A 41,127-nucleotide genomic window follows, 5' to 3' on the forward strand; every position below is an offset into this window, starting at 1 on the left:
GCGCAAACCTTCGTTATCGGTGGTTTGTTGAATCAAATCTCTTCTTTCTAAATCATCTAAAATATGCATTGCCTAACACACTCCTTTTCTTTTGTAAGCATCAAAAAAACCCGTCTCCTGAAAAAGGGACGAGTTCATCTCGCGGTACCACCCTTGTTGCTATTCCTATCGAATAACCACTTAAGGAAATAACGATGTGACCACACCGTCTTCACTCTCATGAAGAAGCTCTGGCACGTACTTCATCATAGATTGTTTACTGACTCTCACCCACCGTCAGCTCTCTGCAAAAGGGAATCTATCACTACTGCAAGCCATCATTGCCATCAACTATGTTTATTTGTTATATCATTATTAGCATATCTGTAACGAAAATGCAATATTTTTTAAGGTTTTTGGAGTCTAAATTATTTCTTCTCTATGCTATAATATAGAGTGAGACTTTGTTTAGTGGGGCTACTCTTTTGCCCCTAAACAATAGCAAGACCTATCAGGAGGTTTAGAGACTGTTGTTTTCCCTATTCATGTCGGATTGTTACATATACTGCAGGAAAACTTATGGGCTCTTCACACGTTGATAAAGTGGAATATTGGGGAGGTTTGTAGATGGACATCAAAGAATTTATTCATAAATGCTGGACATCCATGAAAAGAATCTGGAGTAAACAAATTATACAGCGGTCATCAAGGATTAGCTATCATATTATTTGGAATATCTTTTTGTTTTTTATCGCTGTAGGGGTGATTGGCGGTTTCCTAGCCACAGGCATAGGTGCGGGATATTTCGCCTCATTGGTTGCTAGTACGGATATCCAAAGCGAGGATGAAATGACCCAGGCGGTCTATAACTATGAAGAAACATCGGAGCTTTATTTTTCAGACGATGTTTTTCTATCAGAAGTCAGTGCGGACATACTTCGTGATGAAGCAGAGTTAGAGAATGTCAGCGAATATGTACAGCAGGCAGTAATTGCTACCGAGGATGAATATTTCGAGAAGCACAACGGCATTGTGCCAAAAGCGATTATGCGTGCTGTATTTCAAGAAGTAACCAATGCCTCCACGAAAACAGGTGGCAGTACCTTAACACAACAAATTATCAAAAATCAATTACTAACGAACGAAGTGTCCTTTGAAAGAAAGGCGAAAGAGATGCTCTTAGCCATGCGCTTGGAACAGTTTTTTGAAAAGGACGAGATTTTGGAGGCCTATCTAAATATTGTTTCCTTTGGACGTAATGCCTCTGGTCAAAATATCGCCGGAATCGAGACGGCTGCTGAAGGTATCTTTGGTGTGAACGCCTCTGAATTGAATCTAGCGCAGTCCGCTTTTATCGCTGGTCTGCCACAAAGTCCGTCTGCCTATACCCCATTTTTAAATGGTGGAGGAGTGAAAGATGAAGAAGCACTCCAACCTGGGTTAGGACGAATGAAGTCTGTCCTAAACAGAATGAAGGAAGAAGGATATATAACAGAGGAAGAACATCAAGAGGCACTTGAATACGATATCGTCTCAGATTTCAAAGAACCAGAAGAATCAGTTATTGAGAACTATCCTTACTTAATGCAAGAACTGCAAGACCGTGCCATTGATATTTTAGTAACTGTCCTAGCTGAAGAAGATGGATATACAGAAGAGGATCTGGAAGGAAGTTCTGTATTACAGGAAGAATATCAAATTAAAGCAAGCCGAGAAATTGGCAGTAATGGATACAAAATTCATTCCACTATTGATAAGGAAATCTATGATGTATTCCAACAAGTAACTAAGGATTATACCAATTATGGCAGAGACAAACTAGCACGAAATGTAAACACCAATCAACCGATCATGGTAGAAGATCCTGATACAGAGGAAGAAGTACAATTAGGACAACAACCTGTTCAAGTCGGCAGTGTCCTAATGGAAAATAATACAGGGAAAATACTTAGCTTTGTGGGCGGGCGTGATTTTGAGATATCACAGCGAAACCATGCTACTAATGTATCTAGACAAAATGGGAGTACCATGAAACCTCTTGCCGCCTATGGACCAGGTATTGAAAAAGGAGCTGTCCAGCCTGGATCAGTTATTGCAGATGTGAAGAAAACCTACGGTAGTGGTTATTCACCAGGTAACTATTCTTCACGTTATTACGGGTTAACACCGGTACGTGAGGCATTGTATCGATCGCATAACGCTACTGCCGTTTCCGTATTTGATCAAATTAAAGGCGCTGATATTACAACAGATTTCTTATGGAAGATGGGACTCACTAACTTCACCGAAGAACAAGGTGGTTATAATTCACTGCCTTTAGGTTCGATTAACGTAACGATTGAACAAAACACGAGTGCCTATAGTACGTTTGGCAACAACGGTAAGCACGTCGAAGGATATATGATTGATAAGATTGAAACCAAAGACGGTGAAGTGGTCTATCAGCATGAAACAGAAGAAACCGAAGTCTTTAATCCAAAAACAACCTATCTCATGCTAGATATGATGCGTGATGTCCTAACACAAGGAACCGGGACAGCGGCAAGGGCGAATTTAGCGAATAAAAGTGTAGACTGGGCCGGAAAAACTGGTACTAGTAACGATTACAGGGATGCATGGTTTGTCGCCTCTAACCCTAATGTGACTTTAAGTAGCTGGATGGGGTATGATTATAATCAACGCTTAGATGATGGCTACAGTAATCGGAATAACACCTTCTGGGCAAGACTAGTCAACGCTGCTACAGAAGTAAAACCCGAAATTATGGCACCTTCTGAGCGCTTCGAACAACCCGAAGGCATTGTCAGCCGATCGTATTGTACTGTCTCTGGTTTATCACCTTCCGATGCATGTAGCAAACTAGGTTTAGTACAGTCAGATATCTATGACGCAGATCATGTACCATCAGAAAAAGATTATAGCTTGGTTAACAGCAGCGTTTCTTCCATTGGCGGAAACTCTGTATTAGCTGGTGACAACACACCAAGTGAATTTACAGACGGTGATGGTGTCAGCTTCAACCCTCAGTGGCTGAAAGATATGGGATACGATAAACTAGAAGATATTAGGCAGCTAACAGCAACCAAAAGTGGTGCCTGGCAAAAAATTCAATACCCTAATATGTCTTCATCGGATATAAGCGATGACGGTGAGGCTCCTAGTGCGCCAAGTGGCTTATCAGAAGAAAACCAGCAGTTAAGTTGGAATAAATCGGGTAGTTCGGATGTAGTTGGTTATCGCATTTATCAAACAAGCAACCCTGATAACGACGATTACAAACAAGTTGGTTCTACTGCCGATACATCCTATAAAGTTCCGGATGATGATGCTGTTTATATTGTGCGTGCCGTCGACTATTTCGGCAAAGAATCAGAACCCAGCAACCGAATAGTAAAAGGTGATTTCTCTTCTGACTCCGAGGAAGAAGAGGAAAAGAAAGAACAAGAGGAGCAGAAAAAGAAAGAAGAAGAAAAGAAAAAGCAAGAAGCTGAGAAAAAGAAACAAGAAGAACAGAAGAAGCAGGAAGAACAGAAGAAACAAGAAGAGGAAAAGAAGAAGCAAGCAGCGGAGAAAAAGAAACAGGAAGAAGAACAGAAGAAGCAAGAGCAGGAGCAGCAGGAACAGGAGCAACAAGAAGAAGCTGAGGATTCGGGAGAAGATTCCGAGGAATAACAATCATCCAACAGTACATGTAACAGGGCCTTCTTCGATGAGGAGGTCCTGTTACTTTTTTACTCTCTATATTCCCCGAGAATCACGGATAAGGGAGATGTATCGTTCTTCGTTCAGCTACTCTACTTTCTCGCTGACAGTGTGCCTATTATCATGTAGATTTAATGATTACTCACCTTATAAAAAAAGCGCTTTCTTCTCGCTATGGTTATAGCTGTCATTCATGTATAATAAAAATAGCAGTGATTATAACAGATGGTGGTGATAGAAGCTGTGCGACATGAAAAAGTATATCAATCTTTGAATTTGGATACGAGCAACGGGAATTTATTAGTAGAAGGCCCCGTAACTTCGGAGAAACTTGCCAAACTGACGATGAATGACCAACTGACCGCCTTTCGTAAACCAGGGGAACAATTACAAGCCTTGCAGGAAATTGCTGACTTAGAGGAAGGTCGTATTATTATTGCAACTAACCAAGATGAAGTCATCGGTTATGTCACCTTCCTGCATCCTGATCCAATCGAACGCTGGTCGAAGTACCCGAAAGATAACTTGCTCGAGTTAGGTGCCATAGAGGTTGCCCCCGCCTATCGCGGAAATAAACTAGGCTCCCGCCTTATCGCAACCTCGATGAAAGATGAGAATATGGAAAACTATATCATTATCTCCACCGAATATTATTGGCACTGGGATCTTAACTATTCCAAACTAAGCGTGTGGGATTATCGAAAAATCATGGAAAAGATGATGCGAGCAGGTTCCTTATATCCTGCGGCAACCAATGAACCAGAAATCATGGCTCATCCTGCCAACTGCTTAATGGTACGCATTGGTAAAAATGTACCAAAAAAGGATGAGGAACTATTTGAGAAATTGCGTTTTATCAACGCGTAGCAGTTTGTAAAGACTCAATTGGTGCTACTAACAATCCGCGGAATGAAGTTTCACCTGAATCCCTGAAGACTTCCGCTATTTGCAGAAAGGAGTTTTGACATGCTTGTTAAAGATATTATGAATCGCGAGGTGGTTACCTTAACAGAAGAATCAACGATATTGGATGCCTTGCATTTATTACAGCAGCACCACATCCGACATCTCCCTATTATTGATGAAAATCATCAAGTTATTGGCATTGTTTCCGATCGCGATGTGCGAGATGCCAGTCCATCCATCTTAGATGGGACAGTTGATCACGAGGTATTAACCCGACCAATTACAGAAATTATGACTACTCCTGTTGTTACAACGCATCCTTTTGAATTCTTTGAAGAGGTCGCAATGATCTTTTATCAAAAAGAATTTGCCTGTTTACCAGTTGTACGCAATAAACAACTCGTTGGAATGGTCACTGAAAAAGATATGCTTCAAACATTTATCCAATTGACTGGTACACATACACCAAGCACCCAGATGGAAATTAAGGTACCGGATCGGATTGGTGTCTTGGCAGACGTCTGTCAGTACTTCAAACAGCGACAGATCAAAATTGTATCCGTTTACGATTATCCTGATCAAAAAGAGGAAGGTTATAAGATATTAGTGTTCCGTATTCAAACGATGAATCCAAGGCCGATTATTCAGGACTTGGAAACAACGGAGTTTGAGATACTTTTTCCTGCTTGGGAGGAAGAAGATGAATTCTAAAGAGACGGCCTACTTATACACGGAAGACTTTTTACAATACTCCTTTCATGAACAGCATCCCTTTAATCAATTAAGGCTTCAATTGACTAAGGAACTGCTCGAAAGTGAACAGGCATTGGATTCTGAACATGTTATCCTTCCTCGTGATTATGAAGAGGAAACGATTTTAAGGGTTCATTCCAAGGAATATGTGGACATCGTTAAGCGGGCTGGTGAAGAGCACCCCGTTTCCTTTGCCTCCTATGGGATAGGAACGACCGATACACCTAGCTTTCCTGGTATGTATGAAGCGGCACGTCATATTGTTAATGGCTCACTCACTGCCGCGGAATTCGTCATGTCTAATCAAGTAAAACATTCCCTTAATTTAGCTGGGGGATTACATCATGGTTTTCCTAATCATGCGTCAGGATTCTGTATTTTTAATGATATTGCCATTGCTATTCGTTTTATTAGAGACCATTACGATGCTAAAGTGTTATACATTGATACCGATGCCCATCATGGGGACGGTGTCCAACATTGTTTCTATGATGATCCAAATGTCTGTACCGTTTCGATACATGAAACAGGTCGGTACCTCTATCCTGGTACTGGAAAAACAGGTGAACGCGGTGTAAAAGAAGGGTTTGGTTACGCCTTCAATTTTCCGATTGATGCCTTTACTGAAGATGACTCCTTTTTAGACACTTTTGCTGCTATTCGAGAAATCACTGATTATTTTCAACCGGATATCATCGTAAGCCAGCACGGTACGGATGCCCATTATCTTGACCCACTAACCCACTTACATTGTAGCTTAAGCATTTTTGAACAAATCCCTATTCTGGTTCGTGAGCTTGCCCAACAATATTGTGATGGTAAATGGGTTGCCTTAGGTGGTGGCGGATATGATATTTGGCAGGTCGTTCCACGAGCTTGGGCACAGCTATGGCATATCATGAATGGTCACCCTGCCTTTCAAGGACCGATCGATCCAGTATGGTTAGCCAAATGGCAGCCTCAAGCACCTAGCACCCTGCCAAATACCTGGCAGGATCAATGGACATCCTATAAATCCATCCCACGACGTCAAGAAATCATGGAGACGAATCAGCGAATGAAAGAACAAGTATTAAAATTTATTACCAATAACAAAAAGAAAGGATGAGACCCCTTCATCCTTTCTTTTTATCCTTCCAACGTATCCAAAATAACAATTTCTACACGTCGATTTGCCGACCAGCCACTTGTTCCATCATTAGATACTGCTGGCTTCGTATCTCCATAACCAACCGCCATAAATCTGGATGGGTCAAAGTCACCGGAGCCCAATAAGTAGCGTATTACACTGCTTGCCCTAGCACCAGACAGCTCCCAATTAGAAGGATAACGATAACTGGCAATTGGACGATTATCGGTATGTCCTTCTACCCTGATTTCATTAGGTATATTGACTAACAAGGTACTTATTTTTTGCAGAAATGGTTCGGCTGGATCAAGAATATCCGCTTCACCCGTTTCAAACAATATCCGTTCCTGCAAGACCAATACAACCCCTTGCTCCGTCCTGGTTGCTGAGATCACATCATTTAAATTCTCTTCATCCAAATAATTATTGACTTCTACCAATAGTTCATCCAGCTGGTCTGCATTTGATTCTGTCTGCACGTCCACATTTGCAGCTGCCTCTTGAACATCGACCGGTTCCTCTGCCGTTGCACTATCTTCTGTGTCATCACTATCATCACTGCCGCTTTTCGAGACGTCCATCTCCTCAGCTGGTGATTCCGCTTCAATAATGGATGGCATGTTCTCAAAGATTGTCTCACTGCGAAATGCTTCTGCTATCGCTTTGAACTTAATAATATCAATTTGTGACATCGAGAATAATAAGATAAAGAAAACAAGGATTAAGGTTACCATATCAGAGTAGGTAACCATCCACTTTGGTGCACCTTTGTTCCCTGAACGTTTCGCTTTATTACGCCTCATTGAATGATTCCTCCGCATACTCCTCTTCTGTCTTCACCTTTTCATCCGCCTTTTGCTTATCTTCTTCAGATAAAAAGGCACTCAGTTTTTCTTTTAAAATGCGTGGATTCTGTCCTGATTGTACACCGATGACCCCTTCAATGATGACTTGTTTCGTAAATACCTCTTCATTGGTTCTTGTTTCTAATTTCCCTGCCATTGGAGTAAAAACCAAGTTCGCTAATATTGTACCATATAAAGTAGTAACTAACGCTACCGCCATACTTGGTCCTAGGGTAGCTGGATCTTCTAAGTTCTGTAGCATCAGTACCAGACCGATCAATGTCCCGATCATGCCCCAAGCCGGAGCATACTCAGCTGCCTTCTCAATAATCGTTCTTCCTCGAGAATGACGTTCTTCCATCGCCTCAATTTCGGCATCCATAATATCATGGATAACTTCCGGCTCGATCCCATCAATAGCCAGTAATATTCCTTTTCTTATATAAGGATCGTCTACATCTTCTAATTCATTCTCTAATGCTAGTAACCCTTCTCTTCTAGCTCGTTCTGACAATCTTTCAAATAAGCCAATTAATGCGTTAAGATCTTGATCATTTCGTTTGAAAGCAGCTTGGATCACATTCTTGGTTTGTTTAATCTGTGATATATTAAAATTCACCAATAATGCAGCGGTAAGCCCCCCTAATACAATCAATGCAGCAGTAATATCAGCAAATCCGATAAAACCACGAATGCCACCATTAACAAGAATACCAAATATCAGCATCATGATACCGATTGCTATACCTATTGGTGTCAATAAATCTCGTCTATTCATCCATCTTCGCCCCTTAAGAAAATCTATACAAAGTAAGCTTTTTCCTGAAATGACTTTTAACCAGCCGTCTCTCGTCTATTTCATTTTGAACCATAAAAAATAGAACTAGATTGGCTAAAAAGCCGTACTAGTTCTATTATCGACACAATCGTTATTTTGTTGAGTTTCTTTTTAAAATTTGGTGTGGTAATATGACCGTTTGCTCATCAATTTTTTCGTTATTCATAAATTTCGTCAATAAACGCATAGCTACGGCACCAATATCATACATTGGCTGAACAACCGTTGATAAGGTTGGACGCACCATTGTAGATAATCTTGTATTATCAAAACCGAGAACTTCCACATCTTCCGGTACATTCACACCATTATCCTGTAAACCATGGATGACACCTAAGGCCATTTCATCCGTAGCTGCAAAAATTGCCTTTGGATAATCTTTTATGTCGATAATGGAATTTGCCGCTTCCAGGCCAGCTTCATAACTAAATTCAGCCGTCACAACATAATCAGGATTTACTTCACCATTTTCTTCTTTAATAGCTCTTGCGTATCCTTGATATTTTCTTTCGTTAACGATAGACTCTTCTTCCCCTGTTACATAGATAGGGTGTTTCGTACCATTATTAATAAGTAATGAAGTTGCTTCATAAGCCGCTTGTTCATAGTCAATATTAACGGAAGGAATAGCACCACTTGAATCGATAGTTGCTGCTAAGGCAACAGGTACCGGCGATGTTTTTAATTGCTGTATATGCTCCTCACTGATGGAAGCACCCATGTAGACGAGGCCGTCCACCTGCTTTTCGAACATATTGTTGATCAATCGCAACTCTTTATCCTTATTCTGGTCGGAGTTACTTAAGATAATATTGTATTTATACATTGTGGCAATATCATCAATCCCCCGTGCAAGTTCAGAAAAGAAGATACTGGATATATCCGGGATGATAACCCCTACTGTCGTTGTTTTTTTACTGGCCAACCCACGTGCTACTGCATTAGGACGATATCCTAAGCGCTCTACCGTATTTAATACTTTCTTTCTTGTTGCTGGTTTTACATTAGGGTTTCCATTGACTACACGTGAAACGGTAGCCATTGAAACGTTTGCCTCTCTTGCTACATCATAAATAGTTACATTCATTGTTCTACCTCCTATGTTGATTTATGCTATGATACGATTTCATACATTTCTGTACTAAGATCCATCGATAGTTACATTATTAATGTTTATCAATCATATTATAACAAAAGATTCGATGAATTTAATCTAATAAGGGGCGATTTATGAAAATTTTTTCATTACGACTGCTAATTTTACTGTTTGTTTGGTTTTATCGACAAAAAAAGACTGGATTCACCGTTATTTGTCGAACATTCAAGAACATTTTGGCATAAAGAGAGACGAATTTTCACCCAAGAGCATAAGGGTAAACTTAAGCCATACAATGGAAACCCAACCTATTCCCAAATCGTTTGACTAGCGATAGTCTACCTTACATAATCTAGCTTATCGATAATGGTTAACCGACATCGATCTTAAGAGTCGATAGTGTGGATTATATAGTATCTTTCCCCATAATAAATACCTTTACACTTCTAATTCGACCGTAATTGGAAAGTGATCACTGGGGAAATGGCCAGCTATCTGATCCACAACTAATTTCGTTGTAAGCACTTGAAAATTTGCTTCTTTCAACAGAATCCAGTCGATTCGTGTCTTTCCGCCAGTGGCATCGTGAAAATCGTTAAAGCTGCCATATTGTTTGTTTTCATGATGATCACTGGTCTCCCAAGTGTCGACAAAACCAGCTTCTATCAAATGCTGATGCGTCTCTGATTGATCACTTGCATTAAAGTCACCCGTTAATATGAGTGGGATGCTGGCTTGCAGACCAATCTCATCAGGCTTACCAATTAACTGTGCACTATTTATTCTTGCTAATTCTGTTTCGTGGTCAAAATGAGTGTTAAGATGGTAAAAATCTTTATTTGTTTGTTTATCTCTAAACAACACCCATGTCGCTATTCTGGTAATTTGATTGCCCCACGTTTTCGAGCCGATTTGATCAGGGAAATCTGATAACCAAAAATGTTGATAGGCACGAACTTCCAACCTGTCTTTCTTATAAAAGATAGGTGTATATTCCCCTTTGCTCCCGCCTTCTCGCCCAAAACCAATCCATTGATAACCGGGAAGCAATGATTCAAGATCCGTTATTTGATGAAATAAACACTCTTGCAAACCTAATAAATCTGGGCTCTCTCTTATAATAAGCTGACCTACGTGCTCTTTTCGTTCCGACCAACTTGGATGATCCACCGGTGAATCATTGCGAATATTATAACTCATCACCACTAAACGATTCCTCATACTTCATCCTCCTGTTCCTTCGATATGATATATGTCTGAAATGCGTGATTCCCTTGCAACTCCACTATTCTACTACCTCTATCAAGCTGACCATAGGTATTAAATCCAGTTACTCTTCCATACCCTAAAGTAATCCCGTGAAACTCGGCAGTAAAATCATTATCATGGTCATGGCCGCAAAACACTCCTTTTACTTGTTGATCTAGTAACAAGGAGGTAAACAAACCCGTATTTAAAGCAGGAGCACACACTTCCTCCCCTTTTTCCCCTGACGTTTCTCCACTCTCCCATGCCTCCTGATATTCTGGCAAAGGAATATGTAAAAACAGAAGATCTGTGGTTGTTTGTTTTTTTTCTTGTTTGTAATAATGTGATACGCGACGAAACCATTCCACTTGTGCGGGGTGAACATATGCATATTTCCCAACCTCTAAGAAATCATATGCCCCACTATCGATCACGTAAAGCACATTTTCCAGCTGACCCTGGGCATTGGTTAATTCTATGCAGTAACATTCCCGATCCTCCACGATAAAATGGTGTTTTTTGGTTGCAGGATGGGTTAATTGTTTTTCCATCGCACGCAACTCTGTTCTGGTCACACCTTCCTCTGAATCATGATTGCCATATGTGATCGCTATCGGGGTGTGTAAGGTATTAAAAAATTGGATAAGTTGCTCCATCGTCTGGGCAGGATCTGTTTTGTTTTTGGACCAGATAAGATCACCCGTTACGATTAATAAGTCTGGTCGAACAAACGCTACTTGTTCTTTGATTAGATTCAAGGTTTGTTGATCTTTATCATTGAATGGTAAATCACCAACATGGAGGTCGGTTAACTGCATTATTTTAAAGTTAGCAGATGACTTGGTCCATTTCATAAGATACACTCCTCACATAGACGTAATCGCTTACTTATATTTGGTAAGTGTACGCTACTACTACCCTTTTGTCTAGTGAAAATACATGAAAAACCCTTTACAATGATGTGACAAATGTAAAGGGTTCTCTTGATCTTTAAAATGTTTTATCTTTTTCTAATCTTGTTGATCTCGTCGGCTACAAATTGTACTTGAGTTCCTACAATGACTTGGATACCATTTTGACCAACTACTTTCACACCTGGTACCCCCGTTCTTTTAATCCGTTCCTGATCTACTGCGTCCATATCATCTACTTCCAAACGTAAACGTGTCACACAGTTATCGACGGATGCCACATTGTCATCCCCGCCAAGCGCTGCATAAATTTCAGTAGCCATGGCAGTAATATCATCATCTCCTGAGGCAGATGGTTCTTCTACTTCCTCTTGAATGTCATCTTCTCGACCTGGTGTTTTTAGATTAAACTTCACAATCAAGAAACGGAATAACGTATAATAGATGACCGCTACAACCAAACCTTGTACTAATAGCATATAAGGCTGATTAGCAAGCGGTAAATTAAAGCTTAAGATAAAGTCAACTAAACCGGCACTGAAACCAAAACCAGCCGTCCAATCAAAGGCTGCGGCAACAGCTAATGATAAACCAGTGAGCAAAGCATGAACCACATATAAAGCTGGTGCCAAGAACATAAAGGAGAATTCTAACGGTTCAGTGACTCCAGTGAAGAAAGCGGCAAATGCAGTTGCCATTAATAAAGAGGCCGCAGTTTTCTTTCGTTTCGTCTTTGCAGTATGATACATGGCCAAGGCAGCTGCTGGCAGACCAAACATCATGATTGGGAAGAAACCGGCTTGGTACATTCCTGTTACCCCTTTTTCCCCTGTGCTGTTCCAGAAGTTCGCAATATCGTTAATACCAGCCACATCAAACCAGAATACGGAGTTTAAGGCATGGTGCAGACCTGTTGGAATTAATAAACGGTTAAAGAAGCCATATAATCCTGCCCCTACCGCGTCCAAATCAACGATAAACTTACCAAAGTTAACTAATCCAGTATAAATAAATGGCCAAATAAAGAATAAGACAACGGCAATCGCCAAGCTGATAGCTGCAGTTAATATCGGCACCAGACGCTTCCCACTAAAGAAGGCGAGAGCATCCGGCAATTTAACATGACTAAATCGATTATATAAGATGGAAGCCGTAATCCCTGAAATGATACCGACAAACTGATTTTGAATATTTTCAAAGGCGGGATTCACACTTCCTTCTTCCACGCCACTTAATAAAGCGACCGATTCCACAGACAATATATGTGTGATAACCAAGTAAGAGACGAGACCACTTAACGCAGCGGAACCATCCTTATCCTTGGAAAGCCCAAATGCTACACCCACGGCAAAAAGAATTGACATTGCCGGACCATCGACAATCGCTTCCCCAGCTTTAATTAAAAAGGCAGCAACAATATTATTAGCACCCCAGCCATCTGCATCAATGGCATAACCGATCCCCATTAAAATCGCTGCAGCTGGTAATACAGCAACGGGTAGCATCAAGGATCTTCCGAGATTTTGAAAGTATTTCATCATGTTTTTTTCCTCCTCTTTTTGAATTAGAGTTTGTAATAATTAAAAAAATATAAATGCTTGCTTACATCTTGTTCAATCTTTCCATATGAATCGTGATATAGCCTAGTTCTGATGGTGGAAACTCAATTCCATATTTTTGTGTGATAGCATCCGTGACTTCGAGCGTAACTTGATACGAATTCGAGAATTTCGTCTTGATCATCGATAACATATCTGCATCCATTTCGTGCACCTCATATTGGCCTACCCTGGATAAGGTAAAGTGCAAATGAGTAATCAACCGTTGATAGGAAATATCATCCTCCTTGATCTCCAGATTCATTTTCTTTAAAAAGGATTGCATCATTTCCCGGACAATCGCTGTATGCTTAATCGTCTGGCTGTAATCACCTCCTTGCAGCTTCATCGTATGGATATGCAAAGCAATATGAGCCGCCTCATCAACGGGGATATCTAATTGACAATTAGCTCGCATATGTTCGACGGCCCATGTACCAATCTCAAACTCATCACGATATAATATTTTGATTTCATTTAGCAGCTTATTGGGTAAATGAATCCCCTCTTCTATTCTTTCAATTGCAAACGAAATGTGATCTGTCAAGGCAATATGAATATGTTCACTCAGCTTTGAACCAAGATAGTTCTCCGCATAGGAGATGATCTCTTCTGAAATAAGAAAATGCTCTTCTGGAATTCGGCCTAAAAGTTGCTGTAACTTCTCATTTTCTTTCATCACAAATAATTGCTCCACTCTATTCTTATTAATTAGATCATTTTTTCGTTTTCCAAAAGCAATACCATTTCCGATAGCGACCTTTTCTTCCTCATTATCTACAACAAGAATGGCATTATTATTGAATATTTTCTTTAATTTCATTATTATCATCTCCTTTCGTCTTATTCTACACCAGTTCATGATCATCGTGTAAGTACTTGTGAATTCCCATAAAGGAACGATAACTCTAACTAATCGACAAAATAACCGTTTCTCCGGCAGTAACGTTTGTCTCCGTTGTTGTCTTATAGGTTTTGTCTTTGGTATTGCTATTCGTGATCACGATGGGTGTTATAGTGTTTGCTGCATATTCTGAAATATAGGATAAATCAACCTCAAGTAGTGAAGTTCCAATTGTCACTCGGTCACCTGGTTTCACCTTGGGAGAAAAGCCTTGCCCTTTTAGCCCAACTGTTTCTAACCCAACATGAATAAGCACCTCGGTTCCATCTTCTGCCTCCAATCCGATGGCATGTTTACTATCTGGCACTTGTATCACTTTGCCATTTATAGGTGCTACCACGTTTCCTTCTGACGGAATAATGGCCACACCTTCTCCCATCATCTTCTCTGCAAAAACGGGGTCTGGTACCTTTTCTAATAAGACAATTTCTCCTGACATGGGAGCAATAATTTCGATTTCATCTGACTTTTGAAACAGCTTTTTAAACATTACGTATTCTCCTTTCTGTTACATTAAAACGAGGAACAAAACCTGTCTTGATATTCACTCTATAAAGGTGCTAATATCTTTCCTTTTTATTAGATCAAATATGTTTGATACGCTTATTACTTACACAAAAAAAGACATAGAGAATATGCAAAGGTTATTCACTATTCTTTACCTCTGCAGCTTCTCTATGCCTAATCATGTTAGTAACATAAGAGTCGATATTCTATTCGCTTCGTTTAACTAAAGTCATCATACCATATACCTTTTAAGTTGTCTAGACCTTTTTTATTTTTATCAATCTCTAGTTGAAATCTTCTTGTTATTTCCGGAAAATAACAGGGTTAGCAGTATAGACAACTACACAATCTTCTGATTATTCTTAAAATAATTGATACACTAGCGAACTTTACAAGGAGAGCTTTCCTTGCTCGAATCTCTTGTTGATTTATGCCCTAGCGGAAACTATTTTCAGAGCGCTTGCTTGTAAGACGAACAATCACACTAACTACTCGGGAAAGAAGGCTACTTTACATTATCCATCCTATCGGTACTTCGATTCATTCATGGTCAAAATCGTTCCATACCTCCTTATATAAAAAAATGTATAAAATACACTGTTGAATACCGTAATAGCAGTAACCGTTTTGTCTTACATATCGCTGCTACTTATCAGAAAAGATTTGTTCCGCTAGTTTTTTCCCTGTTGGCGTTGCTGCCAGCCCACCTAGAGCAGTTTCCTTATGGGCAATAGGCATTCGCTGCCCAATCTTGTACATCGCCTCTATCACCTCATCGCAAGGGATTCGACTTTTAATACCTGCAAGTGCCATATCAGCTGCGATAAGTGCATTAGAAGCACCCATGGCATTTCTCTTCACACAAGGTACTTCGACAAGCCCGGCAACCGGGTCACAAACTAATCCTAACATGTTTTTTAAAGCTATTGCCATTGCCTCTGCGGATTGCTTAGGTGTGCCTTCCATAACCTCTACAATCGCAGCCGCTGCCATGCCTGTCGATGTACCAACTTCTGCCTGACAGCCGCCTGCAGCTCCTGATATAGAGGCGTTATTTGCAACTACAAACCCAAAAGCACCGGCGGTAAATAAATAATTAATTTTTTGTTCAGCAGATAGTTCATATTTTTTATCTAATGCAAATAAGGTACCCGGCACTACTCCGGCTGACCCTGCCGTAGGAGTTGCACAAATCATTCCCATTGCAGCATTCACTTCATTTGTTGCCATTGCCTTGCTTACGGCATCCAACATGACATTATTGGACAAAGCCTTTCCTGATTCCATATAGTCCTGTAATAATCTAGCATCCCCACCCGTCAACCCAGAATGTGAGGTAACTTCCTCTGTTATGCCTCTGTGAACAGCCGATTCCATAACAGACAAATTCTTTTCCATGATTTGAATCACTTCTTCTCTAGTTCTTTCCTGCACCATCATATCCTGCTGAATCATCACCTCAGATATGGAAAGCTTTTGTACTTCTGCTTGTTCTATTAATTCAGCAACATTTCGAAACATTCACACTCCTCCCCTCTTTATTCGTTGATCTTAGTCACTTGCAAAATATTTGGTAACTTACTTAGTTCTATGATCAATTCTTTTGATATATTTTGATCCACCTCGATCGTCATCAGGGCCTTTTGTGCTTTCTCCTGTCTTGACACCTTCATTTGTGCAATATTGAGCCGATGAGCAGCAAGGAGATTAGAAACGGCAGCAATGGTTCCATAGCGATCATAGTGTAGAATAACGATGACTGCACCATCACCTGATAAATCTAATGGAAATTGGTCAAGTTCAATGATTTCTATTTTCCCCCCACCAATCGATATACCAGTTACCTCTAATGACTTCTTACCCTTGAACAATTCTAATTTGACCGTATTAGGGTGATCTGGGATGGCATCTTCTTCTATAAAACTTACTTTCATTTGTTTTTTGGCCGCAATCTGTAAAGACAATTTTATTCGTTGGTCATTGGTATCAAAATGAAGTAATCCAGCTACCAACGCAATATCTGTACCATGGCCTTTATAGGTTTTAGCAAATGAGCCATATAAATGAATAATTATCTCTTCTGGTTGTTCATTAAACAAATCACGCGCTACTTTTCCAATCCGAACCGCTCCTGCAGTATGAGAACTGGAAGGTCCTATCATCACTGGCCCAATAATGTCAAAAACACTTTTATACTTCACAGCATAGAAACCTCCTTTTATACAATGCCTTGAAGGGGCAATACGGCCTTTGATTCATTCTAAGTAAAAATCTTTTCACATGCTATAATACCAAGGTTTTTATACTTTCTGGTTATCTTATCAAATAGTCTACTATATATTTATGTACTTTTGGTTTTAGTTACAATTTAAGACCGTTTTTGGTCAGTAAAAGGGCATATGACTTTAGCATTTGTCGTATGGATAGCTGTGAGGCATGGCAGCACTATTCGCAAGTTGTCATTTTACAGTTTCTAACCAATTAAAAAAACCAGAGAGACTTATAAAAGTCTCCCTGGTTTTCAGCATTTATTTATTTAACAGCTCTTTCATAAATTCATGGAAGGTTGGGATATCCATTTGCTGTGCGGCATCGGATAAGGCGACGGCTGGATCTGGATGTACTTCTGCCATCACTCCATCTGCTCCAATGGCCAAAGCAGCTTTAGCGGCAGGGAGTAATAGATCTCTTCTTCCCGTAGAGTGTGTTACATCCACCATAACTGGCAAATGCGTTTCTTGTTTTAAGATAGGAACCGCTGTAATGTCTAATGTATTACGAGTCGCCTTTTCGTACGTTCTAATCCCGCGTTCACAAAGAATAATGTCCCCATTACCTTTCGAGTTAATATACTCTGCGGCATTGATAAAGTCCGATATCGTAGCAGACATACCGCGTTTCAATAGAACAGGCTTGTTCGTTTCACCTGCTGCCTTTAACAATTCAAAGTTCTGCATATTTCGAGCACCGATCTGAATCACATCAATATAATCGACAGCTTTCTCAATATGAGCTGGATTGACAATTTCACTTACCACAGCCAAACCTTGTTCATCGGACACTCTCTTCAGAATCTCCAAGCCTTCAAATCCAAGGCCCTGGAAATCATACGGGGATGTCCTTGGCTTAAAGGCACCACCACGAATTAAATGAAGTCCTTCCTGCTTAATGGCCTTGGCCACTTCTGTCACCTGCTCATAACTCTCTACGGCACATGGACCGAATATAAAGTGCTGGTTACCATCTCCGAACTTATCTCCATTTATTTCAATAACGGTATCTTCTGGTTTTTTCTTACGAGATACTAATAGAGCTTTACTGTGATCATCTTCTTGCAACTCTAGTCCAGCTTTGAATATTTCCTTAAATAAGTGAACAATCGTCGCATTCTCAAATGGTCCATCATTATGTTTCGTGATCAAGTTTAACATATCACGCTCTCGAACTGGATCATAACTACGGTTGGCACCTTGCTTCTCTTTCACCTGGCCTGTCTTTTGCACCAACTCGGCACGTTTATTTATTAGTTCTAGAATTTCTAGATTGGTTTGATCAAGCTGTTCGCGAAGCTGATCCAATTGTTCATTACTCATAAAAAAGTCCCCCTTGTCCTATTTTTAATTCTGAAAACATTGCCTATCTTCCATGATAGACAATAGCTGCTGTTTTTTCCACTGATAGTTAACAAAAAATTATCAGTATACTATAAACCATTGATTCTATGACTATCGTTAACCTTTTTACTGCTTGAAATCAAGAATAAAAGGGACGTTTATTGCCATTGCATAGTGAGAGTTCTACACACAGACTTTTTTCATCCACTCACAAATGATTTATACTGTAAAAAAATCACTTCCTGATAACATCAAAAGAATGTTATACTTTTCTATAGAATTACGGATAATTATAGCTAAAAAAACGAGACTTGTCATCCTTTAGACCATATTTTTTTGAATATTTCAAATTTCTTTAGAAATAGAGAGGAAACTTTTAGATGAATAAACCTATTTTTGCACTAGATATTGGTACACGATCGGTAATTGGTCTATTAATGGAAAAAATAGAGGACAAATACCATTTAATCGATTATTATATGTTGGAACATCACGAACGATCCATGTTAGATGGCCAAATCCACGATGTCGTTTCTGTTGCGGATATTATTGGACAAGTTAAACAACATTTAGAAGATAGACATCAAATCAAATTGGAGCAGGCTTGTGTCGCTGCGGCAGGAAGAGCATTGAAAACCAAACGTGTCACCTCGGTCACCTCCATTTCTAAACAGCCAATTATCAACACGGATGATATTTTACTGTTAGAGTTAGAGGCCGTACAGCAAGCCCAATACCAGTTAGCAAATGGGGAGGAGGAAACCAGTCAACACTACTATTGTGTGGGTTACTCTGTCCTCCGTTATAAATTGGACAATGAAGAAATAGGTTCTTTAATTGATCAACAAGGGGAGGCGGCAGAAGTCGAAATTATTGCTACCTTCTTACCAAAAGTGGTGGTAGAATCGCTGTTATCTGCTTTGCAACGAGCCGACTTACGGTTAGAAGCCTTAACCTTGGAGCCAATCGCTGCTATTCAGGTGTTGATCCCTCCTTCTATGCGTCGCTTGAACGTAGCACTAGTCGATATTGGTGCCGGCACAAGTGATATTGCCTTAACATCAGAAGGAACGGTCACTGCCTATGGAATGGTTCCTAAAGCAGGAGACGAAATTACAGAAGCACTCAGTGACCATTATTTATTAGACTTCCATCAAGCGGAACAATGCAAGCGAGAACTTACTATACATAATCAGGCAACAATTGAGGACATCCTTGGATTTGCGCAAGAAATTACTCTAGAAGAAACATTGGAACATATCTTGCCTGCTGTGGAACAACTAGCTCATGACATTTCTCAGGAAATCATCACATTAAATGGGGGCAAGGCTCCTAAGGCAGTGATGTTAGTTGGTGGTGGGAGTCAAACACCTGCACTTAGTAGAGTACTAGCGAACCGCTTACAGCTCCCGGAAAATCGCGTTGCCATTAGAGAGGTTCAAGCGATCCCATCCTTAACAAAACAGGATGACCTGCCAGTTGGTCCAGATTTTGTTACACCGATTGGCATTGCCATTGCCGCTAAACAAAATCCGGTTCATTATATAAGCGTCATGGTGAATAACAGAACCGTCCGATTATTTGAAATGAAAAACTTAACCGTTGCGGATGGCTTACTGACAGCTGGTCTGCAAATAAAGAAACTCTATGGAAAACCAGGCTTGGCTGCGATCATTGAATATAACGGAAAACAAATAACGCTTCCTGGCGGCTTTGGTAAGCCTCCACTCATCTATATTAACGATCAAGCAGCTAATATAGACGACAGCATTATAAACGGTGACAAGATTGATATTATCCAAGGGGAAGATGGGGAACAAGCAGAAATGACCCTGCAGGAATTGATCGGCGAACCAAAGCTAATCACGATTTTCTACCAGGAAGAGCCTTACTCCATAGCAGGTATTACAAAAGTTAATGGACGTGAAGTGCCAGCTGACTATCTATTACAGGACGGCGATATTGTTTTATATCAAGCGACCATTACATTAGAGCATTTCTTAGACGATTTTTCCATTCAAAGGGATCCATTTTCCACTTTTACTGTTTGGATTGATAACCAAGAGCAAAAGTTTGCAAAATACGTCAGTCCCATGCTCTTAAATGGTGCGCAGGTACAGCCTTATTCCACATTGAAAGATGGAGATATCTTAGAGGCAAAACCGCTCTCTACTCCGTGCTTGAGCGATATATTGGTGGATTTGGAAATTTCTTATCTCGTAGAATTAAAGATAATCTACAACCAGCGACCGTTAACGCTGTCACAAGAGTTAGTAAAGGTATATCGAGATGGCGAACAGCTGCGTTTACATGAAGCGATAAGAGATCAGGATCGCTTACAAATCCAGCAGCAAAAACAAAAATCTTTTATATTCCAAGATATCTTCCGTTTTATCTCACTCGATTTAACCCAAGCCACTGGTAAAGTAGAATTACTGAGGAATGGAAATCCTGCTACCTTCTTTGAACCCTTACAACCAAATGATCAAATCGAGATTAAATTGGAAAACAATTGATCGAAGCATAATGACAGACGCTTTTTGCTTATGTTCTGCGTGAGAAGATATACCTTTCGAACGATGACGGCCGTTTTTTCGCGCTTCCCCATAAATTTTGTCCGTCATTTTCAGAATGACGGACATTTTCGCGCTTCCTCCGCAAATTTTGGCCGTCATTTTCAAGATGACGGACATTTTCGCGCTTTCCTCGCAGATTTTGTCCGTCATTTCCAGAATGACGACGGTTTTTCGCGCTTCCCCGCAGATTTTGGCCGTCATTTCCAAGATGACGGCCTTTCTGCATTGCAAAACTAGTTATCTACCCTTAATGAATCGAATGGTTCAAGTTGAATGAAGATCGTTTATTTATTACCCGATTGTTTTAAGATTTTCTGTGGTAATACTATCATGGTTTAGATGCTTAACCGCCTGTCCATTAATCAATTGTATGACTTGAGGTGACTCATGTTTTACTCCATACTGTTCTGCAATATAATTCGACAACTCTCTTACTTCTTGGACATATAACCGAAATAACGGGATAGTTGCCTCTTCTCGATAATTTTCAAATTGGCGATTGGCTTCTGCGCTAATAGGACATGTTAAGCTGTGCTTCATGATCACAAAAGAGCTATTATTATCTGCAATTTCCTGAAATTCTTCGATTGTTCGCAATTGTTGAATGTCCATCGCTATCATCCCTTTCTTTTTTAATAGACAAAGAAGCTGTCCACATTCTATAAAGACATGGACAGCTCTTTGATGATACGATTGAATTAATTATTGCTTTTTTCTTCTGATTCCACTGCTTGCGCTGCCTCTTCAATAGCTTGGGCTACTTCTTCTGCGGCTTTTTCAGGGTCTTCTTTATCAGAGATCTTATCTTGAATGGTTTCTTTTGTTTCTTTTAATTTATTGGAAACCTCTTCGGTTTTTTTGGCAACCGTGTTGCTGATTTGCTCTGATTGCTCTTTGGCATAATCCTTGAATTGATTTCCCTTCTCATAAGCTACGTCTTTAAATTCCGCCCCTTTTTCATAGGCAACATCTTTCCATTCACCTGCGCGGTCTTTGACGTAATTAGCACCTTGATTAATGTCACTTCTTAATTCTTTACCAGATTTCGGAGCGAAAATTAAGGCTAAAGAGGCGCCAACAATTCCCCCAATCAATGAACCAATTAAAAAATCCTTACTATTAATATTTTGGCTTTCTTCATTTTGTTGTTGATTTGTCATTTTGCATTCCTCCAATGTTTTTTATTTATTTTTATTATTCTTAAATAATTCTAACACAACTGTACTCCACTTAATAGCCTGTGCCGTGGTTTCTTTATTTTCTTCTGCTACTTGATGAACCGCTTTTGACACAGTGCGAACAGACTCCGTCAAGTCAGTGAAGGTGGCACCGACATTTTTCACACCATCAACAACGGTGTTTAGTTTTGTCGTCTTTTCTTGGATTTCATCGGCAAGCTTATTCGTCTTATTTAATAAGGCCTGTGATTCCACAATAATTCCGTTAACTTGCTTATCAAACCCTTCTAAAGTATCTGCCACATGTGATAATGTCCGTTTCGTTTCTTTCAAAACGGGGGCAACAGAAACAACTAGAAAAATAACTAGAGCGGCAAACGCAACTGCTGCTATGATTGCTGCTAATGCTAAGAGTATGTCCATTTATTGATTCACTCCTTTATATGTATTTCATTATTCAAACTGATAATAATGTTATACCCTTTAATCCCTATTCTAAACAACTCAAAAACAAAATTCACGTGAAAAGGGTATCTTTTTTTATATTTCTTCAAATGAGGCAGGAAGAATAGGGAATAAAAGGAGGATTGGCAGGACGTCTAGAACCCGTGTGTTTCCATTCTCTAAGTTCTATCACTCGTAGAATATCGTTTAAAACTTTAACATTGAATAAAACAATTCCCTTATTGGCATTTGATTTTCCAATAAGGGAATCTTAAGCGTTTCAATTTATTTGACTTTCTTGGTAGGCCGTTTCATATTTTTGAATATCTCCTGCCCCCATAAAAACTAAAACACTATCTTTGTGCTGATTAAGCACGTCGATTTGATCTAGTTCTAATATGTTACTCTTCGGTATAAGCCGCTGAAGATCATTAATCGATAACTTCGCTTGCGCCTCTCGAGCGGAGCCAAAGATGTCACATAAGTATATAGCATCAGCATCAGATAATGCGTCGCTAAACTCCTGTAAAAACGTCTTGGTTCTTGAATAAGTATGTGGTTGAAAAATCGCGACAATTTCCCTGTTAGGATACTTTTTTCTCGCAGCTTCCAGCGTCGCACCAACTTCTCGTGGATGATGCGCATAATCATCAATAATAATCTGATTACCTAGCTGCTTCTCTGAAAATCGGCGTTTAACACCATGAAAGGAAAATATTTCTTTGATTTGCTCACTACTGAAATCTTCATAATCACACATGGTAATCACTGCTAATGCATTCAAAATACTATGATCTCCGAATGAATTGATTTCAAATGTATCATAATAATCATTACGCACAAACACATCAAAGGTAGTCCCCGTCTCTGTTACTTTTATATTCTTGGCGCAAAAATCATTGCCCTCACTTAATCCATAATAAAGTACAGGCGCCTTGGCTTGAATAGCTTGCAAATATTCATCATCACCACAGGCAATAATACCCTTCCGTACGTTATTAGCCATTTCTTGAAAGGCGTTAAAGACGTCATCCACATCTTTGAAATAATCGGGATGATCAAAATCAATATTTGTCATAATCGCATAATCAGGTTGGTAGGCTAAGAAATGACGGCGATACTCACAAGCTTCAAAAACAAAGTATTTTCCATCTTCTGATCCTTTACCCGTTCCATCTCCAATCAAATACGAGATTGGTACATTTTGGTCTAACACATGGGCTAATAAACCGGTTGTCGAGGTCTTACCATGTGACCCGGTAACCGCAATACTAATATACCGCTTCAACCATTCTCCGAGAAACTCATGATAACGATAGAACGGTACCCCCATTTCTTTCGCTCTTTGAATCTCTGGGTGATCCTCTTTAAAGGCATTACCAGCAATAACGGTCAATTCTGGTTTAATATTGTCTTCAGAAAAAGGTAGTATCGTAATATCTTTTTGTTCTAAAGCAGGTTGTGTGAAAATATATTTCTCAATATCTGACCCTTGCACTTCTTCGCCTGAGTCAACTAATATTTGTGCTAATGCACTCATTCCTGTCCCTTTAATACCAATAAAATGGTAATTTGTCATAAAAAAGAACCTCCAAAATCATTTTGATCATACTAAATAATAGAATGGATAAGATAATCATTCCTCTTCTTTAATATATGTGAGGAATTGCTTTGTGTTAGCTCTTTCTGTTCGAGCAGTAAAGTTCTCGTTTGTTACTATTCTAAGCAATCATCTATTATTCATTCATTGTATCCAGACTGCTGATTAATACTTCTCGTTGTTTGCTGCCATTCTGTCCGGATATTACTCCATTATCTTCCATGCTATCAATCAAACGTGCCGCTCTATTATAACCAATCTTAAAGCGTCGCTGCAGTAAAGAAGCACTCGCTCCATTGTGTTTTAACACAAAATCAACGGCTTCATGATACAAGGCATCTACTTCTTCACTCACATACGACTGTTGAATTAATTGTTCTTGTTCAAATAAATATTCGGGTGAGGCGATTTGTTTTACGTAACTGGTAACCCGTTCAATTTCATCATCTGAAACAAAAGCTCCTTGGATTCGTTTCATTTCGCCTGAACCATTTTCGATAAACAGCATATCCCCTTTACCGAGCAGCTTCTCTGCGCCATTAGAATCCAAAATGGTCCGCGAGTCAATCTGTGATGAAACACTGAAGGCAATCCTTGTCGGCACATTCGCCTTAATCAAACCAGTGATAACGTCAACAGAAGGCCGTTGTGTGGCAATTAGTAGATGGATGCCACACGCTCTTGCCTTTTGAGCAATTCGACAAATAGCATCTTCCACATCCTGGGGTGCCGTCATCATTAAATCAGCCAACTCATCGATCACAATGACAATATATGGCATCTTATCTTCTGGACGTTGCTGTTCCACCACTTTTTGATTATACCGTTGAATATCACGAGCGCCTTCCTCCACAAATCGTTGGTAGCGATCTTCCATTTCCTGCACTGCCCATTTTAATGAAGAGGTGGCCGCTTTAACATCGGTAATCACAGGAGCGACCAGATGAGGAAGTTCATTATATGGTGCCAATTCCACCATTTTAGGGTCAATTAAAAGAAATTTTACCTCGTCATGATTCGCTTTATATAATAAGCTGATTAAAATCGTATTAATACAGACACTCTTCCCAGATCCTGTTGCACCAGCAATCAGACCATGTGGCATCTTCTTCAAATCCGTTAGCATAGTACTTCCTTCAATATCCGCCCCCAACGCTACTGTTAGCGGAGAGTGCTGTCCTAAAAAGTCCTCGCTATCCAACATTTTATGCAAAAAAACAGGCTCTGCATTTTCATTAGGCACCTCAATGCCTATGGTATGTTTACCAGGGATTGGGGCTTCCATCCGAATATCTCTTGCAGCCAAGTTCATTTTGATATCATCTGTTAGGTTCTTAATCTTGCTCACTTTCACTCCTGGTTCGGGCTGGATTTCAAACCTTGTCACCGATGGACCCTGAGTGACATCTACGACTTTTGCTTTTATGTTAAAGTATCGAAGCGTATTTTGTAACGTTTCTGCTTGTTCATTTATCCACGGTGTCTGATTTACTTTCTGTTCTGTGACATCATCTAACAAGTGCATAGGTACCGAATAAGAACGTGGCTGTATCTCTTTATCTGAAACAGTTGCTTCCTGTTTATCTTCCACTTTAGTAGGTGTTTCTCGTTTCTCTTTTTCCTTCATTCTCCATTTATCTCTTGGTGTCATCATAACATTCAAAGGCTTTTGGTTCTTCGTCTGATTAGGTCGCTGACGTTTCTCTGTTTGGGCAACTTTTGCAATCTCCACGTGTTTACTCGATGATGCTTTCTTATGCTCTTTGACTGCTTGCTTTTCAGTTGATATGTCAGATTGCTTTTCTTCTTTTTGCTCTGTCCGTGACACTGACCTCGTTTTCTCCATCTGTGCTTTTGGTGTTTCTATGGAGTTGCTCTCCATTTGTTTTGGCGTCTCTTGTGTTTCTGGCACTTTAGATTCCATTGGCTTTGACATCTCTTGTGTTTCTGGCACTGTAGGTTCCATTGGCTTTGGTGCTTCATTTGGTTCATTTCGTTTTACTTTACGATGATGAAAACCATAAATAGGCGATGGAACGTCCTGCGCCTTAAAAGGTTGTCGCTTTTCCAATTGTGGTGTAGCTTGTGTTTGTCTTTCTTCTTTGTTTGTATGCTTTTGTTGCGGTTTTCTTCTTGACGTTGTTTGCTGTTTCTGCGTTCTATTATTATTTTGTTGATGTTTAGGATATTGATAGGCCATCTTGGCTTCCACAGTTTTATTTTTGGTCGAACTTCGATCCTCTGTCATGTTTAGATGTTCTTCTCGCTCTTCTTCAACAAATAATTGATCCCATCTTTTTCTTATGTTTTTCCACATCGTACGTTCACACTCACTTCCTACTATTTGTACGATTATACAATCAAACACTCTACCTTTTATTTTATCATGAAACACGTGATTGTAATAGCAATTTTTTCTATTATGAAAAACTTGGTTACAATAGCTGATCGTCTGTCCGGTTCTAATCTTTGATTTATAAACACAGGCAAAACGCACAAATGTTGAACAACAAGCATCTGTGCGTTTGTGTATCATACTTACAACATCGTTTTATTTCACAACAAGGAAGACGGAAGGCAGCTACACTTAGGATTCAAAAATAAATTCACTGCCAATTTCCTTTTCAGCAGGCAGAACGTAGATCCCTTTTTCTTTCGGTGCATTTGGTAATCCTAATTCTTTTTGCGAACAAATCATACCAAACGAATCCACACCACGCAATGTGGTCGGCTTAATTTCCATTCCGTTTGGCATAATCGCACCTACCTTCGCCACAACGACTTTCTGATCTTTATCAATATTAGGCGCCCCACAAACGATCTGGAGTGATTCATTTCCTACATTGATTTGACATACACGGAGTTTATCGGCATCTTCATGCGGCCTGATATTCTCTACATAACCAACGACAAATTTTGGTGTTAGATCCACATTTAATGGATTGGGCACCTTGTTTTTGGCAAATGCCTCTTGCAATGACTGGAGTATACCCTCGGTTAATTTCGTTTTTCCATTGGCTAATCCATCCACATACTGATCGGCTTGAAAGATATTGTATCCAACGATTTCACGTGTTGTTTCATCGATGATTTGTACGACATCCCCATATTTTTCAAAGGTTATTTTCTCACTGTTTTTCATCGGAAACAACAAGACGTTACCGATTCCTGGTTTATTGTAATAGACAAACATGTTCGTTAATTCCTCTCTTATTCTTTTGGTTTCTTTTTGGCTAAAATAAATACTGGCTCTAAGTGTTTATTTTCATAGATAAATGGCAGCGAGGTGATCGGCACACGACCTTCCGCAAAAAATTTCATCGTTATTTGAGCCACCATGTCATATCCGGCTTCATTCTGAATATCTGCCAATAACAAAACATCCTGATGTGGGACAGCTACCACCAGCTCACCGATTGTATTGGCACTCATTTCTTCTAAGAAGGCTTCATTCAAAATCCGGCTTGCATCATAGCCATCTTGTGTAGCGATAAAATAAAAATCATTACCTGCAACGGTATCTTTTTTCGTTGAGGTGGGCAAGGAACGAATATTAAATATAGAGATCTCCTTTAGCCGCTCCTTAGACCAGCCTTGTTCCTCCAACATTTGTTGATCAATCAATTGATAAGTCGTGCCTAAATCCAAGGCATAATAAATATTCGTTTCAGCGGTATGCTCGGTATAAACTAATGGTATACCAGATTTGGTCTCTTTCGGAAAAGAGGTCGCACGCATTACCGGATAAATATGCGTCTCCTTTCCCTCTAACTGATGTTCTTCATGCATCATCTTTAAAGATTCATGGATATGAAATTGTAATTCCTCAAGCGCAACATCGCCTCGTCTTTCATGCTTGGCAATAACATTTGCAATGGCAATATTAACACCTTGTTTCGTGTCTTTCCATTCCACACGATAACTATTTTTATCTCTATTGTAGGAAACAGACCATGCTTCTTCTTGTTGAAATAATTCATCTAGTTTCTGTTTCATTTTGATTGCAGTCATACTCATCTTTTTATCCCCCTTTTTTTCGGAAGAACACACTAAATCGTATTGTATCACTTTTTTCAATAAATAAAAAACGGTATGCTGTTTCTACATGCGAAAATGGTATTTGCTTTGAGTATGATGTTGAAAAGAGCCTATATTTGCGCTGAAGGAATGTTGTTGATCATTTTTAATGCCCTGCATAAGAAAACGTCCAAACTCACTACTCACAAAAATTTCATACCATTTTATGCTTGTTCATCTATTTCAAGATCTTCACTTTCTTACTTCCCAAAAAAGCACAAATCCTAGCTAACAAGATTTGTGCTTTTACGTTCATATTAAGATAGGCCTTCAATAAATTGTTCGATTTCTGCTTGTGTTTTTCTGTCCTTACTTACAAATCTGCCAAGTTCTTTTCCTTGATCAAATGCCAAAAAGCTTGGTATACCAAAAATATCGTTAGCTGCACAAATATCGATAAACGGATCTCGATCTACATAGATAAATTCATAATCGGGATATTTCTCCGCTATTTCAGGCATAATTGGTTCAATTACCCTGCAGTCAGGACACCAATCTGCCGAAAATAAGTAGATCACCTTTTCATTATTTTTCAACTGATCAAATTCTGCTTCTGATTGTAATGGTCGCATATTTCCATTCCTCCATTTCTTTTCTTATGTGTTTGTCTATCTAAGCAAGATTTCCTCCATTATATCGTCGAGAAAAGTACGTTCTGGCTATTTTTGTCTAATCGAATCCACCAGCTGTTGATCGGTAGTTTTGACCAAGTTGATCAACAGCTCTTTTGCAGCGGCATAATCATCCACATGTATGATCGAAGCGTGCGTATGAATGTATCTCGAACAAATACCAACAACTGTGGAAGGGACTCCTTGATTAGATAAATGGACACTCCCTGCATCCGTTCCCCCTTGCGAGACAAAATATTGATAAGGAATATTATTGCTTTCTGCAGTGTCCAGAACAAATTCACGCAAACCGTGATCGGTTATCATACTTCGATCAAAAATACGGAGCAGTGCCCCTTTTCCTAATTGACCAAATTCTTTGTCATCTCCAGACATATCATTGGCAGGAGAAGCATCAAGCGCATAAAAAATATCCGGCTGAATCATATTGGCTGCCACTTTCGCCCCGCGCAATCCAACCTCTTCTTGAACGGTAGCACCTGAATATAGCTGGTTCGGTAAGGTTTCCCCTTGTAGAGCTTGCAAAAGTTCAATCGCTAAACCGCAGCCGTAGCGATTATCCCATGCCTTGGCAAGAATTTTCTTATCATTGGCCATTGGGGTAAAAGTCGAAACAGGGATTATCGACTGCCCTGGTTTAACACCTAATCTGACAGCATCTTCTTTGTCATCTGCACCAATATCGATAAGCATATTTTTCTGTTCCATGGGCTTCGCGCGTTCTGCTGGTGTTAAATTATGAGGCGGAATCGATCCTACCACTCCAACTATTTTTTTATCCGGTGTATGTATTTCTACTCTTTGGGATAATAATACTTGAGACCACCACCCGCCTAAGGGTTGAAAACGGATCATACCATTATCGGTAATCTGAGTCACCATGAATGCTACTTCATCCATATGACCAGCTACTAATACACGCGGTCCTTTTCCATGTTTAACACCAAATACGCCACCGAGATGATCCTGGATAATGTCATCCGCATATTTGGTTAGTTCTTGTTTGATGAAAGAGCGAACTTGATGCTCATTACCAGGCGCACCTGGCAGCTCAGTTAGCGTCCGAAATAAGGCTAATGTTTCTGGATTCATTACACGTCATCCTTTCTTTTCTTTAAATATATCATGTAAAGCGGTGACACGAAAGTATCTTTGCTTATTGCTTGCCTTTTGCTAGTATTTATCTTTAAGATGAAAATAAACTAGCTCATTGAAGAACGGAGTGAAAAAATGAAAAAACAACAGACAATCATTCTTTTTATGCTGGGCTGCTTGATTGGGTTTCTAATCGGCCAGACAAGGCAAAAAAACAAACCCTTGAAGCCTGAAACCGTCTTGCGCACAGTGAAGAAAAATATTAGTGAACATACGGAAGTAAGTGGTTCCTGGATTTATATGCGGATAGAACCATTTAGGCAGCATGATATCAACTATCATGTCTATCATGGTGGTATCACCAAACATGTCCATGGTGAACATATTCCCTACGAGTTCTATGTAGATGCTTATAGTGGCACCGTACTGTCTATGACTCCACAACACTAACCATGTGCACAAATGGGTTCCTGGATTTAATTTTGCAATAGTCGAACCGATAACGGCCGTAAACAGTGGGGATCCTAAAAATACGGTCATCATCTCTAAAATGACGTCCATAAATCGTGAGAATCTCAAAAATACAGTCGTCATGTTGGTACAAACAGAAAAAAGGAGCAGACCCTTCAACGGTTCGCTCCTTTTTTGCTAATACTTTTACTTAAAAAGATAAGCCTCGATTTTATTCTGGAAACGCGACTTGACAGCGGTAAATCGGATGACCTTTTGTTGAAAATTTTTCTTCATACTCTGTCATCACATTGGTTGGGTCTGCCAACCCATGCAGGTCCAAACAAGCCTCCTCCAGCTTACAGCCAAACTGAGAAAAGCTCACCAATGAATATTCAAACAAAGATCGGTTATCGGTCTTCAACACTAATTTTCCACCCGGCTTCAAGATTTGTTGATATTGTTCCAAAAAGTCAGAGTATGTTAAGCGTCTTTTTTCATGACGATTCTTTGGCCATGGGTCAGAGAAGTTCAAATAAAGCTGATCGACTTCATTATCTGCGAAAAACGAGGTAATATTCTGTGCATCTTCATTCAACAGTGTAATATTGGTTAGGTCTGATTCAGCGATTTTTTCAACAGCAGAGACGATAATGCTTTTGACAACCTCCATCCCAACAAAATGAACATCTGGGTACTGTGTTGCCATTCCAGCAATAAATTGGCCCTTACCCGTTCCAATCTCAAGATGGATTGGATGTTCTTGACTGATGACCTCCCGCCATCTCCCTTTATACTCTGCTGCACTAAATAACACAAGGTCTTCGTTCTCCCTTAAATAATCATCAGCCCATGGTTTATATCTTGCTCTCATAAGTCTTCTCCTTTTTCTGTGAAGATAAATATCACATAAAAACCAGCTTTTGCTAAAGCCTAGCAAAAGCCGTTTACGTATTTTCCGTATAGGTTCCACATCTTCCGTACACACTAAGACGGATTATTTTCTGCAAAGGTGGTATAAACCATGTCCTTAACAACCAATCATCAGTTAGATTTATTACACGACCTCTTGAGCCTGCAATGTGAAGAAGGTAATGGAACGATTTCTGAATGTGAACAAATATCACGATTGATCCGATCATTGCAACAACAGGAATCTATGCAAAACACCTCATTATACGCATTATTAGCGACAATTGATGACTATAGTTCGACAGGAACCAATTGTTCCAATTTGCAACAACATATCGAAAAACATCAAACGGTCATCAATGAATGGCTACCACAGATTAAAGATTCCATGCATTAATCTGAGTTAATAGTTGCTGCAATTCCTTTAAATGATAATCAGCTTCTTTATCCTGACGGCGATTCAATGTCCAGACATAACCAATGATTTCATCAACCAATAAATGCCAGTGCATCCGTTTCATTAAATAGTGGGTGTTTTCTACACCATAATGTCCCAGCCATTGATCCCAATCCTGCTTCGGAATATAAGATTGCAGGATTCTGCCTATATCCATGGCAGGATCACCAACTCGGGCATTGTCCCAATCGATAAGGAACAACTCTCCACTGTTAGATAACATCCAATTGTGATGATTTAAATCACAATGACAGACAACTTGCTTATCATGATATACATCTAACAACCTTGTTTCCAAATATTGAATAGCTTTATACAATATCAATGAATTCCGGCTCAACTTGCTCCCTTTTACAAATTGTTTGACCCTTACCAATGTTTGGTCCAATTTGACCGTTGTCTGTTCAATTCGAAGCAGCATATCTAACAATTCCGAGGATTGATGGATCTTACTCAATAGCTTGGCCACTTTAGGGTGCTGCATTTCCTCTACATTCAATGCCTTTCCATCAAGCCATTGCTGTGCCGTCACAACGTCCCCATTTTCTAAACGTTTCGTCCATACCAGTTTCGGTACAATCCCTTGGGCAGATAATACAGCTAGGAATGGAGATGAATTCCGTTTTAAGAATAACTGTTTTTGTTGTGATTGGGCATAATAAGCCGTCCCGGTCGACCCACCAGCCGGCAGCACTGTCCAATCTTTACCTAAAATATGTTCCACAGCTGTCACCCTCAATTCCTCTCGATAGTGTGATATTCTCTCTATTTGTAAAAAGGGAATAGTAATAATAGATTAACGCAAAAACGGGTATAATTTCAAGTAAAAAATCGATTTTTGACAAATTTTATCGCTAGGAAATTCTGGATAACCAATTTTGTCGAGATTAATGAAATCCTGGAGATTCTTTTTGCTCCCACTCCGGTCTTTTCACCGCCACAGATTCTACATGCTGCAATAATGCCTCCGCAATTTTCAGCTGATGATGTTTAATGGGAGCAGATAATTGCTGTTTCTGTAATAACCAATGATCATGTTGGTCACGTCCAATGAATGAGGTATGATACGGCTCCCTTTCAAACTCAATCGGATTCGTTGCAGAAAGGATTACTTTTCTTAACGGCATCTCTAAGCCATATTTATGGAGGATGCTTTGGATGATTTTTGCCGTTCTTTTGACACTAATCAAGGGGCTTAATATCCTTGTTTGAATATTTTTCTCCTCTGTATACCAATAACGATCATCAAATGCAATCATGGTTTGATTAGCGGGTCTATCTATCACCTTAATGATCTCCATTTCTAATGGCGTAATCAGAATAATGTCTGCGGCCAATGGTCCATTTTTCAATTCAAAAACAGGATGATACATCACAAAATAAGTATCAGGTATCCGCTGCAAAAAGAATTGTAACCGTTCATCTGTATAATAGTCTTGATTCAAGAAGGACATTTTATTAATGGTAGTGGACGCCCACTTTAATTGAAAAGGATATAAGGTATCTAGAAAATACTGTTTCAATTCCTCTTCCGAATCGGGAAGCAAGTTTGTATGATCAAATGATTCTTCTTCAACCTCCGAACGCCGATTAAACAGCGCTCGCCAATTAAAAAAATTGGATTCTTGTGGCTCTTCTTCTATCAGTTCGTCCTTCTGAGTTGTCCGTTGTTCTTCCCATAATAGCTTTAATCGCTGCCAATTCTCTCTCTTCAAACGTGTGAATTGACCTGGATAATGGTAAATATCCTGTTGATAACGCGATATATAATTCTCTAGTTTAATTAACTGTGCCATCCGACCACCTCATTTCAAATGAAATTCTTCCCATACTTGATATTTTTGTTGTCGCTCCGGATGTATTTCATAGACCACAAAACGGTCGACCATTAGCTGTTTTTGATCTTTCAGTAGATCAAATGCTGTTTCCTCCACTTTTTTAGACCGATCGGTCCACCTTTTAGCCAAGGTAATATGGGGAATAAATGACTGTTCTTTTGTCTGTGTCTGATGCAGGATCTTTTTTTGTAATCGGAGAAGTTCGTCCTTTTCTTCCGTTTTCATCCACAACACACGCGGACTCAGCTTATTCCCAAAGTAGGATAAGCCCCCTATCGTTAATGAAAAAGGGGAATGCCTCACTGTGTCTAACTGGTGGGCAAGTGTCTTCAAACAGGCATCGCCTATTCCACCCAAAAAATCGAGCGTCAGGTGATAGTCTGCCGGATTCACCCATTGCTTATAAGAAAAAATCGAATAGATCTGCCTCTGCTGCTCCGCTATCCATGCTTTCGTTTCATCATCGAAACAAAGTGCGATAAAATAATGTTTGATCACACGTCACCTCGCCATCATACTTGATCAATTTCAAAATTATCTGATAATGGATATTTTAAAGTAGAAATATAACGCTATTACGTGTAAAATATACAGTGTATCATGAATATACTTTTGCAAGGTTTAACTTAAACTTTGAAGGAGTGGTTTTTTGAGTCAATCCACCAACCGTATGCTGACTCGGGCCAAGGCAGTCTATTTATTTATCAAAAAGAATGGACCTGTGACAACGAGTCAAATAGCAGAAGAGTTTGGTATAACGGACCGCACTGTTCAACGAGATTTACATTTACTGGCTTACAATGGCCTGGTAAATAGTCCGAATCGTGGGCATTGGAAAATCACAAAGAAAAAAGTTAAGATTTCTTGATATATTCAACAATTTTTTGTTGACCAGTATTGCTCTCAATACTGGTATTTTATTTGTTTTGCAGTCTTTCCCTCTCCTCTTTCATTAGTTCACGGTATTCTCCTCGTTTTAGACGCTCATCTAAATACAGCGATCCCATCGCCTCTCGTTTTAAATACAATACCTTATTATCGATAGACTCAAACATTCGTTTCACTTGATGAAACTTCCCTTCTGTAACCGTCACTTGCACCTCGCATGATTGTATTTCTGTTAATACAGCAGGCTTGGTAAGGTAACCATCTTCTAATCTAACACCTTGGGCAAATGCTTCTCGATCCTTCTCCGTAATGGGCTTTGCTAACTGGGCGAAATACTTTTTTTCCACATGCTTCTTGGGCGATAGTAAATCATGTGCTAGTTGTCCGTCATTTGTCAGCAATAACAGCCCTTCTGTATCTTTATCGAGACGCCCTACTGGAAACGGTTCTAATATTTTATCCTGTGATCGGATCAAATCCAGGACAGTAGATTGCTGGATATCCTCTGTCGCCGAGAGATAGCCAGCAGGCTTGTTAAGCATGAGATAGATAGTCGGCTTATACGCAATCAACTGATCGGATACACAGACCTGATCTTGCTCTGGATCAATATGTATATCTGTTTTCTTTACCACTTGCTGATTGACTGTAATTTGTTTCTTTTTTGCCAAGGCTTTGATATCCTTCCTGCTTCCTTGGCCCATATTCGATAGAAATTTATCTAAACGCATCACAAACCGCTCCCTTTTATAACAGTGCTAACCGTCCATAAGACGCTCACTTCAAGATTTCTGAAGATTAAAGAAGTTAAGGGGAAGACAACGTTCATTATACAGCCTAATAAGTATTGCTATCATGTCCCCCATTGACAACATTTTCGTTTTATCGTCCAATTATTCGATCCAATATCGCAATCCTTCTCCCGGTAATCCGTTCAAATAGCGTGGATGCATAGCCAAGGTACAGATAAACAATCCCACCTGCACCTACCCCAATTAACATGGTGATGATGGCATGAAGCCTATTTTCATACACATCCAAAAAGAGGCCCATTACCCATTTCACCAGAATTAAAACAATGCCCATTATTGCCGTAAATATGACCATTAATAAGCTAAGCTTAAAGAATTTTCGATATGGGAAAGCAATCGCCTTACGAATCTGCCACAAATTAAGTCCAACCGCTACTGTTGAAGCAATCCATGTCGCTATAATCGCTCCTACCGCTGCGAATTGCTGAATAAGGATAGCATTTAATAACAGTTTAATCAGAACACCTGTTCCCAGACTAATCAAAGTAAAGTTTTGCCGTTCCACTCCTTGTAAAATGGCGGACGTCACCGTGAAAAAGGCAAACGGCAAGGCAACTGGCGCATACCAGGCAAAAACAGTACTAGTAATCTCCAACTGTCGTATGCCAAACAGACCGCCATAAATAGCATCTGCCAGAATGACCAAACCTATGACAGCTGGTAAGACAAAGAACATAATAATCTGCAAAGCTTGATTACTTTGCTTCTTCACTCGGTCCAGCTGATGGGCGTTGAATGCCTTTGTAATTTCTGGAACAATAGCTAGAGATAAACCTGTCGCAATCGTAATCGGAATAATCACCAGCTTATGCCCTTGCACATTAAAGGCTGAAAAAGCGATAGAAGATTCCGCCTCTTTTCCAATCGCAGCCATGGCGTGGCTAAAGGTAAATTGATCAATCAGTTGGTATAATGGGATAGCGATTCCTACCAGCACAAAAGGTCCGGAGTAGCGAAACAATTCTTTTAGTAACTGTTTTACTGGAATATTTTTTTTGACTTTTTGCTGATCAATCGGACGTTGAATAAATTTGCGTCTTTTTTTCCAATAAACCCCTAAAACCACCCAAGAGGCAACCGCACCAATAAAGGCTGCAAAAGCCGCAAAACCAACAGCTGTTGCATTCGTACCGCCCACAACATCAACCACCACATAGACAGCAATTAACAAAAAGGCGATTCGTACAATTTGTTCGACAACTTGGGAAACGGCAGTAGGTCCCATCGATTGATTCCCTTGAAAAAAGCCTCGCATAATGGCCATACTCGGAATAATCAACAAAGCAAAACTAATCATTTGCATGGCGTGTTGTACCTCATCCAAACTAATATCTTCCGTAGCTGGATCTAAGGATAATGAAGCGAAAAATCCTGAGCCAAAGTACATGATTAGAAAAGCGACAATACCTGTCACTATCATTAATAGAGAACCAACTTTAAACATTCGCATACTGGTATAATGATCGTCCAGCGTATTATATTTTGCCACAAACTTGGAAACCGCCTGGGGAATCCCTATGGTGGAAACACTAATCAAGATGGTGTATGGAATATAAGCGAATCCATACAAGGTCATCCCCGTTTCTTCTACCATATTTGTAAAAGGGATCACATAAATCATCCCAAGAAATTTCGATAAAAAACTAGCTCCTGTGAGCAACAATGTGCCTCTAATAAAATTTGAGCCTGACATATATTCACCTTTATTCATCAAAATAATGTAACAGATATATTCTAACATAGCTATCCATCATTTGTGATGATTTTCGACTTAATATTTGTGATTCACGATCAAGTAAGATAAACTTTTAATACATCTATCTTGTATTCTGGAAAGGAAATGAACCATGTACGACGTTGCTATCATCGGTGGAGGACCTTCAGGGTTAATGGCAGCTATTGCAGCCGCTGAACAAGGTGCTCACACCTTACTAATCGATAAAGGAAATAAACTCGGAAAAAAATTAGCGATATCTGGAGGTGGAAGATGTAATGTGACCAATCGGTTGCCTGCCGATGAAGTGATTCGCCATATTCCAGGCAATGGCCGCTTTCTCTACAGTGCTTTTTCCACTTTTGATAATTATGACATTATTGATTATTTTGAAGGATTGGGAGTTGCCTTAAAAGAAGAAGATCACGGCCGTATGTTTCCCGTTAGCAATCAAGCAAATGATGTGGTGAACGCCCTACTACAACAATTAGATCGTCTATCCGTAACCGTCAGAAAAAACACGACTGTTCAAGCGATTGACTATGGAGAGAGTCATCATCGCATTATTCTTGCAGATAAGGAAAACATCCAAACCAAGACCGTCGTGGTTGCTGCTGGTGGAAAAGCAGTTCCACATACCGGATCTAACGGAGACGCATATCCATGGGCAAAAAAGGCTGGGCATACCATTACGACGTTATATCCGACAGAAGTACCCATCGTTTCCAATGAAGCATTTATTCGTAATAAACAATTACAAGGCACTGCCCTACGTGATGTTGCCCTCTCGGTTTATAATCAGAAAGGAAAAAAGGTAATCACTCATCGGATGGATATGCTCTTTACACATTTTGGCATATCCGGACCAGCCGTATTACGATGTTCCCAATTCATCGTAAAATTGTTTATGCAAGGCGAGCAACAAGTGAAACTAAGCATTGACTTGTGCCCAGATAAAACCGAGCAAGAAATCACCAACCAACTTCAGCATTTAATGAAAGAACATCCCAAAAGGACGTTTAGAAAGAGCGTAAAAGGAATAGCCCCTGAACGATTGTTAGATTATTTGTTTGATTTTCTGGAAATAGACCCAACGATTAATGGAGCCAATCTTTCAAACGAAACGTTATCCTCTTTCGTTTACAGCTTAAAACACTTCAGTTTCTATGTACATGACAGTCTACCATTTAAAAAAGCATTTGTAACAGGTGGAGGTGTGTCGATCAAAGAAATCACCCCAAATACCATGAGATCGAAGTGTATGGATGGATTATATTTTTGCGGTGAAGTTCTCGATATACATGGTTATACTGGTGGTTATAATATCACTTCTGCACTAGTCACGGGAAGGATAGCTGGCATGAATGCTGCCTGGGAAAGCTTTTCGTAAACTCAGTCTATTGCATTGACTATAAGATTATTTTTTTGATAAAATTTTTATAATAGAAGAATTTATTCGGAGGTGCGCCGTTATTTTCACAAATATCTTATTAGTAATGTTGATGATAGTCGGTGTGTTATTGTTTGTTGATGGGGTACAAAAACATTCTCAGCTTTCCCTTTTATTTGCTGGGATAGCCATCTTAGCTCCTATTTTCTACTTTGTTAACTGGACCGTCTTTTTACCTCTTGTACCAGTAATAGCTTTGGCTCTTTCGCTTCTTGTAAAGAAACAATTTCATACCGCTTAACAACAGACCCTTTTCCTAGGGTCTGTTTGTTTGGCATCGACGCATATTTTTATTGTCACGCCCTATTCACTATCGGGTTTTAACGAAATTTTTTTAACATTAAAAACTTAAGAACAATAGCTCATGAATAATGTAATGAAATAATTCCTGTATCCATAAGGTAATTATTCACCCGGTTTAGCGGGGCAAAGATCAAATATACTAATAACATTTTTTTATGCTATGTCAGCCCTTTATTATTTTAGAAATCAATTTTTCCAAATACTATCTAATCATATGTCATAGAATAGATAGTAGTCTAAAACCATAAAGGGAGGAAAACTTTCCAATGAAAAATATACTAAAAACCATTTTATTATTTACATTTATGCTTTTAAGTCGGGCTTCCCTCCTCATTTGCAAAACACTTGAAAACACAGATGATAGAAAGTAATCAATCCAGTGTATTTGCTCAACTTCAAGAGACCGCTTTAGATTACTACCATTTAACATTGGAAATGAAAAATAAGACAGATAGAATGCTGTCACAACAAAAGTAATACACAACAATGATGAGCAAAGAAAAGAATATTGCGAAGATCACCTTTATACATCCACCGAGACAGATCCAGAAAAAACAGAACCCATTGAAAGATTTAATGAAAGAGATAAACCACCAACAACCTGATATTATCAAAAGGATTGTAAGTAATGAATGCGAGGATAAAGACATCATGAAAATCACTGTTGGTGGGGCAGAAAATAGTACAAAAGAAAAAATACGAGCTATGGATTTATTCACAGAGATTTTAAAAACATCTGTTACGAAAAATATTAAAAACTCTGCTGTTTTGTCATTGACTAGTTTGCTTTCAACAATTTTTCATTCACTGAAAAAATCAGTTTGAACCATTGTTCTGCCAAATGAATTTTTAGATTTATTCTTACAAAAACCCCTCATTAGCACCAATGACTAATAAGGGGTTTTGATATCATATTGCCTGGCAACGTCCTACTCTTGCAGGGGAAACCCCCAACTACCATGGGCGCTGAAGAGCTTAACTACTGTGTTCGGCATGGGAACAGGTGGGACCTCTTCGCTATCGTCACCAGACTTTCTTTTGATAAGGACAAGACATATTATAACGCATACCTTATAGGAGGATATTCAAATGTCCAATAAACATGACGCAGCGAATTTCTGCGTTGGCTTGCTTTTCCGTTCCTCACGTATGAAAAGCATACGCTCCGGTACTCTAAGCTACGCCGCCTTGAACTTCTTGGTCCTTTTTATCGGCCTTTTGAACACTCACTTATACGAAATGCAAGTGTTTTTTATATACTTTCAAAACTAGATAAGAATTCATCTGACAAGCCAACATCATGTATAGATAAGTCCTCGATCGATTAGTATTCGTCAGCTCCACATGTCACCATGCTTCCACCTCGAACCTATCTACCTCCTCGTCTTGGAGGGATCTTACTCTATCGAATAGATGGGAAGTCTCATCTTGAGGGGGGCTTCATGCTTAGATGCTTTCAGCACTTATCCCTGCCACACGTAGCTACCCAGCGATGCTCCTGGCGGAACAACTGGTGCACCAGCGGTGTGTCCATCCCGGTCCTCTCGTACTAAGGACAGCTCCTCTCAAACTTCCAACGCCCACGACGGATAGGGACCGAACTGTCTCACGACGTTCTGAACCCAGCTCGCGTACCGCTTTAATGGGCGAACAGCCCAACCCTTGGGACCGACTACAGCCCCAGGATGCGATGAGCCGACATCGAGGTGCCAAACCTCCCCGTCGATGTGGACTCTTGGGGGAGATAAGCCTGTTATCCCCGGGGTAGCTTTTATCCGTTGAGCGACGGCCCTTCCATACGGTACCGCCGGATCACTAAGCCCGACTTTCGTCCCTGCTCGACTTGTAGGTCTCGCAGTCAAGCTCCCTTCTGCCTTTACACTCTGCGAATGATTTCCAACCATTCTGAGGGAACCTTTGGGCGCCTCCGTTACATTTTAGGAGGCGACCGCCCCAGTCAAACTGCCCACCTGACACTGTCTCCGAACCGGATCACGGTTCTGGGTTAGAAGGTCCATACAGCCAGGGTGGTATCCCACCGGCGCCTCCACGTAAGCTAGCGCTCACGTTTCTACGGCTCCCACCTATCCTGTACAAGCTGTACCAACATTCCATATCAGGCTACAGTAAAGCTCCACGGGGTCTTTCCGTCCTGTCGCGGGTAATGCGCATCTTCACGCATGGTATAATTTCACCGGGTCTCTCGTTGAGACAGTGCCCAAGTCGTTGCACCTTTCGTGCGGGTCGGAACTTACCCGACAAGGAATTTCGCTACCTTAGGACCGTTATAGTTACGGCCGCCGTTTACTGGGGCTTCAGTTCAACGCTTCGCTAATGCTAACGCATCCCCTTAACCTTCCAGCACCGGGCAGGTGTCAGCCCCTATACTTCGCCTTACGGCTTCGCAGAGACCTGTGTTTTTGCTAAACAGTCGCTTGGGCCTTTTCACTGCGGCTTCTCGGTCGAGAAGCACCCCTTCTCCCGAAGTTACGGGGTCATTTTGCCGAGTTCCTTAACGAGAGTTCTCCCGATCACCTGAGGATTCTCTCCTCGCCTACCTGTGTCGGTTTGCGGTACGGGCACCTTATCTCCTGGCTAGAGGCTTTTCTTGGCAGCGTGAAATCCGGAACTTCGGTACTTGATTTCCCTCCCGATCACAGCTTACGCTTCC

Annotated in this window: 39 protein-coding genes, 2 rRNA genes and 1 other annotated feature (1 of these 42 cut by a window edge); of the genes, 11 read left to right on the top strand and 30 right to left on the bottom strand. The window is 40.0% G+C overall.

Translation table 11 applies throughout. The features are described 5' to 3' along the window. Positions 1-69, bottom strand: the 5' portion of a protein-coding gene (gene tyrS / locus E0E32_RS15915) for a tyrosine--tRNA ligase (RefSeq protein ID WP_066195003.1). 1,203 nt of this gene lie to the left of the window's left edge; the window shows 69 of its 1,272 coding nt (coding positions 1-69); its start codon is at positions 67-69; its stop codon lies beyond the left edge, outside the window. A gap of 52 nt (positions 70-121) precedes the next feature. Next, positions 122-330 (bottom strand) — a binding site (T-box leader). 276 nt (positions 331-606) lie between these two features. On the opposite strand from tyrS, the gene E0E32_RS15920 reads away from it, so the two are divergent. The 4 genes from E0E32_RS15920 to E0E32_RS15935 all read left to right on the top strand — a co-directional run bounded on the left by E0E32_RS15920 (position 607) and on the right by E0E32_RS15935 (position 6,448). Further along, entirely contained in the window at positions 607-3,651 is a 3,045-nt protein-coding gene (locus E0E32_RS15920) for a transglycosylase domain-containing protein (RefSeq protein ID WP_078060168.1), read from the top strand. 273 nt (positions 3,652-3,924) lie between these two features. Beyond that, positions 3,925-4,548: a GNAT family N-acetyltransferase gene (locus E0E32_RS15925; protein WP_066196644.1), complete on the top strand. Its 624-nt coding sequence runs from the start codon at positions 3,925-3,927 to the stop codon at positions 4,546-4,548. 99 nt (positions 4,549-4,647) lie between these two features. Further along, positions 4,648-5,298, top strand: coding sequence for an acetoin utilization AcuB family protein (locus E0E32_RS15930; RefSeq protein WP_066195006.1), 651 nt, complete (start codon positions 4,648-4,650; stop codon positions 5,296-5,298). Beyond that, entirely contained in the window at positions 5,288-6,448 is a 1,161-nt protein-coding gene (locus E0E32_RS15935; protein WP_066195009.1) for an acetoin utilization protein AcuC, read from the top strand. The genes E0E32_RS15930 and E0E32_RS15935 overlap by 11 nt, the downstream gene beginning before the upstream one ends. Positions 6,449-6,468: 20 nt before the next feature. Here the strand turns inward: E0E32_RS15935 and motS are convergent, their stop codons facing one another. The 11 genes from motS to E0E32_RS15990 form a co-directional block, all read right to left on the bottom strand. Further along, positions 6,469-7,272, bottom strand: a complete 804-nt coding sequence (gene motS / locus E0E32_RS15940) for a flagellar motor protein MotS (RefSeq protein ID WP_066195013.1) — start codon at positions 7,270-7,272, stop codon at positions 6,469-6,471. After that, entirely contained in the window at positions 7,262-8,092 is an 831-nt protein-coding gene (gene motP / locus E0E32_RS15945) for a flagellar motor protein MotP (RefSeq protein WP_066195016.1), read from the bottom strand. Before motP ends, motS begins: the two co-directional genes overlap by 11 nt. Before the next feature lie 151 nt (positions 8,093-8,243). Beyond that, on the bottom strand, positions 8,244-9,239 hold the full coding sequence (gene ccpA / locus E0E32_RS15950) for a catabolite control protein A (protein ID WP_066195018.1): 996 nt from the start codon (positions 9,237-9,239) through the stop codon (positions 8,244-8,246). A 447-nt stretch (positions 9,240-9,686) separates the two neighbouring features. Next, a complete protein-coding gene (locus E0E32_RS15955) occupies positions 9,687-10,469 on the bottom strand; it encodes an endonuclease/exonuclease/phosphatase family protein (RefSeq protein WP_078060169.1) in 783 nt (260 codons plus the stop codon). Further along, on the bottom strand, positions 10,466-11,350 hold the full coding sequence (locus E0E32_RS15960) for a metallophosphoesterase family protein (protein WP_130860153.1): 885 nt from the start codon (positions 11,348-11,350) through the stop codon (positions 10,466-10,468). The genes E0E32_RS15955 and E0E32_RS15960 overlap by 4 nt, the downstream gene beginning before the upstream one ends. Positions 11,351-11,496: 146 nt before the next feature. Further along, entirely contained in the window at positions 11,497-12,948 is a 1,452-nt protein-coding gene (nagE, locus tag E0E32_RS15965; RefSeq protein WP_066195023.1) for an N-acetylglucosamine-specific PTS transporter subunit IIBC, read from the bottom strand. 61 nt (positions 12,949-13,009) lie between these two features. After that, positions 13,010-13,828: a PRD domain-containing protein gene (locus tag E0E32_RS15970; protein WP_066195025.1), complete on the bottom strand. Its 819-nt coding sequence runs from the start codon at positions 13,826-13,828 to the stop codon at positions 13,010-13,012. Positions 13,829-13,913: 85 nt separating this feature from the next. Next, positions 13,914-14,399, bottom strand: coding sequence for a PTS sugar transporter subunit IIA (locus E0E32_RS15975; RefSeq protein ID WP_130860154.1), 486 nt, complete (start codon positions 14,397-14,399; stop codon positions 13,914-13,916). Positions 14,400-15,061: 662 nt separating this feature from the next. Then, entirely contained in the window at positions 15,062-15,937 is an 876-nt protein-coding gene (gene sdaAA / locus E0E32_RS15980; protein ID WP_130860155.1) for an L-serine ammonia-lyase, iron-sulfur-dependent, subunit alpha, read from the bottom strand. Between the two features lie 17 nt (positions 15,938-15,954). Continuing rightward, a complete protein-coding gene (gene sdaAB, locus E0E32_RS15985; RefSeq protein WP_130860156.1) occupies positions 15,955-16,617 on the bottom strand; it encodes an L-serine ammonia-lyase, iron-sulfur-dependent subunit beta in 663 nt (220 codons plus the stop codon). 327 nt (positions 16,618-16,944) lie between these two features. Next, positions 16,945-18,009 carry a bifunctional 3-deoxy-7-phosphoheptulonate synthase/chorismate mutase gene (locus tag E0E32_RS15990; protein ID WP_066195036.1) on the bottom strand — a complete coding sequence of 355 codons (1,065 nt, stop codon included), beginning with the start codon at positions 18,007-18,009 and terminating at the stop codon, positions 16,945-16,947. A 401-nt stretch (positions 18,010-18,410) separates the two neighbouring features. Here E0E32_RS15990 and E0E32_RS15995 point away from each other — a divergent pair, with 401 nt between their 5' ends. Continuing rightward, positions 18,411-20,546: a cell division protein FtsA gene (locus tag E0E32_RS15995; protein WP_130860157.1), complete on the top strand. Its 2,136-nt coding sequence runs from the start codon at positions 18,411-18,413 to the stop codon at positions 20,544-20,546. Here E0E32_RS15995 and E0E32_RS16000 read toward each other — a convergent pair. The 10 genes from E0E32_RS16000 to E0E32_RS16045 all read right to left on the bottom strand — a co-directional run bounded on the left by E0E32_RS16000 (position 20,502) and on the right by E0E32_RS16045 (position 29,629). Then, the gene (locus E0E32_RS16000) at positions 20,502-20,837 is read right to left on the bottom strand and encodes a hypothetical protein (RefSeq protein ID WP_130860158.1); all 336 of its coding nucleotides are present in this window, start codon (positions 20,835-20,837) and stop codon (positions 20,502-20,504) included. The two genes, E0E32_RS15995 and E0E32_RS16000, sit on opposite strands and share 45 nt — an antisense overlap. A gap of 60 nt (positions 20,838-20,897) precedes the next feature. Then, positions 20,898-21,218: a bacillithiol system redox-active protein YtxJ gene (ytxJ, locus tag E0E32_RS16005; RefSeq protein ID WP_165445049.1), complete on the bottom strand. Its 321-nt coding sequence runs from the start codon at positions 21,216-21,218 to the stop codon at positions 20,898-20,900. An 86-nt stretch (positions 21,219-21,304) separates the two neighbouring features. Then, the gene (locus tag E0E32_RS16010) at positions 21,305-21,766 is read right to left on the bottom strand and encodes a YtxH domain-containing protein (RefSeq protein WP_066195048.1); all 462 of its coding nucleotides are present in this window, start codon (positions 21,764-21,766) and stop codon (positions 21,305-21,307) included. A 21-nt stretch (positions 21,767-21,787) separates the two neighbouring features. After that, entirely contained in the window at positions 21,788-22,207 is a 420-nt protein-coding gene (locus E0E32_RS16015) for a DUF948 domain-containing protein (protein ID WP_066195052.1), read from the bottom strand. 301 nt (positions 22,208-22,508) lie between these two features. After that, positions 22,509-23,807, bottom strand: a complete 1,299-nt coding sequence (gene murC, locus E0E32_RS16020) for a UDP-N-acetylmuramate--L-alanine ligase (RefSeq protein WP_130860160.1) — start codon at positions 23,805-23,807, stop codon at positions 22,509-22,511. A gap of 157 nt (positions 23,808-23,964) precedes the next feature. Then, the gene (locus E0E32_RS16025) at positions 23,965-26,145 is read right to left on the bottom strand and encodes a DNA translocase FtsK (RefSeq protein ID WP_130860161.1); all 2,181 of its coding nucleotides are present in this window, start codon (positions 26,143-26,145) and stop codon (positions 23,965-23,967) included. A 270-nt stretch (positions 26,146-26,415) separates the two neighbouring features. Further along, a complete protein-coding gene (gene ytpR, locus E0E32_RS16030) occupies positions 26,416-27,021 on the bottom strand; it encodes a YtpR family tRNA-binding protein (RefSeq protein WP_066195061.1) in 606 nt (201 codons plus the stop codon). A gap of 17 nt (positions 27,022-27,038) precedes the next feature. Continuing rightward, the gene (locus E0E32_RS16035) at positions 27,039-27,845 is read right to left on the bottom strand and encodes a DUF1444 domain-containing protein (RefSeq protein WP_130860162.1); all 807 of its coding nucleotides are present in this window, start codon (positions 27,843-27,845) and stop codon (positions 27,039-27,041) included. Positions 27,846-28,162: 317 nt separating this feature from the next. Continuing rightward, positions 28,163-28,477, bottom strand: a complete 315-nt coding sequence (locus E0E32_RS16040; RefSeq protein WP_066195067.1) for a thioredoxin family protein — start codon at positions 28,475-28,477, stop codon at positions 28,163-28,165. A gap of 87 nt (positions 28,478-28,564) precedes the next feature. Beyond that, positions 28,565-29,629 carry a M42 family metallopeptidase gene (locus tag E0E32_RS16045; protein WP_130860163.1) on the bottom strand — a complete coding sequence of 355 codons (1,065 nt, stop codon included), beginning with the start codon at positions 29,627-29,629 and terminating at the stop codon, positions 28,565-28,567. 138 nt (positions 29,630-29,767) lie between these two features. Here E0E32_RS16045 and E0E32_RS16050 point away from each other — a divergent pair, with 138 nt between their 5' ends. After that, positions 29,768-30,082: a PepSY domain-containing protein gene (locus tag E0E32_RS16050; RefSeq protein ID WP_066195074.1), complete on the top strand. Its 315-nt coding sequence runs from the start codon at positions 29,768-29,770 to the stop codon at positions 30,080-30,082. A 232-nt stretch (positions 30,083-30,314) separates the two neighbouring features. Here the strand turns inward: E0E32_RS16050 and trmB are convergent, their stop codons facing one another. Beyond that, entirely contained in the window at positions 30,315-30,956 is a 642-nt protein-coding gene (gene trmB / locus E0E32_RS16055) for a tRNA (guanosine(46)-N7)-methyltransferase TrmB (protein ID WP_130860164.1), read from the bottom strand. Between the two features lie 150 nt (positions 30,957-31,106). Between trmB and E0E32_RS16060 the strand changes: the two genes are divergently transcribed. Then, positions 31,107-31,391: a YtzH-like family protein gene (locus E0E32_RS16060; RefSeq protein WP_066195079.1), complete on the top strand. Its 285-nt coding sequence runs from the start codon at positions 31,107-31,109 to the stop codon at positions 31,389-31,391. On the opposite strand, the gene E0E32_RS16065 is transcribed toward E0E32_RS16060, so the two are convergent. The 3 genes from E0E32_RS16065 to thpR all read right to left on the bottom strand — a co-directional run bounded on the left by E0E32_RS16065 (position 31,372) and on the right by thpR (position 33,787). After that, on the bottom strand, positions 31,372-32,175 hold the full coding sequence (locus tag E0E32_RS16065; RefSeq protein ID WP_066196649.1) for a phosphotransferase family protein: 804 nt from the start codon (positions 32,173-32,175) through the stop codon (positions 31,372-31,374). The genes E0E32_RS16060 and E0E32_RS16065 overlap by 20 nt on opposite strands. Positions 32,176-32,338: 163 nt before the next feature. Next, on the bottom strand, positions 32,339-33,247 hold the full coding sequence (locus E0E32_RS16070) for a hypothetical protein (RefSeq protein ID WP_066195081.1): 909 nt from the start codon (positions 33,245-33,247) through the stop codon (positions 32,339-32,341). 9 nt (positions 33,248-33,256) lie between these two features. Beyond that, positions 33,257-33,787, bottom strand: coding sequence for an RNA 2',3'-cyclic phosphodiesterase (gene thpR / locus E0E32_RS16075; protein ID WP_066195083.1), 531 nt, complete (start codon positions 33,785-33,787; stop codon positions 33,257-33,259). Between the two features lie 151 nt (positions 33,788-33,938). On the opposite strand from thpR, the gene E0E32_RS16080 reads away from it, so the two are divergent. After that, on the top strand, positions 33,939-34,157 hold the full coding sequence (locus E0E32_RS16080) for an HTH domain-containing protein (protein WP_066195086.1): 219 nt from the start codon (positions 33,939-33,941) through the stop codon (positions 34,155-34,157). 49 nt (positions 34,158-34,206) lie between these two features. Here E0E32_RS16080 and E0E32_RS16085 read toward each other — a convergent pair whose 3' ends face one another. Both E0E32_RS16085 and E0E32_RS16090 read right to left on the bottom strand, forming a co-directional pair. Beyond that, on the bottom strand, positions 34,207-34,908 hold the full coding sequence (locus E0E32_RS16085; protein WP_066195088.1) for a pseudouridine synthase: 702 nt from the start codon (positions 34,906-34,908) through the stop codon (positions 34,207-34,209). 151 nt (positions 34,909-35,059) lie between these two features. Further along, positions 35,060-36,700: a putative polysaccharide biosynthesis protein gene (locus E0E32_RS16090; protein WP_286171954.1), complete on the bottom strand. Its 1,641-nt coding sequence runs from the start codon at positions 36,698-36,700 to the stop codon at positions 35,060-35,062. A 136-nt stretch (positions 36,701-36,836) separates the two neighbouring features. Here E0E32_RS16090 and E0E32_RS16095 point away from each other — a divergent pair, with 136 nt between their 5' ends. From E0E32_RS16095 to E0E32_RS16100, 3 genes are all read left to right on the top strand, one after another. Next, a complete protein-coding gene (locus E0E32_RS16095) occupies positions 36,837-38,093 on the top strand; it encodes a BaiN/RdsA family NAD(P)/FAD-dependent oxidoreductase (protein WP_130860165.1) in 1,257 nt (418 codons plus the stop codon). 106 nt (positions 38,094-38,199) lie between these two features. Next, positions 38,200-38,394 (top strand): hypothetical protein, encoded by a 195-nt coding sequence (locus tag E0E32_RS22330; RefSeq protein WP_066195092.1) that lies wholly within the window; start codon positions 38,200-38,202, stop codon positions 38,392-38,394. A 551-nt stretch (positions 38,395-38,945) separates the two neighbouring features. Beyond that, positions 38,946-39,281, top strand: a complete 336-nt coding sequence (locus E0E32_RS16100) for a hypothetical protein (RefSeq protein WP_207302290.1) — start codon at positions 38,946-38,948, stop codon at positions 39,279-39,281. Between the two features lie 91 nt (positions 39,282-39,372). Here E0E32_RS16100 and rrf read toward each other — a convergent pair. After that, a 5S ribosomal RNA gene (gene rrf / locus E0E32_RS16105) occupies positions 39,373-39,487 on the bottom strand. Positions 39,488-39,760: 273 nt separating this feature from the next. Further along, positions 39,761-41,127: ribosomal RNA gene (locus tag E0E32_RS16110) — 23S ribosomal RNA — on the bottom strand; the annotation flags it as partial.

Source organism: Gracilibacillus phocaeensis, from assembly GCF_900626275.1.
Taxonomy (GTDB): domain Bacteria; phylum Bacillota; class Bacilli; order Bacillales; family Amphibacillaceae; genus Gracilibacillus; species Gracilibacillus timonensis.

Excerpts from the sequence above, each read along its gene's own strand:
- E0E32_RS15920 (WP_078060168.1), top strand. The coding sequence starts at position 607 with ATGGACATCAAAGAATTTATTCATAAATGCTGGACATCCATGAAAAGA.
- E0E32_RS15930 (WP_066195006.1), top strand. The coding sequence starts at position 4,648 with ATGCTTGTTAAAGATATTATGAATCGCGAGGTGGTTACCTTAACAGAA.
- E0E32_RS15935 (WP_066195009.1), top strand. The coding sequence starts at position 5,288 with ATGAATTCTAAAGAGACGGCCTACTTATACACGGAAGACTTTTTACAA.
- motS (WP_066195013.1), bottom strand. The coding sequence starts at position 7,272 with ATGAGGCGTAATAAAGCGAAACGTTCAGGGAACAAAGGTGCACCAAAG.
- motP (WP_066195016.1), bottom strand. The coding sequence starts at position 8,092 with ATGAATAGACGAGATTTATTGACACCAATAGGTATAGCAATCGGTATC.
- ccpA (WP_066195018.1), bottom strand. The coding sequence starts at position 9,239 with ATGAATGTAACTATTTATGATGTAGCAAGAGAGGCAAACGTTTCAATG.
- E0E32_RS15955 (WP_078060169.1), bottom strand. The coding sequence starts at position 10,469 with ATGAGGAATCGTTTAGTGGTGATGAGTTATAATATTCGCAATGATTCA.
- E0E32_RS15960 (WP_130860153.1), bottom strand. The coding sequence starts at position 11,350 with ATGAAATGGACCAAGTCATCTGCTAACTTTAAAATAATGCAGTTAACC.
- nagE (WP_066195023.1), bottom strand. The coding sequence starts at position 12,948 with ATGATGAAATACTTTCAAAATCTCGGAAGATCCTTGATGCTACCCGTT.
- E0E32_RS15970 (WP_066195025.1), bottom strand. The coding sequence starts at position 13,828 with ATGAAATTAAAGAAAATATTCAATAATAATGCCATTCTTGTTGTAGAT.
- E0E32_RS15975 (WP_130860154.1), bottom strand. The coding sequence starts at position 14,399 with ATGTTTAAAAAGCTGTTTCAAAAGTCAGATGAAATCGAAATTATTGCT.
- sdaAA (WP_130860155.1), bottom strand. The coding sequence starts at position 15,937 with ATGTTTCGAAATGTTGCTGAATTAATAGAACAAGCAGAAGTACAAAAG.
- E0E32_RS15990 (WP_066195036.1), bottom strand. The coding sequence starts at position 18,009 with ATGAGTAATGAACAATTGGATCAGCTTCGCGAACAGCTTGATCAAACC.
- E0E32_RS15995 (WP_130860157.1), top strand. The coding sequence starts at position 18,411 with ATGAATAAACCTATTTTTGCACTAGATATTGGTACACGATCGGTAATT.
- ytxJ (WP_165445049.1), bottom strand. The coding sequence starts at position 21,218 with ATGGACATTCAACAATTGCGAACAATCGAAGAATTTCAGGAAATTGCA.
- E0E32_RS16010 (WP_066195048.1), bottom strand. The coding sequence starts at position 21,766 with ATGACAAATCAACAACAAAATGAAGAAAGCCAAAATATTAATAGTAAG.
- E0E32_RS16015 (WP_066195052.1), bottom strand. The coding sequence starts at position 22,207 with ATGGACATACTCTTAGCATTAGCAGCAATCATAGCAGCAGTTGCGTTT.
- murC (WP_130860160.1), bottom strand. The coding sequence starts at position 23,807 with ATGACAAATTACCATTTTATTGGTATTAAAGGGACAGGAATGAGTGCA.
- E0E32_RS16025 (WP_130860161.1), bottom strand. The coding sequence starts at position 26,145 with ATGTGGAAAAACATAAGAAAAAGATGGGATCAATTATTTGTTGAAGAA.
- ytpR (WP_066195061.1), bottom strand. The coding sequence starts at position 27,021 with ATGTTTGTCTATTACAATAAACCAGGAATCGGTAACGTCTTGTTGTTT.
- E0E32_RS16035 (WP_130860162.1), bottom strand. The coding sequence starts at position 27,845 with ATGAGTATGACTGCAATCAAAATGAAACAGAAACTAGATGAATTATTT.
- E0E32_RS16040 (WP_066195067.1), bottom strand. The coding sequence starts at position 28,477 with ATGCGACCATTACAATCAGAAGCAGAATTTGATCAGTTGAAAAATAAT.
- E0E32_RS16045 (WP_130860163.1), bottom strand. The coding sequence starts at position 29,629 with ATGAATCCAGAAACATTAGCCTTATTTCGGACGCTAACTGAGCTGCCA.
- E0E32_RS16050 (WP_066195074.1), top strand. The coding sequence starts at position 29,768 with ATGAAAAAACAACAGACAATCATTCTTTTTATGCTGGGCTGCTTGATT.
- trmB (WP_130860164.1), bottom strand. The coding sequence starts at position 30,956 with ATGAGAGCAAGATATAAACCATGGGCTGATGATTATTTAAGGGAGAAC.
- E0E32_RS16060 (WP_066195079.1), top strand. The coding sequence starts at position 31,107 with ATGTCCTTAACAACCAATCATCAGTTAGATTTATTACACGACCTCTTG.
- E0E32_RS16070 (WP_066195081.1), bottom strand. The coding sequence starts at position 33,247 with ATGGCACAGTTAATTAAACTAGAGAATTATATATCGCGTTATCAACAG.
- E0E32_RS16085 (WP_066195088.1), bottom strand. The coding sequence starts at position 34,908 with ATGCGTTTAGATAAATTTCTATCGAATATGGGCCAAGGAAGCAGGAAG.
- E0E32_RS16090 (WP_286171954.1), bottom strand. The coding sequence starts at position 36,700 with ATGAATAAAGGTGAATATATGTCAGGCTCAAATTTTATTAGAGGCACA.
- E0E32_RS16095 (WP_130860165.1), top strand. The coding sequence starts at position 36,837 with ATGTACGACGTTGCTATCATCGGTGGAGGACCTTCAGGGTTAATGGCA.
- E0E32_RS22330 (WP_066195092.1), top strand. The coding sequence starts at position 38,200 with ATGTTGATGATAGTCGGTGTGTTATTGTTTGTTGATGGGGTACAAAAA.
- E0E32_RS16100 (WP_207302290.1), top strand. The coding sequence starts at position 38,946 with ATGAGCAAAGAAAAGAATATTGCGAAGATCACCTTTATACATCCACCG.